The organism is Pedobacter sp. SL55 (assembly GCF_026625705.1).
Taxonomy (GTDB): Bacteria; Bacteroidota; Bacteroidia; order Sphingobacteriales; family Sphingobacteriaceae; genus Pedobacter.
The window spans coordinates 1-57671 of record NZ_CP113059.1 but is presented as its reverse complement, the minus strand read 5'-3'; the positions used below and the strand labels follow the sequence as shown (position 1 = coordinate 57671).

At 38.7% G+C, this 57671-nt stretch carries 43 protein-coding genes, 2 tRNA genes and 3 rRNA genes (1 of these 48 running past the window's edge); 20 read left to right on the top strand and 28 right to left on the bottom strand.

Annotated features, from left to right (window positions below; all coding sequences use genetic code 11):
- From gldG to OVA16_RS00230, 3 genes are all read left to right on the top strand, one after another.
- A protein-coding gene (gene gldG, locus OVA16_RS00240) for a gliding motility-associated ABC transporter substrate-binding protein GldG (protein WP_267762860.1) crosses the window boundary here: on the top strand, window positions 1–1472 show its 3' portion. 235 nt of this gene lie to the left of the window's left edge; 1472 of the gene's 1707 nt are visible here — the last part of the coding sequence; its start codon lies beyond the left edge, outside the window; it ends in the stop codon at window positions 1470–1472.
- A 33-nt stretch (window positions 1473–1505) separates the two neighbouring features.
- On the top strand, window positions 1506–2630 hold the full coding sequence (gene dnaN, locus OVA16_RS00235; RefSeq protein WP_267762858.1) for a DNA polymerase III subunit beta: 1125 nt from the start codon (window positions 1506–1508) through the stop codon (window positions 2628–2630).
- Window positions 2631–2814: 184 nt separating this feature from the next.
- On the top strand, window positions 2815–3492 hold the full coding sequence (locus OVA16_RS00230; RefSeq protein WP_420712331.1) for a VTT domain-containing protein: 678 nt from the start codon (window positions 2815–2817) through the stop codon (window positions 3490–3492).
- 472 nt (window positions 3493–3964) lie between these two features.
- On the opposite strand, the gene OVA16_RS00225 is transcribed toward OVA16_RS00230, so the two are convergent.
- Window positions 3965–4921 carry a zinc dependent phospholipase C family protein gene (locus OVA16_RS00225; protein WP_267762856.1) on the bottom strand — a complete coding sequence of 319 codons (957 nt, stop codon included), beginning with the start codon at window positions 4919–4921 and terminating at the stop codon, window positions 3965–3967.
- 133 nt (window positions 4922–5054) lie between these two features.
- Between OVA16_RS00225 and OVA16_RS00220 the strand changes: the two genes are divergently transcribed.
- Together OVA16_RS00220 and OVA16_RS00215 are read left to right on the top strand one after the other, a co-directional pair.
- Window positions 5055–6425 (top strand): dipeptidase, encoded by a 1371-nt coding sequence (locus tag OVA16_RS00220; protein WP_267762855.1) that lies wholly within the window; start codon window positions 5055–5057, stop codon window positions 6423–6425.
- Between the two features lie 205 nt (window positions 6426–6630).
- Complete coding sequence (locus OVA16_RS00215; RefSeq protein WP_267762854.1) at window positions 6631–7566, top strand: glycerophosphodiester phosphodiesterase family protein; 936 nt, start codon at window positions 6631–6633, stop codon at window positions 7564–7566.
- A gap of 10 nt (window positions 7567–7576) precedes the next feature.
- Here OVA16_RS00215 and OVA16_RS00210 read toward each other — a convergent pair whose 3' ends face one another.
- The 4 genes from OVA16_RS00210 to OVA16_RS00195 all read right to left on the bottom strand — a co-directional run bounded on the left by OVA16_RS00210 (window position 7577) and on the right by OVA16_RS00195 (window position 11480).
- A complete protein-coding gene (locus tag OVA16_RS00210; protein WP_267762852.1) occupies window positions 7577–8341 on the bottom strand; it encodes a DeoR/GlpR family DNA-binding transcription regulator in 765 nt (254 codons plus the stop codon).
- 100 nt (window positions 8342–8441) lie between these two features.
- The gene (locus OVA16_RS00205) at window positions 8442–9035 is read right to left on the bottom strand and encodes a GIN domain-containing protein (RefSeq protein WP_267762850.1); all 594 of its coding nucleotides are present in this window, start codon (window positions 9033–9035) and stop codon (window positions 8442–8444) included.
- A gap of 324 nt (window positions 9036–9359) precedes the next feature.
- Complete coding sequence (locus OVA16_RS00200; RefSeq protein ID WP_267762848.1) at window positions 9360–10457, bottom strand: mandelate racemase/muconate lactonizing enzyme family protein; 1098 nt, start codon at window positions 10455–10457, stop codon at window positions 9360–9362.
- A gap of 48 nt (window positions 10458–10505) precedes the next feature.
- A complete protein-coding gene (locus OVA16_RS00195; protein ID WP_267762846.1) occupies window positions 10506–11480 on the bottom strand; it encodes a PDDEXK nuclease domain-containing protein in 975 nt (324 codons plus the stop codon).
- Window positions 11481–11631: 151 nt separating this feature from the next.
- On the opposite strand from OVA16_RS00195, the gene OVA16_RS00190 reads away from it, so the two are divergent.
- The 3 genes from OVA16_RS00190 to OVA16_RS00180 all read left to right on the top strand — a co-directional run bounded on the left by OVA16_RS00190 (window position 11632) and on the right by OVA16_RS00180 (window position 15000).
- The gene (locus OVA16_RS00190; RefSeq protein WP_267762844.1) at window positions 11632–13638 is read left to right on the top strand and encodes a thioredoxin domain-containing protein; all 2007 of its coding nucleotides are present in this window, start codon (window positions 11632–11634) and stop codon (window positions 13636–13638) included.
- 36 nt (window positions 13639–13674) lie between these two features.
- A complete protein-coding gene (locus OVA16_RS00185; protein WP_267762843.1) occupies window positions 13675–14247 on the top strand; it encodes a hypothetical protein in 573 nt (190 codons plus the stop codon).
- Between the two features lie 246 nt (window positions 14248–14493).
- Window positions 14494–15000: an FKBP-type peptidyl-prolyl cis-trans isomerase gene (locus tag OVA16_RS00180; protein WP_267762841.1), complete on the top strand. Its 507-nt coding sequence runs from the start codon at window positions 14494–14496 to the stop codon at window positions 14998–15000.
- Between the two features lie 153 nt (window positions 15001–15153).
- On the opposite strand, the gene OVA16_RS00175 is transcribed toward OVA16_RS00180, so the two are convergent.
- From OVA16_RS00175 to fic, 5 genes are all read right to left on the bottom strand, one after another.
- Complete coding sequence (locus tag OVA16_RS00175; RefSeq protein ID WP_267762840.1) at window positions 15154–15606, bottom strand: hypothetical protein; 453 nt, start codon at window positions 15604–15606, stop codon at window positions 15154–15156.
- Window positions 15607–15723: 117 nt separating this feature from the next.
- Entirely contained in the window at window positions 15724–16983 is a 1260-nt protein-coding gene (locus OVA16_RS00170) for an ABC transporter permease (RefSeq protein WP_267762839.1), read from the bottom strand.
- Window positions 16980–17609, bottom strand: coding sequence for an ABC transporter ATP-binding protein (locus OVA16_RS00165; RefSeq protein ID WP_267762838.1), 630 nt, complete (start codon window positions 17607–17609; stop codon window positions 16980–16982). The genes OVA16_RS00170 and OVA16_RS00165 overlap by 4 nt, the downstream gene beginning before the upstream one ends.
- 183 nt (window positions 17610–17792) lie before the next feature.
- On the bottom strand, window positions 17793–18326 hold the full coding sequence (locus OVA16_RS00160; RefSeq protein ID WP_267762837.1) for a hypothetical protein: 534 nt from the start codon (window positions 18324–18326) through the stop codon (window positions 17793–17795).
- A 23-nt stretch (window positions 18327–18349) separates the two neighbouring features.
- On the bottom strand, window positions 18350–18907 hold the full coding sequence (gene fic / locus OVA16_RS00155) for a protein adenylyltransferase Fic (RefSeq protein WP_267762835.1): 558 nt from the start codon (window positions 18905–18907) through the stop codon (window positions 18350–18352).
- A 486-nt stretch (window positions 18908–19393) separates the two neighbouring features.
- On the opposite strand from fic, the gene OVA16_RS00150 reads away from it, so the two are divergent.
- The 4 genes from OVA16_RS00150 (at window position 19394) to OVA16_RS00135 (ending at window position 25734) form a co-directional block, all read left to right on the top strand.
- Window positions 19394–21865 (top strand): glycoside hydrolase family 31 protein, encoded by a 2472-nt coding sequence (locus tag OVA16_RS00150; RefSeq protein ID WP_267762833.1) that lies wholly within the window; start codon window positions 19394–19396, stop codon window positions 21863–21865.
- Between the two features lie 415 nt (window positions 21866–22280).
- Window positions 22281–22937: an ATP-binding cassette domain-containing protein gene (locus OVA16_RS00145; RefSeq protein ID WP_267762832.1), complete on the top strand. Its 657-nt coding sequence runs from the start codon at window positions 22281–22283 to the stop codon at window positions 22935–22937.
- A gap of 33 nt (window positions 22938–22970) precedes the next feature.
- A complete protein-coding gene (gene glgB, locus OVA16_RS00140; RefSeq protein WP_267762830.1) occupies window positions 22971–24938 on the top strand; it encodes a 1,4-alpha-glucan branching protein GlgB in 1968 nt (655 codons plus the stop codon).
- 205 nt (window positions 24939–25143) lie between these two features.
- Window positions 25144–25734, top strand: coding sequence for a hypothetical protein (locus OVA16_RS00135; protein ID WP_267762829.1), 591 nt, complete (start codon window positions 25144–25146; stop codon window positions 25732–25734).
- Here the strand turns inward: OVA16_RS00135 and OVA16_RS00130 are convergent.
- From OVA16_RS00130 to OVA16_RS00110, 5 genes are all read right to left on the bottom strand, one after another.
- Complete coding sequence (locus OVA16_RS00130) at window positions 25717–26193, bottom strand: CHAT domain-containing protein (protein WP_267762827.1); 477 nt, start codon at window positions 26191–26193, stop codon at window positions 25717–25719. The two genes, OVA16_RS00135 and OVA16_RS00130, sit on opposite strands and share 18 nt — an antisense overlap.
- Window positions 26138–28345, bottom strand: coding sequence for a CHAT domain-containing protein (locus OVA16_RS00125; RefSeq protein WP_267762826.1), 2208 nt, complete (start codon window positions 28343–28345; stop codon window positions 26138–26140). The genes OVA16_RS00130 and OVA16_RS00125 overlap by 56 nt, the downstream gene beginning before the upstream one ends.
- 223 nt (window positions 28346–28568) lie before the next feature.
- Window positions 28569–29270, bottom strand: a complete 702-nt coding sequence (locus OVA16_RS00120; RefSeq protein WP_267762825.1) for an REP-associated tyrosine transposase — start codon at window positions 29268–29270, stop codon at window positions 28569–28571.
- Between the two features lie 34 nt (window positions 29271–29304).
- A complete protein-coding gene (locus OVA16_RS00115) occupies window positions 29305–31308 on the bottom strand; it encodes a DUF7619 domain-containing protein (protein ID WP_267762824.1) in 2004 nt (667 codons plus the stop codon).
- 188 nt (window positions 31309–31496) lie between these two features.
- Complete coding sequence (locus OVA16_RS00110) at window positions 31497–32498, bottom strand: hypothetical protein (RefSeq protein WP_267762822.1); 1002 nt, start codon at window positions 32496–32498, stop codon at window positions 31497–31499.
- Window positions 32499–33002: 504 nt separating this feature from the next.
- Between OVA16_RS00110 and OVA16_RS00105 the strand changes: the two genes are divergently transcribed.
- A complete protein-coding gene (locus tag OVA16_RS00105) occupies window positions 33003–33566 on the top strand; it encodes an RNA polymerase sigma factor (protein WP_267762820.1) in 564 nt (187 codons plus the stop codon).
- A complete protein-coding gene (locus OVA16_RS00100) occupies window positions 33559–34287 on the top strand; it encodes a hypothetical protein (protein WP_267762818.1) in 729 nt (242 codons plus the stop codon). Before OVA16_RS00105 ends, OVA16_RS00100 begins: the two co-directional genes overlap by 8 nt.
- 85 nt (window positions 34288–34372) lie before the next feature.
- On the opposite strand, the gene OVA16_RS00095 is transcribed toward OVA16_RS00100, so the two are convergent.
- The 13 genes from OVA16_RS00095 to OVA16_RS00035 form a co-directional block, all read right to left on the bottom strand.
- Window positions 34373–34621: a hypothetical protein gene (locus OVA16_RS00095; protein WP_267762817.1), complete on the bottom strand. Its 249-nt coding sequence runs from the start codon at window positions 34619–34621 to the stop codon at window positions 34373–34375.
- A complete protein-coding gene (locus OVA16_RS00090; protein WP_267762815.1) occupies window positions 34599–35513 on the bottom strand; it encodes a thioredoxin family protein in 915 nt (304 codons plus the stop codon). The genes OVA16_RS00095 and OVA16_RS00090 overlap by 23 nt, the downstream gene beginning before the upstream one ends.
- Before the next feature lie 3 nt (window positions 35514–35516).
- Window positions 35517–36695 carry a retropepsin-like aspartic protease gene (locus tag OVA16_RS00085; RefSeq protein WP_267762813.1) on the bottom strand — a complete coding sequence of 393 codons (1179 nt, stop codon included), beginning with the start codon at window positions 36693–36695 and terminating at the stop codon, window positions 35517–35519.
- Between the two features lie 10 nt (window positions 36696–36705).
- On the bottom strand, window positions 36706–37092 hold the full coding sequence (locus OVA16_RS00080) for a TlpA family protein disulfide reductase (RefSeq protein WP_267765307.1): 387 nt from the start codon (window positions 37090–37092) through the stop codon (window positions 36706–36708).
- Window positions 37008–37862, bottom strand: coding sequence for a peroxiredoxin family protein (locus tag OVA16_RS00075; protein ID WP_267762811.1), 855 nt, complete (start codon window positions 37860–37862; stop codon window positions 37008–37010). The genes OVA16_RS00080 and OVA16_RS00075 overlap by 85 nt, the downstream gene beginning before the upstream one ends.
- 89 nt (window positions 37863–37951) lie before the next feature.
- The gene (locus tag OVA16_RS00070) at window positions 37952–38995 is read right to left on the bottom strand and encodes a TlpA family protein disulfide reductase (RefSeq protein ID WP_267762809.1); all 1044 of its coding nucleotides are present in this window, start codon (window positions 38993–38995) and stop codon (window positions 37952–37954) included.
- Window positions 38996–39003: 8 nt separating this feature from the next.
- The gene (locus tag OVA16_RS00065) at window positions 39004–39330 is read right to left on the bottom strand and encodes a hypothetical protein (protein WP_267762807.1); all 327 of its coding nucleotides are present in this window, start codon (window positions 39328–39330) and stop codon (window positions 39004–39006) included.
- Window positions 39331–39527: 197 nt separating this feature from the next.
- Window positions 39528–41048, bottom strand: a complete 1521-nt coding sequence (locus OVA16_RS00060) for a PKD-like family lipoprotein (RefSeq protein WP_267762805.1) — start codon at window positions 41046–41048, stop codon at window positions 39528–39530.
- A 24-nt stretch (window positions 41049–41072) separates the two neighbouring features.
- A complete protein-coding gene (locus OVA16_RS00055; protein WP_267762804.1) occupies window positions 41073–41831 on the bottom strand; it encodes a DUF4843 domain-containing protein in 759 nt (252 codons plus the stop codon).
- Between the two features lie 17 nt (window positions 41832–41848).
- Window positions 41849–43258: a RagB/SusD family nutrient uptake outer membrane protein gene (locus OVA16_RS00050; RefSeq protein WP_267762802.1), complete on the bottom strand. Its 1410-nt coding sequence runs from the start codon at window positions 43256–43258 to the stop codon at window positions 41849–41851.
- Window positions 43259–43294: 36 nt separating this feature from the next.
- On the bottom strand, window positions 43295–46651 hold the full coding sequence (locus OVA16_RS00045) for a SusC/RagA family TonB-linked outer membrane protein (protein ID WP_267762800.1): 3357 nt from the start codon (window positions 46649–46651) through the stop codon (window positions 43295–43297).
- Window positions 46652–46775: 124 nt separating this feature from the next.
- Window positions 46776–47906 carry a FecR family protein gene (locus tag OVA16_RS00040; RefSeq protein WP_267762798.1) on the bottom strand — a complete coding sequence of 377 codons (1131 nt, stop codon included), beginning with the start codon at window positions 47904–47906 and terminating at the stop codon, window positions 46776–46778.
- Window positions 47907–47988: 82 nt separating this feature from the next.
- Window positions 47989–48555 (bottom strand): RNA polymerase sigma factor, encoded by a 567-nt coding sequence (locus OVA16_RS00035; protein WP_267762797.1) that lies wholly within the window; start codon window positions 48553–48555, stop codon window positions 47989–47991.
- Between the two features lie 298 nt (window positions 48556–48853).
- Between OVA16_RS00035 and OVA16_RS00030 the strand changes: the two genes are divergently transcribed.
- From OVA16_RS00030 to rrf, 6 genes are all read left to right on the top strand, one after another.
- Window positions 48854–51217, top strand: a complete 2364-nt coding sequence (locus OVA16_RS00030) for a PAS domain S-box protein (RefSeq protein WP_267762796.1) — start codon at window positions 48854–48856, stop codon at window positions 51215–51217.
- Window positions 51218–52434: 1217 nt separating this feature from the next.
- Window positions 52435–53954: ribosomal RNA gene (locus tag OVA16_RS00025) — 16S ribosomal RNA — on the top strand.
- Between the two features lie 232 nt (window positions 53955–54186).
- A tRNA-Ile gene (locus OVA16_RS00020) sits at window positions 54187–54261 on the top strand.
- 14 nt (window positions 54262–54275) lie between these two features.
- Window positions 54276–54352, top strand: a tRNA-Ala gene (locus OVA16_RS00015).
- A 231-nt stretch (window positions 54353–54583) separates the two neighbouring features.
- Window positions 54584–57459 (top strand): 23S ribosomal RNA (locus OVA16_RS00010).
- 80 nt (window positions 57460–57539) lie between these two features.
- A 5S ribosomal RNA gene (gene rrf / locus OVA16_RS00005) occupies window positions 57540–57651 on the top strand.
- Together the 16S, 23S and 5S rRNA genes with 2 tRNA genes alongside form the textbook arrangement of a ribosomal RNA operon.
- Window positions 57652–57671: the final 20 nt, after the last annotated feature.

The following is a 57671-nucleotide window of genomic DNA, read 5'->3' as shown; positions in this document are numbered from 1 at the left end:
CTTTTAAACGCTTGCGTAACGCCACTAAAGATATGTTAGCCGATTACAAGGCTTATGCTAATGTAAACTTTAAGGTGGTTTTTGTAGATCCAATATCTGGGTTAACTGCAACAGAACAGGATACGGTAATGCAGCAGTTGTACCAAGTGGGCATTAAACCTACCAATATCAATATTAAAACCGATGCAGGATTTGCCGAAAAGTTGGTGTTCCCGATGGCTTTAATAGAAAGCAATGGCAAGCGTATGCCTGTTAAATTGCTTCAAAACTTAGGGGGCGAAGCTTCAAATTATGAGGAAAACATCAATAACTCCATCAAAAATTTGGAGTATGTATTTACTTCATCCTTAAAAAAGGTTATTTCTGGTTACAACCCACGTATAGGTTTTACCGAAGGCAATGGAGAGCTGAGCGATGCTTACTTATTTGATGCTATGAGTGCGCTTGCTGATAGTTATGTGGTGGGTAGGGTAAACTTAGATTCTATTACCAAGCAAGGTTTAGATAGTTTAAAAATGTTGGTAATTGCCAAGCCTTTAAAGATATTTACGGAAGCGCAGAAATACAAAATCAATTATTTTGTGATGAAGGGCGGCCATGTGTTATGGTCTATAGATCAGGTACGTATGGAGCTGGATAGTTTGCGTAGCGGAAGATCTTTTATGGCTGCCAACAACAATCTTAATTTAGACGATATGCTGTTTGAGTACGGCGCTCGTGTAAACTATGATATTATTGCGGATGTAAATTGTGCAGAAATACCGATAGCTACTGGTGGACCAAGGGGCGATATACAGATGGCGCCGTGGTTGTATTATCCAATTTTATTGCCCGATACCAGCAATAACGTAGTTAAGAATTTGGATAATATTAAAGCTGAATTTGCGAGCACCGTAGATACTATTGGGAGTAAAAATGTGAACAAGCGGATCATTTTAACCACATCGCCTTACAATAAGGTTTACACTTCTCCTAAAATGTTTAACCTGCAAATGGTAGAAGAAGAACCTACGCAGAAGGCGTTTACTAGTGTGCCTAAAAGCGTGGGGGTGTTATTAGAAGGTAATTTTAAATCGGTATTTTTAAATAGGCCAATACCCGAAGGTATTACAGAGAAATTTAATTTGCCTGCGCAAAGTAAACCCACCAAAATGATCGTTTTGGGCGATGGCGATATTTTCCGTAACCAAGTGGCGGCAGATGGCTCGCCTTTTCCACTTGGTTTTGATAGGTATACGCAGCAAAATTTTGGTAACAAAGCGCTGCTGCTCAATATTGTAGATTATTTTACAAACGAAGATAATTTAATCGCACTGCGAAATAAAGAAGTTACCATAAGGCCATTGGATAAAACCTTGGTGCGTACAGAAAAAACGAAGTGGCAATTGGTAAATACGGTATTGCCAATTGCGTTGTTAATATGTTTTGCAATTTTTCAACATTATTACCGCAAGCACAAGTATGCAAGGTAATTTTCATACTTTTGAGTCTATATAAAACAAGCTATGAGATTTATAGTATCCACATCGACATTATTAAAACATTTACAAACCGTTAATGGTGCTTCGAGTAGCAGCACGGTATTGCCTATCTTGGAAAATTTCCTGTTTGAAATTAAAGAGGGAAATTTAACTATCTCTGCAACCGATTTACAGACTAGCATGACCACTTCTTTGCCTGTAGAATCTAAGGAAGAAGGTAAGGTTGCGGTTCCATCTAGAATTTTGTTAGATACGTTGAAAACCTTGCCAGATCAGCCTATTACTTTTCATGTAGATGATAATAATTTTGCTATAGAGATTAGTGCAGGCGACGGAAAATATAAGTTAAGTGGCGAAAATGGTGATGATTTTCCTAAAATTCCGGTGGTAGACAATGCCTCTTCGGTTAATTTACCAGCAACGGTTTTAAGTGAAGCAATAACCAAAACCATTTTTGCAGTAAGTAACGATGAACTTCGCCCGGCAATGACTGGTGTGTTTTGCCAATTGTCTCCGCAAAATATCACTTTTGTAGCTACAGATGCACATAAATTAGTACGTTATAGAAGAAATGATAGCAAGGCTGAGAAAGCTTCTTCGTTTATTTTGCCTAAAAAAGCATTGACCTTGTTAAAGGCTGCTTTACCAAATACCGATGTAAATGTATCGGTTGATTACAACGCTACCAGTGCATTTTTCAAGTTCGAAAATATCAATTTAATTTGCCGTTTAATTGATGAGCGTTACCCAGATTACGAAGCAGTAATACCTGCAAATAACCCTAATAAATTGGTAATTGATAGGGCTTTGTTCTTAAATACGTTACGTAGGGTAGTTATTTTTGCTAATAAAACTACACACCAGGTTCGTTTAAAAATTAACGGTAGCGAGTTAAATATTTCTTCCGAAGATTTAGATTTTGCTAACGAAGCTCACGAGCGTTTAAGCTGCCAATATGATGGCGAAGATTTAGAAATTGGTTTCAACGCCCGTTTCTTAATTGAAATGTTAAACAATTTAAGTGGCGAAGAAGTTACTTTAGAACTTTCTACGCCAAACAGAGCAGGTTTGTTGATTCCTCAAACTAACGATGAAAATGAGGATGTATTGATGTTGGTAATGCCGGTAATGTTGAATAATAGTTATTAAAACTTGTTACGGGTTATGAGTTCTGGGTTATCAGTCTAGTCCCATAACACGTAACTCATAACCCGCAACTTTAAATAAAAATGTCCCGACCAAATCGGGACATTTTTATTTAATTGCAGTCATATTTTAAAAATTAGGTGTTTATCTAAACGATATCCTTACTTTTGTGAAAAAATAAAAAACAGTGGAATTTTTCGATTTACTTGTACAGCTACTTACCAATACAAAAGATACTTTAGAGCAAATTATGCAAGAGTATAGAACGTGGACTTACCTCATTCTATTCATGATTATTTTTGCAGAAACAGGATTTGTAGTAACGCCATTTTTACCTGGAGATTCGATGTTGTTTGCCGTGGGCGCCTTGGTTGCTGGCGAAGGAACAGGTTTAAACATTTGGTTTATGCTCCTGATACTAATTGCTGCGGCTATTTTAGGCAATTCGCTTAATTATCAATTAGGTAAGTATTTTGGTATTAAGGTTTTTAAGGAAAATAATAAAATTTTAAAGCTAAAATATTACCATCAGTCTCATGCGTATTTCGAGAAACACGGAGCAAAAGCAATTGTTTTTAGCCGTTTTTTACCAATTGTAAGAACCATTGCGCCGTTTGTGGCTGGTGCAGCCAGAATGTCTATAGGTAAATTTCAATTTTATAACATTGTAGGTGGTATTGGTTGGATTGCCAGTTTGTTGTTTGCCGGCTATTTATTAGGTAAAATTCCTTTTGTAGAAAAGAATTTCGAAATCTTAGTATTGATTATTGCCGTAGGTACTTTTGTGCCAGTAATTTATGGAGCTCTCAAATCGCTTTTCTCTAAAAAACCTGTGGAGCAACAAATAGAAGAAGAAATTAAGTAGGTTTAATCGTTGATTTGTTTAATCGGTTAACTTACGTTAGTTATGGATGTTTTTAACTGTTTATCAGAAAGTTAAATGTTTATACCGAAAATGTGATTTTCAAAAATAAACCTAAAAGCTGATGCTGAAATAAATTCAGCATGATGAACTGCTCGTACAGTCACCCTGAATTTATTTCAGGGTCAGTTAGTCAAGATTAAGACCCATAATTCGTTAACTATTAATTGGCTGAGAGTTTTAATCATTAACTATCAGCACATCGTAAAGTGTAGCAATTAATGTTCATTAAGTTAAAGAGAAAAACCTAGAATATTGTCATCCTGAGCCTGTCGAAGGACAAATATTTTGGGGTTTTCGACTGCTAGAAAAAGTCTTCGACAAGCTCAGACTGACATAAAGTTCCTTAAATTAATGATTGGCTTAGCGGTCGCAATTAACCAGTTCAACAGTTAACCAATTAACCCAATTCCAGTTAAAACTCCCTGCCAATAATTTTACCTTCTTGGTACTTTTGGTCTATCTTTTCTGTTTGTTTTTTATCTTCAATGGTAGCTTCAATTCTAATCATATTTCTCAAATCGGGCTGGCCGGCGTCTATCCAGGCAGAGTACCAAAACGAGCCTACCTTAATAATTGATGACTTCATTTGTCGCTCTACCATGCCATTCATCATATCTTGATAAGCTTTGGTGTAGGCTACGGAATATTGTTTCATTACGTTTTTTCCACGCATAGAGAAATCATACTTTTGGTCTGCCGGAAAAGTTTCACTTAGTTTTTTTTCAAAGCTAAGTACGGTATCTACCATCGTATGCGAGTTTTTTACAATTTTCCATGCCTCTTTAAGTGGGTCTTCTATGTAGCTGGCTTTGCCCACTAAGAGATTATAGTCTTTCGAGAAAAGCTCCGGCACCCTGCTTTCCCAAAAGCCATGTATGCCAGTTTGGTTAGTGAGCTGCCCATTATAGTTGCGTGTGGTGTGCAAGGGTACGTGTGCATCGCCTATGTAATGCCCAAGATCGGTAGAGTAACGCAAAATTCTTGCCGAGTCGCGTTCCTTAAATGCCCTAACCAAGTTGTAATAAACCCGTTGTATGTGCCAAGGCACAATACCTTCTTTAGCGAGATGTTTTTCGCCATATTTTTTTACGGCATCGTTCCATTTTTCGGGTATGCTGTCAATGTTGCTTTCGTAGTTTTCTACATCAATGAAATGTCTAGGTGCTTCGGCGGTATCTGCATAACGTCGTTTATCGGGGTCTACGGCGTGTTCGGTAATGTATTTGTGGTTGTTCTTGTAAAAACCAACCATCCCTTCGGGCAAAGTAAAAATAGCCAATTGGTTTATCCGCTTATGCGAAAAAAAGCCCCACGACGAACACACCACAGCAACGCAAATAAGCAACAGATATATAACAAGCTTTTTCATGAAATCATATTTTATGATAGGTAAAAGTAATAAAAACCAAGCTTTGTTAGGTCAGTATCATAAGTTTTTTATCGGTGTTTTAAATCGTTAGCTCTTTTCAAAATCCCTATATTTGCAGCAAAATATAAATCTTATGCAAGAGATAAAGAAATATGTAGAAGATAACAAGCAACGTTTTTTAGACGAGCTTTTTGAGTTGTTGCGTTTTCCTTCGGTAAGTGCCGACCCTAAGTTTAAAGGCGATGTATTGAAAACTGCCGATTTTGTTGCTCAGAAATTGAAAGATGCTGGAGCAGATAACGTAGAGATTTGCGAAACTGCAGGCTACCCAATTGTGTATGGCGAAAAAATTATAGATGCTAGTTTGCCAACGGTTTTAATTTACGGGCACTATGATGTACAACCAGCAGATCCGTTGGAATTATGGCACACGCCTCCATTTGAACCAACCGTACGTGATGGTAAAATTTATGCTCGCGGTGCTTGCGATGATAAAGGCCAATTTTATATGCACGTTAAAGCATTTGAGCTGATGATGCAAACCAATACCTTGGCTTGTAACGTAAAATTCATGATCGAGGGCGAAGAAGAAGTGGGCTCTGCAAATCTTGGTATTTTCGTGAAAGCAAATACAGAGCGCTTAAAAGCTGATGTGGTTTTGATTTCTGATACTTCGATGATCAGTATGGAAAACCCTTCGATAGAAACGGGATTGCGTGGTTTGGCTTATATGGAAGTTGAAGTGGTAGGCCCAAATAGAGATTTACACTCTGGCGTTTATGGCGGTGCAGTGGCTAATCCAGCTACTATTCTTTGTAAAATGATTGCCTCTTTGCACGATGAGAATAACCACATCACTATTCCAGAATTTTACGATAAGGTTGTTGAGTTAAGCGATGCCGAAAAAGCAGCATTAAACTCTGCGCCATTTGATTTGGAAGAATATAAAAAAGATTTAGCTATTGATGCCGAGTGGGGCGAAAAAGGCTATTCTACCTTAGAGCGTACTGGTACAAGACCAACTTTAGAGGTAAATGGTATTTGGAGCGGCTACATTGGCGAAGGCGCTAAAACGGTATTGCCAAGCAAGGCCAATGCTAAAATTTCTATGCGTTTGGTGCCTAACCAAAATTCGGACGAAATTAGTGAGATCTTTGCCAAACACTTTGAAAAGATTGCGCCAAAAGGAGTAAAAGTTACGGTAACGCCTCATCATGGTGGCGAGCCGGTGGTAACGCCAACAGATAGCGTTGCCTATCGTGCTGCCGAAAAAGCTATTGAAGATAGTTTTGGTAAAAAGCCAATTCCTACTCGTGGCGGTGGCAGTATTCCAATTGTAGCATTGTTTGAAGATGTATTGGGTATTAAATCGGTATTGTTTGGCTTTGGTTTAGATAGTGATGCACTACACTCGCCAAACGAAAAATACGACATTTATAACTATTACAAAGGAATAGAAACTTTGCCTTTGTTCCATAAATACTTTGCGGAATTGAATAAATAGATTCATTTAACTCGCATTTGAAACCTCCTTGCTGTAAAGTTTGGAGGTTTTTTTATGTTAACCGCTTTTTAAAGTGGAGTTTACTTTGCCTAAGTATTTTTATCCCTAAAAAGAATGAGGTGCTAGAGGAAAATGACGAAGACAGCAACTTCTCTGTTTCTTTATACCAGTAATTGATATTTGTACTTTACACAGCAACATAACAATGAAATTTTCTATTAACAAACTGCTACTATTATTAAGTTGCTGGTGTTCTTTTGAGGCGTTTGCTCAAAAAAAGGAAATCAATGTGCTTAAATTTAAAGATGTAAAAGAACTGAAAGCTTTCTTTAAACATGGGAAAAATAACTTTCCAATTATTAGCGGGCACCGGGGCGGTATGACCAAAGGCTTTCCAGAAAACTCCATGGAAACTTTTGCCAATACCTTAAAATATATGCCGTCTTTTTTTGAAATAGATCCTAGACTAACCAAAGATAGCGTAGCTGTGTTAATGCACGATGCTACCTTAGAACGCACCACAAATGGTAAAGGCAAATTATCGGATTATACTTATGCCGAATTACAGAAATTGCGGCTTAAAGATCCGGAAGGAAATGTAACCGATGCTAAAATACCAACTTTAAAAGAGGCGATTTTATGGAGCAAGGGACGTACGGTAATGAATTTAGATAAAAAAGATGTGCCTTTAGAAATAACGGCTCGTATTTTGAAAGAATGTAACAATGAAGCTGTGATGTTAACGGTTCATAATGCCAAACAAGCTCGTTTCTATCTAGATCAAAATCCAAACTGGATGCTTTCTGTACATATTAAAACGAAGAAAGCTTATGATGAATATGTTAAGGCAAATATCCCTTGGGAAAGTATTATTGCTTATATAGGGCCAGAATATACGCCTGAAAATAAGGAGCTGATGAAGCTTTTGCAAGATAAAGGAGTAATGGTAATGATTTCATCGGCGCCTACTTATGATAAGTTAGCTACGCCCGAAGAAAGAGCTAAAGCTTATATTGATGTTTTTAAAGGCGGTGCAGATATTTTAGAATCAGATTTGCCTGTAGAAGTTGCCAATGCGATTAAAAATAGTGTACCAAAGAAAACACCACAACATAAATATTTGGGAAAAGAAAAGATATAATTGATTTGCGTTACGCAATAATCACTTTTACTCCTTTTTCTTCAATTTGTTGCACGATAATGTCAGGTACTTTATCGTCGGTAATTACGTACGCCACTTGATCGAAAGTACAAACTTTGCCCAAGCCACGCTTATCAAATTTGGTGCTATCGGCTAATATTACCACTGTTTGTGCGGTTTCAATCATCTTTTGGTCTAGTGCAGCTTCGGCTAAATTGGTTATCGAAAAACCGAAATCAAGGTCAATGCCATCAACACCTAAAAATAAAATACCACAGGAAATTTCTTCCAATATTTTTTCGGCAAAGTTGCCCGCTACCGACGATGAATTGGCTCTAATCATTCCTCCTAGTTGCAATACTTCAATATTAGTTCTATTACTTAGCTCTAAACCAACTTTTAACGCGGGTGTAATTACGGTAATATGTTCTGTAGGATTTAAAAACCGTGCAATTTCAAATACCGTAGATCCAGAACCAATGGTAATGCAATCTGTATTTTTGATAAGTTTGAGCGCAGCTTTGGCTATGCGTTGCTTTTCGTCGGCATTAATTAATTCTTTTTCATAAATGCTCCTATCGCTGGCATAAGGGTTTTTGATAGATCCCCCACCTCTGGTTCTAAATAAGAGGTTTTTGTCTTCAAGCATTTTCAAGTCTTTGCGTATGGTAACGCCCGAAACTTTCATCAAATTAATAAGCTCTATGATGTTTACTTTACCGTCTTCCTTTAGTTTCTGGAGAATATATTCGTGTCTATCCGTAATATTTTTCATGCTCGCCCAATTAAGTTAGTTGCTAATATATAGATTTATCGTTGCATAAAAAAAGCGCTATACCTAAACGATATAGCGCTCACATTTGCGTGTGTAATGCTTATTTTGTCTTGGCGTAATCTGCCGAATTTCTTTTCTCTACTTCTGTTTTGGTAGCTTTAAAGTTTTTGGTGTTTAAGCTGGCTAACTCATTGGTAGATACCGCATGTAATTGGGTATTTCCTGTTAATTTCAAAGCGCTTTCATTACTTAGTTTGGTGTATAAGCTTTCGGTATTTGAGCTAATTTCTGCTTTGGCGTTGTCTTGGATAATGATTTGTAAATGTTGCGCATTTAGGGTGTTTTTGGTATTTACTACTGCATTGCCGGCCACATCTACGCGGTAAACATTACCCACATAAAGTGTGATTTTTGCAGTCTCGCTGTTTTTCTTGGTAGAAACATAGATGGCATCGTCTGTTGCGTAAACTCTAGCTTTTGCTGTACCATCATTAGTGTACAGTTTTTTGCTGTCGTGGTCTTGCACTAAAGTAACTTCTACATTGCCCGAAATAACTAATTTTTTAGGGGCGGCTTGGTCTGTAGTACGGTAGGTAATGGTGCCGTTTACTTCGTTGTTTGCATAAACAGAAGATGTGGTAAGGGCTAAAGCTAAAATCCCGATAGCGAATAGCGAAGAAGTTCTTTGTTTCATTTGTTGTTGATTTTGTTTTTAGTGGTCAAATTTTCCTTGCCATAATTAAATCATCATTTGTGAGTTTTTGATGATGATTTAATTACGGGGCGGTTCGTAATTTATTTGTGTTTTGTTAGTAAGACGCAAACCACTTCAAAGCGTTGCACGCAAATTAGGAGTAATCGACCAACGCCCAATTTTTATCGACAAAACTCCGAAACTCTTCGTAGATTGTTAACGGAATGTTAGACAGGTGTAAAGTAGGAAGGCTGTAAAGTTGAAATGTTAGAAGGTTATGGCTCCTTACAACTTAACTGATAACTGGCTACTGCCAACTGGTTCCTAAACAACCCAACTTTCACACTTTTCTAAGAAAAACTCATCAGCTTCGGCACCAATACCTGGCGTATCGGGCACGTCGAGCATAAAACCTTGGTAAGTTAAGCCACCAACAACGGGATCAACCAAGTGGCCGAGTAGGCAAGTATCTAAATCAAAATACACCACATTAGGGCTAGCTAAGGCAAAGTGTAGATTGGCCGTTAGCGCCAATCTGCTTTCGAGCATACTTCCAATCATACATTTTACACCGTTTTGTAAAGCAACTTCATGTATTTTCTGAGCTTCTAAAATTCCTCCAGATTTAGCAAACTTGATATTCAAAAAAGTTGTAGACTGTGAGTTGATGAGTTTTCTTGCGTCGTGGTGGTTATAGCAACTTTCATCGGCCATTAACGCTATTGGAGAATTTACATTTAGTTCAGGAAGTTTATCATCAAACCAAGTACGCATAGGCTGTTCGCAAAATTCGATATTAAATTTCTCTAGTTCTGTTAAAGCAAAAAGCGCATCATCAAAACTCCAACCTTGGTTAGCATCTAAGCGTAAAGTAATTTCATCGCCCACGGCTTTTCTAATGGCGGCTACACGTTCAATATCTTCGTTAACTTTTTTTCCTAGTTTAATTTTGATAATGCTACAACCATTATTTACATGTTCTACGGCTTTTGCGGCCATTTGCTCTGGCGTGCCAATACCCAAAGTCATATCGGTTTCTATGGTGCGCTTGTGCCCGCCTAAAAACTGATACAGTGGTTGGTTGGTATTTTTAGCAGCAATATCAAAAAGCGCCATATCAAAAGCACTTTTAATAGTTGGGTTGTGAGCTGCGTAGCCTAGCAAATCATCCATCCTCGCCGGAATATCCAATGGATCTTTCCCTTTTAAAATTGCAGCAAAGTCTTTGGCCATTGCCAAGCAAGTTTCTTGAGTTTCGCCAACAATCATTGGAAAAGCCGAGCATTCGCCGCTACCATGAATACCTGCATCGGTAAAAATCCTTATCAAAACGTTTTGCGCAAAGTGCATGGTGCCGGTGGCAATTACAAAAGGTTCCATCGGGATACTAAAACGATAAATTTCGGTGTGGGTAATTTTCATAATTTGTATTGCGTATAGCGATTTGAGTAATGAGAGATTTGTTACTGTTTAATTGTCTAATTCAAATCTAAGTCTATCTTGTTCTATAATGTTTTTTAACTCTTCCTCTTTTGGCAGGTATAAAAGATATTTGCTAGCAAAAAGCTGGTTTTTATCGTTAAGCACGGAGTATTTTACAATGGTTTCATCTTTTTCAGAGCACAGCAATATGCCAATTGTTGGATTGTCGTCTTTATCTTTTTTCAAATCGTCATACATCCTTACATACATATCTATTTGTCCAATATCTTGATGGTTTAAACTTCCAGTTTTTAGATCGATGATGACAAAGCATTTTAAGATATAGTTGTAAAACACAAGGTCGATATAAAAGTCGGAAGTATCCGTTACAATGTGCTGTTGCCTGGCTACAAATGCAAATCCTTTTCCAAATTCGAGTAAGAATTTTTGTAAATGGTCTATAATTGCCGTTTCTAAATTTCTTGCTGTGGTAGAAGCTTCTGGGTTTATTCCTAAAAATTCGAAAATATATGGGTCTTTAATAAAATCTTGGATGTTAGGTGTTGTCGAATTTGCATTAGTCAAAGTTCTTTCGAAAGATAATGAATTGATCTGTCGTTGAAGTTCCCTACTATTCCAATTGCTACTGATGATACCTTTAATATAATAATCTCTTTTTTCTTCACTATCTAATCTTGAAAGTAGTCGGTAATGTGTCCAACTCAATTCGTGACGCAATGCGTCACGAATTGGAAATGCTCTATAAAAACTCCTTATATTCCGTAGATTGCTTTCATCAAATCCCTTACCGAACTCTAGCGTTAGCTGCTTAGATAAAACCTTTAAAGTTGCTTTACCATAATCTGCCCGATGTTTCTCCTGTTGCTCGTCTTCAACAATAAGTTTTCCTATGTGCCAATAAGACTCTAAAAGCGCAGAGTTAGCCATGCGAAATACCCTCAATCTAGATTGAACGATAATTTCTTTAATTGCGTTAAACAGTACATTTTCGGCTAATTCCATAGGTCACAACATTTACCTAAAAGTAGAAAAACGATAGCTAATCGCAAGCCTAAATTTGATAATTTTCAGTCTCCAATTTAAAGAGGCATTTATTCACAAAAACTTTTTCAAAACCTTATAGCTTACGCCGTAAACCTTATACCTTTACAATATGCAAGAACCTAATTCACTTATCCACGCCTCATCTCCTTATTTATTGCAACATGCTTATAACCCTGTAGAATGGTACGAGTGGAGCGAAACTTCGCTAAAAAAAGCGAAAGATGAAAACAAGTTGATTATTGTAAGCGTAGGTTATTCGGCTTGCCATTGGTGCCATGTAATGGAGCACGAAAGTTTCGAAAGCTATGAGGTGGCCGAAGTAATGAACAAGCATTTTGTTTGCATTAAGGTAGATCGAGAAGAACGCCCAGATATTGATCAAATTTACATGATGGCTGTGCAATTGATGAATGGCAACGGAGGTTGGCCGTTAAATGCGATTTGCTTACCAGACCAACGTCCAATTTACGGAGGAACCTATTTCCGCAAGCCAGATTGGATTAATATTCTATTGAACTTGGCAAATTTGTGGGAAAAGGAACCAGAAAAAGCGGTAAAGTACGCAGAGCGATTAACGGAAGGTTTGCAGCAAGCAGAGCTGATAGAGGCAGGTAATAAGGAACTAACCTTTAGCGAAGCGCAACTGGTAGAAATTGTAGAGCCTTGGAAACGTAATTTCGACCCAATTGAAGGCGGATACAATAGAGCACCAAAATTTCCTTTACCCAACAACTGGTCGTTTTTGCTGCGTTATGCATTTTTAAAAGACGACCAAGCTGTGATGATGCAAGTAATGACTACGCTAGAAGCGATGGCTACAGGTGGTATTTACGACCAGATTGGTGGTGGTTTTGCCCGTTACTCGGTAGATGGACAATGGCACGTGCCGCATTTTGAAAAGATGCTTTACGATAATGCGCAGCTAATAAGTTTATATGCCGAGGCTTATCAATGTTTAAAGCTTGAACCGTATGTTGCGGTAATTAAGCAAACTATAGATTGGATAGATAGAGAAATGACATCGCCCGATGGCTTATTTTATGCTGCTTTAGACGCTGACAGCGAAGGTGTAGAAGGTAAATTTTATGTTTGGAGCAAAGCCGATTTTGAAGCTGTAGTTGGTGCAAATCCGATATTGTTGGATTACTTTAATATTACCGAAGATGGCAATTGGGAAGAAGAATACACTAACATTCTACGACGCAATTTCTCGGACGAAACATTAATTCAAAAATACAATTTAGACGAGGCTGGTTTTGAGGCTACAATTGAAGAGGCGAAATTGAAGTTGCTAGCAAAAAGAGCAGAGCGAGTAAGACCAGAATTAGATGATAAATGTTTGACCGCTTGGAATGCCCAAATGATTAAAGCTTTGACAGATGCGGCTCAGGTTTTAAATGAAAACAAGTATTACGAAAAGGCTAAAAAAGCGGCTAGTTTTATCCTTAATAATTTGATGGATGAAGACGGCGGATTGTATCGCAATTATAAAAATGGAAAAGCAAGTATCAATGGTTTTTTAGACGATTATGCTTTTTTAATAGAAGCTTTAATTGCACTTTATGAAACTGATTTTAACGAGGCTTGGTTAAATGAAGCAAAAGAACTTACAGATTATGTTTTATCAAACTTTGCTGATGAGCACAATGTGATGTTCTTCTACACTTCTAACAAAGGCGAGAACTTGATTGCCCGTAAACATGAAGTGATGGATAACGTAATACCTGCTTCTAATTCGGTAATGGCGCAAAATTTACAAAAATTGGGTTTGTTTTTTGATGATGAAGCTTACAGAGAAAGAGCATCAGCTATGCTGAAAGCGGTATTGCCTCGTATCAAAGCTTATGGTTCTGCCTATTCTAATTGGAGTATTCAATTGCTAAATGAACTTAAAGGTATCAACGAAATTGCTATTGCTGGTACAGATTTAAGATTAGTTAAAAAGGAACTAGACCAACAGTATATCCCAAATAAAATTGTTTTGGCGGGAACAAAAAGTACATTGCCTTTATTGCAGCATAAGCAAAGCGAGCAAACTAAAATTTATGTGTGTAGAAACAAGACTTGTCAGCTACCCGTAGCTACCGTAGAAGAGGCTTTGCAACATATTAAATAGTGGCATCTTGTTTGTAGATAACTGTAAAAAACGTCTATGAAATTTTCTAAGCTTCCACTTTTATTTGCGGCATTACTTACTGGTTGTGTTGGCAATATGAACCCTACAGGCGGTAATGGTAAGCCAGATTATCCGTATTTCGTAACCACCAAACCTTTGATTGTTAAAAAAATAGCAGTGCCTGCAGGTACAACATTGGTTTACGAAGAAAGCTGGTTGAAAAAAGGGAAGCAAGATAAGATGTTAAGTGAAAGTAAGCTAACGGCTATAAATCTTCCTGTAGGAGCAACCATAAATTGGGGCGGAGTTCCCATCACTTCCATCTCTCAATTCTTTAACTCTGAAATGCGTGGCTTCACTGTGTACGCCGATTTTTCTAAGTTAGATAAAAGCCAAACCAATAGGTTTATAGAGATGTGGCAAAGCTGCGATGACAACCTCGGCATTGCTATTAAAAATAGAGACGATTGGTCTTTCAATCCAGATAACATTGTTGATGTTCAAAGCTGTAGCGTGCTTTACCAAAGATATTTTAAGGATAACAAAGAGCAGCAACGCTTTTTAGATGAAATGTATACCGAAATGATGAAAAGTGGGAGGCGTAACTAAGAGACTTACGAAATTTAACTTTAACTTCTATTGTTTAAATGTGAAGCTGAGGGCTTCGCCGTTTAAAACTTCGTAAGTCTGAGCGCTGAAAGATATATTAAATTCATAATCCTTTCAACAATAACACCTGCTTTTTGTTAACCTAATAATTAAGCTATATTTGCCGAGCATTTAGAGGCGGCATAAATATCAAATCATGATGATGCGTATAATGCCCCATCAATCAATAAAATAAAATAATATAGAATGAAGATCACATCTAACACGGTAGTTTCTCTTACTTACGAGCTACATACCACAACTCCAGAAGGTAACCAAGTTTTTGTAGAGAAAGCTACTGAAGAAAATCCACTAGTATTTTTATACGGTGTGGGTATGATGTTGCCAAAATTTGAAGAACATTTAGCGGGTTTAACCGTAGGCGATGAATATAGTTTTGAGTTAGCAGCTGCTGATGGTTACGGAGAGATTGACCCAGGAGCTCACGTAGATTTACCTGTAGGTATGTTTAAAGAAGGCGGTGCCGAATTGCCTAACGTTGGCGATGTAATTCCTTTGCAAGATAACCAAGGTAACCAATTTCGTGCTGGTGTAACGGCAGTAGGCGAGGAGATTGTTTCAGTAGATTTAAACCACCCAATGGCTGGTAAAAACTTAATTTTTGCTGGTAAAATTTTAACAGTAAGAGAAGCAACAGCTGATGAGCTAAGCCACGGCCACGCACACGGTGTTGACGGACATTCGGGCCACTAGTATTTAGCTTACATATAAAAAAGTCCCTAGGTGTTTTGCCTAGGGACTTTTTTGTGTTTTGCCGTCATTTCTACAAGGAACGAAGAAAAATCTGTAAGTTAAATTTGCAGATTTCTCTCTGCCGTTCGAAATGACGAATTATATGTGTTTCCGTTACTTTACTACCACACCATTCATTAAAGAAATTGGCGAAGCATCTAGCGCATTTGCCGTACTCAATTTTAAAGTGCCTTTTACTTTAATGGTTTGGTAGGTAAACTTTGTAGGCTCTTTCAATTGCACTTCTACCATAATAGGCACACCATTTTTACCACAATAGAAACACTGGTTAATGGGCAAGGTAGAAAGCATAAACTTGGTTTGTTTCATGCCGTCTTTAATAGGCACAATATAGCCTTCTAACTCAAATGGTTTGCCCGCTCTTTTTTTAATATCGTTATTAAAGATGGCGTACATTTCGCTATCGTCTTTTGCCATTTTAAATTCTACATCGCCAATTATATCCCAATTAGCAGATAAAATTTGGTCGCTTGGATCGTGTTGTGCTTGCGCTTTGTTTACACCAAAGCCAATAAATAATAAAAATAGGAATGTTAGTTTTTTCATTTTGTGTATTATATTTTTTCCTGCCGTCATTGCGAGGCACGAAGCAATCCTAAAGCGAAAGTAATTATTTTAGGTGTTGTAAGATTGCTTCGTGCCTCGCAATGACAGTTTACTTGTTTAATTCTTTGCTAAAATCTTCGATATATCTGCTCTGTAGGCCTGTATTGCAGGTATAATTGCCGCAACAATTCCAATCAATAAACCTGCTGCCAATAAATAAATCTCTTCGTCTATAAAAAGTAAACCATTCATTTTTGCCTGGCTACTTTCTTGGTAACTGCCAATCAATTGTAAAATACCATGCCCCAAAGCTATGCCAATAATTGTGCCTATGAAGGTCAAAATTAAACCTTCTAAAATGATTAACGAAAAAAGTTTGCCTTTTGATGCACCCAATGTACGCATGATAGCCAAATCGTAACTTCTTTCTTTTAAGGAATTGTACAAGTTTACGAATACACTAATGGCTGCAATAAACATAATCAACACCGCAAACCATTGCAAAGTATCTACTCCAACACCAATTAAAGAAAACAAACGGGTACTTTCTTGCGCCGGACTAGCCGCCTGCATATTGGTAGTTTGGTTTACCATCATTGGGAACATGGCTACTGCCATTGGCGAACGGTATTGAATTAACAACGAAGTAAATTCACGGTCTTCATCATGAGCGTGGTCTGCTTCGTCTTCGTGAGCATGATGTTTATGGTCAACGTTTTCATGAATGCTCTCGCTAACTCCCCCTCTAGGGGGATGGGGGGTGTCTTCATGCATTTTCCAAACACTGCTAATACCCGTTAAAATTAAATTGTCGGTTACGTTCTGCTGTGGTGCCAAAATTCCAACCACTTTGTATGCATGGTCTGTGTGCTCATCCTTCATTTCGGTTAAACCATGACCGCCAAAAAAAGTATCGCCAACTTTTAGGTTTTGTTCTTTGGCTACATTGGTGCCAATAGTGGCCTCTAAATCGGCTTCCCAAAATTTACCGCTTTGTAATTTTAAGCCATAAAGGCTGATGTAATTACTATCGGTACCCACAATGCGTACACCATTGTAATTATCGCCCAAAGCCAAAGGTACAGCTCGTTTTACGAAAGGACTTTTCATTAACTTTTGAGCTTCTTTCATCGGAATATTTCCAGTTGGGAAATCGATGTAATAAATGCTGCTTAAAATCAGTTGCAAAGGGCTGCCTTTTGCACCAACTACCAAGTCAATATCTTTCGAGTTTTTGTCTAACTTATCTTCTATTTGGGTGGATGCTAGTAGTAGAACCGTTAAAATCGCCGTTCCAAAAGCAATTAATAGGATGTTTAGCGATGTATTTAACGGCTTCGACCAAATGTTTTTCCAGCTTAATTTTAATGGGCTCATAATAGGCTGTAGGTTAAATTAAATGCATCTTTTACTCTTTTGTCGTGGGTAGCAACTACCAAAGTAGCTTTGTTTAATTCCGATTGTTCTTTTAGTAAAGCCAAAACGGCTTCCGCATTTTTATCATCTAAGCTTGAAGTTGGTTCATCGGCAATTAGCAAGGTTGGTTTGTTGATTACTGCTCTGGCAATGGTAACGCGTTGCAATTGCCCTTGGCTTAACTCTTGCGGATAAGCATTCTTTTTGTGAGCCATATCTAACGAAGCCAGCACTTCTTCAATGCGATTTTTATCGGTAGGTAAACCTGCAAAGCTTTGTGCTAAAATTAGGTTCTCGGTAATGTTGAGGCTTTTAATCAAGTGTGGTTTTTGAAAAACGATACCAATGTGCTGCCCTCTAAATTCGTCTAGTTTTTTAGAAGAAAGTGAATATAAATTAGTATCGTCAATTTTGATTTCGCCAGCAGTAGGTTGAAGCAAGCCTGTTAAAATGTGCAATAGCGTCGTTTTTCCGCTGCCTGATTGGCCAAGCAAAAGCCATTGCTCGCCATTGTTTACCTGCCAATCGGCAAAGGTTATCGTTTGCTCAGCGCCATACTGATGTGAAACAGATTTTATTTCTATCATTTGTTTTGTGTATGCTACAAAAATAAGATAAGCGCTTGGATAGTGAGGAATGGATGTGTAAAGTATTTGCTACTGCTATGTTTTAATAAACATTGGCGGAGACGCCAACATTAGCAGTCGCCACTGCCTAAATCTTGCACAGCGAGGCTTTATTAATTGCTGATTGCAAATCCAAAGCAGCTGTTAACGTATGAATACACTTCTGTAATATTCATTTAAAATTCCTTTTCCCGAATAGTTTTCGGAAATCTGTTTAGAAACTTTTGGCCGTAACTCTTCATATTCGTTTCTTTCATCATTCGAAAGGTTTTCAGTGTTTCCTAAAACTGCCATTCTATAAAGTGAATTTTGAGTATCCATTTTATTAGCTGCTTTTAAAAAGTTTTTCCCGATGTTTTCAAATTCGATATAGTCTCCAAATTCATACGGGAAGATTGAAATTGTATAACCAACAATAAAATTGAACTCAGCTATATTTACATACTTTCTACGTCCAAATTCAAGCTCGTTAATTAATTCCTCTTTAAGATTTGACTTTTTAAGAATTGTGAAATCGTTATCTAAATCTTCCAGCATTGACCAAAGAAAAAAATAGTAATATTTCCAAATGTCAAAATCTATGTGATTTGAATTTAAAAGATGTTTATATCTTAGAAATGCTTCGTCATATTTGTATTCTGTTTCAAGTTCAAATATTTGCTCAAGTTCTTTTTCCATATCTAGCGCAGCTGAATTTAGGACTACAAACCATCATCCTCTTTCTTATACCCTTCGTAGTAATACGATTGCTCTATGCCTTTAAAAATAATTTCCCTGTTTTCAACTTCGTCGGTTAGGTTTTGAAAAAGTAATGTTCTCAATTCTAAATCGTTGATTGGGCTGCGTTCCATTGCTTGTAAGTAAAGAAATTTGTCTGCAAATTGCCAATTCACTACTTTTTTTAAGTTAGCTTTTAAGATTAAATCTAGCCAGATGCGCTTGGTTCTGCCATTGCCCTCCATAAACGGATGGGCGATATTCATCTCTACATATTTGGCAATAATTTCTTCAAAAGTGTTTTCTGGCATTTGTTCAATTTTTGCCAAAATCTCATTTAGATATAAGGCTGTAGCAAATCTAAATCCGCCTTTTGAAATGTTTTGTGTGCGTATTTTTCCAGCGAAATCATAAAGTCCATCAAACAAATATTTATGTAGCTGTTGTAAACCTTTGGTTGTACCAATTTCAATATGATCGATGTCGCCGCTTTCGAATAAAAGAAGGGCTTTTTTTAAGCTTTGTTCGTCAATGTTTTTCATTCCTGTTTTATAATGATGGCTTTGTTTCTAGTATTCAAATATACGCATATCAGTTTGTTGAATATGCTATAATCTTAAACGATTTGAGAGGTTGTTCGGTTCTTAATTGCACAGTTTTTTGTTAGTCAAACCCGATTGAAGTGAAAATACTTTTTGTAGGTGTCATCCTGAGCTTGTCGAAGGATTGTTTGTTGTAAGTAGATGCTTCGACAAGCTCAACATGACAAATATGAACGGCAATGCCAACAAAAAGAGTGTAGCGTAAAGCGGGGGTACATTTTAATAGCCCTACAAAAACTGCTTTTCAAAAAAATAAATCTAAAGAGCATTTTTAATGTTAATCTTACTTGGTGTAAAGTTCACACTATAATTTATTTGGCTTCTATCTCATTTATTTTATATTTACACTATCATTTAACATCTATTAGGTAACAAAACAATTTTAAAATCATAAGCTGTTTTATAACAAGCTTAACTATAAAAAATATGGGAGACGAACTGAACAAAGACTTCGAAATTTCGGAAATACATAACAAAGAACAATTTGAAGAAGAAGTTGTACAGCATTTGAATAATCCGGTTACGGATATAAAACCAATTGAGAAAGAATACCTTACTTCGGTAAAAAGTGTTAAAAAAGAAGGCAATAAGTTTTATTTCTCTGATGGCGATGCGGTGGTTGAGGTAAGAGTGGTAAGCGACGAGATTATCAGGGTTCGTTTGGCGCCTCATGGTACTTTCTTGGCCGATTTTTCTTATGCCGTAGAGCAGGTGGATCAAAAAGTAACCATTTTCAAGTTAGAAGATACTACAGAAGCGTATCTAATTGCTACCAATACAATTACTTGTAGAGTTAGCAAAGCTGATTTTCTGATTTCGTTTATATGCAACAAGACAGGTATTGTAACCAGTAGCGATGCCTCGCCAATGCACTGGGAAGAGAATGCGGAGTTTGGCGGTTTTTATGTGTATGCTACCAAACACTGCCAGTCTGATGAAAATTTCTTTGGCTTGGGCGATAAATCGGGGAATATGAATTTGCGGGGCAGAAAGTTCCAGAATTGGAATACCGATGCCTACTCTTACGGTTGGGACCAAGACCCTTTATACCGTACCATTCCATTTTACACAGGTATAAACCAGGGCGAGGCTTACGGTATTTTCTTCGACAATACTTTTAAGTCGTACTTCGATTTTGGAATGCAAGACAATAGCAAAACCAGCTTTTGGGCTGATGGAGGCGAGTTGCAGTACTATTATATCCACGGGCCGCACATGATGGATGTGGTAAAACGTTACCAATCTTTAACCGGAACCCACCAATTGCCACCAAAATGGGCTATTGGGTACCACCAATGCCGTTGGAGCTACTATCCAGAAAGTAAAGTAAGAGAAATTGTCGATGGGTTTAGATCGCAAAATATTCCATGCGATGCCATTTATTTGGATATCGATTACATGGATGGCTATCGTTGCTTTACTTGGAACAAGAAATATTTTCCAGACCCTAAAAAGATGATTAAAGAACTGGCGGATGTAGGGATGAAAACTGTGGTGATGATTGATCCAGGAATTAAAGTTGATGATAATTATTGGGTATTTAAGGAAGGAAAAGACAACAATTATTTCTGCCGCAGAAGTGATGACTATTTTATGGAAGGCCATGTTTGGCCGGGGCGTTGCCAATTTCCAGATTTTACTAACCCAACCGTGAGAGAATGGTGGGGCGGTTTGTACAAAGAATTGGTAGATATGGGCGTTGCTGGATTTTGGAATGACATGAACGAACCAGCGGTGTTTGGTGCCGGAACTTTCCCTAACGATGTACGCCACAATTACGATGGCTACCGTGGCTCGCACCGCAAGGCACACAACGTTTACGGCATGCAAATGGTACGCTCTACCTACGAAGGTTTGAAGAAACTGCAACGCAATAAACGTCCGTTTACCATTACTAGGGCTGGTTATTCGGGTATGCAACGCTATGCTTCGGTTTGGACTGGCGATAACGTAGCAACTTGGGAGCACTTGAAATTGGCAAATATTCAATGTCAGCGTATGTCTATTTCTGGTGTGCCTTTTTGCGGTACCGATATTGGTGGTTTTAGCGGCGAGCCAGATGGCGAATTGTTTACCCGTTGGATACAGTTAGGGGTGTTTTCTCCATTTATGCGTGCACACTCTGCTGGCGATACTCGCGAGCGTGAACCTTGGAGCTTTGGCGAGCCATTTACTTCGATTAACCGTAAGTTTATTGAGCTGCGCTATAAATTAATGCCATACATTTATTCGGTGTTCTGGGAGCATCATCGTTATGGTTTTCCAATTTTGCGCCCGTTGGCTATGTTAGAGCAAGAAAATATTGCTAACCACTACCGCCAAGATGAGTTTACTTTTGGCGATAAAATATTGGTTTGCCCAGTACTGGAGCAAGGCGCATCATCGAGAAGAGTATACTTGCCAAAAGGAAAATGGTTTAACTATTGGACTTTAGAATTGTTAAACGGCGAAAACGAATACGTGGTAGATACGCCTCTAGATACGATGCCTTTATTTGTTAGAGCTGGTTCGGTAATGCCAGAATATCCGGTAATGCAATACGTTGGCGAAAAACATATCGACGAAGTTTGGTTGAATGTTTATTATTCGGATTACGAAGTGAACTCGTTTATGTACGAAGATCATGGCGATACTTTTGCTTACGAGCAGGATATTTACTTAGAGAAAAAATTCAATGTAAAAGGCGATGGAAACAGCTTTAACATAGAACAAACTATCGAAGGTTTGTACACACCAACTTACGAACTTTACGATTTGCGTATCATTGCTTTGCCATTTAAGGTTGGTAAAGTATATGTAGACGATAAGGAAGTAAAAGATTTCGTAGTAAACGAACGCGGAATTTTACGCTTTAAGTCAAACAAAACTTTCTCAAGAATTAATATTTTGAAGGGATAATTATTACCCTTGCCGTCATTTCGACGTTAGGAGAAATCTGTTTCATAATTGTACTAACAGATTTCTCGTTTCCCTCGAAATGACGGCATAATTAACCAAACCAATTTGAAATGTATCAAAAGTTAAAAATTCTTTATTGGCATCATTTCAAGTTGGTTTTTGTTTTAAACTTTGCCTTAAGTTTATTTTGGTTAAACCTGTTTTACCTCAAAGGTTTTGATAAAATAAATCTGTATAATTTAGCTTTCGCTTTTAAAATGATAGGCTACGCAACAACTGTTGCTATCGAAAAGCTATTCTTCAGCTATCGTATTTTTTACTATTACAATTTAGGCATCAGTTACCGACGTATTTTAGGTACATTCTTTAGCATCGAATTCGGCCTTTTTGTTCTCTCATTAATGCTCTGCTGGCTATGGATGAATTTTTTATAGACAGCGTACAACATAGTTTTGGTGATAGGCCTGTGCTCAATAACGTCTATTTAAAGTGTAGCTTAGGTGAAGTGGTTGGTGTTTTAGGTAGAAACGGCTGCGGCAAATCTACTTTGTTAAAAATCATCTTTGGCACTATCAAACCTCACTACAAACATTTAAGGGTAGATGATAAAATAGCTGCAAAAGGCTTTCTTACTGGAGACTTCGCTTACTTATCGCAATCATTTTTTATCCCTCATTATTTAAAATTAGGTACTGCGGTTAAGCTCTACACCAATAAATATCAAGATTTACTGCTCAAATTGCCTGTTTTTCGAGATAACTTACATGAGAAAATAGGTAACCTTTCTGGCGGATATAGACGGTTAGCAGAAGCTTTGCTGATGATTTATAGTGATGCTAAATATGTGCTGCTCGACGAACCTTTTTCTCAGTTGTCTCCTTTATTAATTGAAGAAATCAAAACAAACATTAATGCGATGTTGTCTTACAAGGGCTTCGTAATTACCGATCATTATTACCAACACGTACTGAATTATGCATCTAGAACAATACTACTTCATAACGGTTGCAATTACAATATCAATAATTTAGAAGATTTGCAATTACATTGCTACTTGCCCAATTTTCATTAAAATAAATTTCTATCTTACAGCAAACGACCAATTATGGCCAAGCGAACCACAAAAACCATTAAACCTAAAGCAACTGCCTTTAATCAGTATCAATCTGCAGTTTGGCAACATACGCTATTAACCGATTTCGATATTTCTTTGTTTCTTTTAGGAAAGCACTTTAAGCTTTATGAAAAAATGGGAGCGCATCTGTGCAAAGTGAATGGTATAGAAGGCGTTTATTTTGCAGTTTGGGCACCCAATGCACAAAAGGTTTGTGTAATGGCCAACTTTAACGGTTGGAATAGAGAAAGTCATTTGTTGTATAACCGTTGGGATGAATCAGGAATTTGGGAAGGTTTTATTCCAAACCTTAAAAAGGGCGAAGTTTATAAATATTATATCAAAGGTTTTAACGGCGAAGATTTAGAAAAAAGCGATCCTTATGCTTTGCATGCCGAGCATCCACCACAAAAAGCATCGGTAGTTTGGGATACCGAATACCAATGGAAAGACAAAGCGTGGATGAACAAAAGGGAGAAGAAAAATGCGCTAGACCAGCCTATTTCGGTTTATGAAGTGCATTTAGGTTCTTGGCAACGCGACCCATCCAATCCAGAAAGGGTATTAAGCTACGGCGAAATTGCTAAAACGCTTGTGCCATATGTGGTAGAAATGGGCTTTACCCACGTAGAGTTTTTGCCCGTAATGGAATATCCTTACTATCCATCTTGGGGATATCAGGTTACGGGCTATTATGCCGCAAGTTCCCGTCACGGTTCTCCGCAAGATTTAATGTTGCTCATTGAGGAGTTCCATAAAAATAACATTGCCGTAATTTTAGATTGGGTGCCATCGCATTTCCCAGGCGATGCCAATGGTTTATATCATTTCGATGGTACGCATTTGTATGAACACTCTGATATGCGCAAGGGTTTTCATCCCGATTGGAAATCTTACATTTTTAACTACGATAGAAACGAGGTGCGCTCTTTTTTAATCAGCAATGCCATGTTTTGGCTCGATAAATACCATTTAGATGGTTTGCGTGTAGATGCCGTAGCTTCTATGTTGTACTTTGATTTTAGTAGGAGCGAAGGCGAATATGGCACTAACGAATACGGTGGTACCGAAAATTTAGGGGCGGTAAAGTTCTTGAAAGATATGAACGAAGCGTTGTATGGAAACTTTAAAGGCATACAAACTATTGCCGAAGAAAGTAGTATTTATGATGGTGTAACCCGCCCAGTTTATGCTGGCGGTTTGGGTTTTGGCATGAAATGGATGATGGGCTGGATGAACGATACGCTGAAGTATTTTAAGGTTGACCCAATTGGCCGAAAACACCATCATCATCAGCTAACTTTTAGCATGACTTATGCCTTTACCGAAAACTTCATGCTGCCGCTATCGCATGATGAAGTGGTGCATGGCAAATCGCCAATGATTTATAAAATGCCTGGCGATGAATGGCAAAAATTTGCGAATTTAAGAGCGTTGTATACTTATATGTGGGTACATCCTGGCGCTAAATTGCTTTTTATGGGCGATGAATTTGCACAAACTTCTGAATGGAACTGCCTACAATCGCTAAACTGGGATTTACTGGAACACGCACCGCACAAAGGAATGTCGAGAACAGTAAAGGCACTTAATGAATTGCTTAAATCAGAACCTGCCTTATATCATTATAATTTCTCTTACCAAGGTTTCGAATGGCAAGAGGCCGATGATGCCGATCAGTCTGTTTATGTTTTTCAACGGAAAGCCGACAAAGCAAAAGATACCTTAGTTATTGCCATTAACTTAACTCCGGTATTTCGCGAAAATTATAGAATTGGTATTCCGGTAAAAGGTAAGTGGAGAGAGATTTTTAATTCGGATGCTGGAGAATTTTATGGAAGCAACCAGTTAAACCTAGAATCTAAATCTACCGAAAGTGTTGCACATCAGCATCAGGAGCAATCTATCTTGATTAATCTGCCTCCGTTAGGCGTAACTATTTTAAAGAGAGTACGGTAAGTCTGTAAATAATGGGGTGGGCAAGGTTTTGCGCTACTTGAGTAAATAAATGCACTTTCATGTTTTAGCAAGCTTTTGTTAAAATAAATGAACGTGCTTTTTTGTACTGTTAAGCCTAATAATTTTTAGCTGGCTAAAAAAAATAGAGATTTGGTTAAAATTGAAACGGTTTTTGCTGTAGGTACATTAACCTATAGAAAAACTTATGAACACCTTTGCTTTTCCAAAGACCGATGCGTCTTCGGGAGTTGGGCACAATACTTTAAAAGCTACCATAGTTGTAAAGCTAAAAGCATTTTTGACAAATGCTGTTGCAAAGCTTCTTCTCGTAGTTGCAGTTGGTTCATTAGCTTGGCTATCTTGGAGGCCTAATCTTTACGAACTTTACCAGATTGATCATCGTTTTATAGTTGCAAAGTTAGCCGAAGAACCTGCGTTAGAGTTTAAGCAGGCTGCAACCTATTTTAAGCAGGGAAACTATGATGCTGCTGCGCAACTCGTTTCTAAATTGTATCTCAACAATAAAAATAAACTGAGCTTAGCAAAAAAATACGCTATGGTTTTAATCGCTAATGATAATTTAGAAATTGCCAAAAAAGTATTGTATCCAATTTATGCCAGTAATGATGGCAATAGCAAAGCGGAGGCAGCTTATCTTTTATCACTTATTTTTTTGAAGGAAGAAAAGAATGCGGAGAGCAAGAGTTGGCTCGTAAAAGTGCCCAAAAACACCATTTACTATAATCAATCGCAAGAAATTTTAGCAAAATTGGAAAATTTAACCGTTAGGCAATAGTCTTTTTGCAAGTTTTACTTTTCTAATAGCGAAAATAGATGCCAGCAAGAGTACACAATAAATAGCTAAGAATGGTTTTTCTAGCCAGTTAATGGGTTTTTGTAATTCAATTTCTTGGTTTTTACCCATATAAATTAAACTGTCCCAATAATACGGAAGAAGCATGGCATTACTGGTTTTAGCCGTGCTAAGCCAATTTAGTTTGGCTTGTCTAAGTGCTTCGCTGGCATTTTTATTTTTTTCGAGTGATTGATAGAAACCTGCCATAATTTGTGCAGCAGCATTATCATTTACATTCCACAAGCTGGCAATGGTTGCAGTGGTGCCAATGGCATTAAAACCTCTTGATAAACTAATAATTCCTTCTCCATTGGCCAATATGCCATCTGCTGTTTGGCAAGCACTAAGCACTACCAGAGAAGGTGCACTTTGCTTGGCCGAAAGCTCGAACAAATACATTTTTTTCTTTGCCAAAATCTAAGGTTGGTTCGTGGTTTACTCCGGTTAAATAAGCATGGGTACCAATGTGCATTACTTTGCTCTTGGTAAATAATTGCTCAAAAGATTTTGGGTTTACTTCATTGTCAAATAAAAAATTGCCCGCAACGTACTTCTTAATTAAACCGGCTTCGGTGGTAATGGCGTTTAATTGAGTTTTATTGCCTTCGCTATGCGTAATAAATAAACCAGAAAAAGTGTTTGATGTTGTTGCTTTCTTTTCTGTAAGTAGTGTTTGAATAGAAAAAGCGTAATCTATAGTATGGTTTTTAATTAAAAATGGCCATTTGCCGATATTTTCGGTATAGTTGTTTTGGGTAATTAGACCATCAAAAGAGAGATAACCTAAAATCCCGTCGGGTATAATGGTTAACTGTTCATATGGCTTAAGCTTTATTGGCGCTAATATGAATTGATAAATATCATGAGAGGCCTTAAAAAAGGCTTTCGGATTGTTCAGCATGGCATTAGCACCACTATGAAAATACGTTTGTACGAAATTTCGTAGGTCTGATTTTATTTTCTCTGCCTGGGGTAATTTGATTACGTTTTCTATTTTATGCTGATAAATATTAATGATGTACACGTCTTTTTCTCCGATAAAGTATTCGATAAACCGATGATTGGGCAGTTTTTGAATTTGAATAGGGGTTTGGTAATCCTCAAAATTTAAGTATTGATATTTTTTAGATAGCGTTTTGTTTACCAAAGCCAAGTCGTACTTTAAGCTTTCGATGTTTTCGGTAGCGTGTTGATTAGGTTCTTCTATTGCTTGTTTTTCTAAAAAGCTGATGTTACGTTCCAGTTGTTGCTTTTTAAGGAAAAGACTATCGTTTTTGATATTGTTCGAAACCGATTGTTGATTTCGCTGCATTTGATCTAGCAAGGTTCGGCTTTTGCTCTGCTCTGCTAAAGTTAAAATCTGTTGTAAATACTTCTTGTCTTTGGTTTGCTCGTAAAGTTGATAGCTGATTTCAATTCCTTGCTCTACAATTTGTTTAAGGTAGTCTTGTAATCGCTCCTTAGTTTTATCTGCGGCAAATTCATTTCTAATTTTATCTGCAGAAAGTAGACTTAAATTGATATTCTGCAGTGCTTTTTCGGACTGTTTTAATTGCAGATGAGCTTTTGCTAACAGCATAAAAACTTCTACTAACTTATTATCGCCATAAATATTTTGTGTAGTGTTAATGCCCAGTGTTTTTAATGTTTTTTGCGCATAGCTAATGGCCTCGTTTGTTTTGTTTTGTGTCAAATAGGTTGCCCCAATTTGAGTATAAAGGTTGGCTCGTTCACGTATTCTGCCATGAGGATAATAATGAGCTAGCAACTGCAACGCTTTTGCATAAAAAACACCAGCTTTTGTAATTTGTTGCTGCTTTAAATAGATATTACCGGCAGTAGTGTACGAGCTCATTAGCCAATAGGCATTTTCGGCATTGCTGGCCTTCTGTTTACTAATGTTACTTTCTATAACTGTTGCTGCTTTTTTGTAATTGCCATCATCGTATAATACATCGGCATAAACGTTATTTAGCATTATACGATTAAAATTATCGGATTTTAATTCTAGTCCACTTTCAATTGCTTTATAAGCATCTTCTAATTTGCCCATTGAGCGGTAGGAAATAGCCATATTACAATAAATGGCCGCGGTTTTGTTTTTGTCTTCGCTGTAAGAATGCTGAAATTCTATACTCTGTTTTTGGATGAACAAGGCTCGTTCATAGTCGCCAAGTCGGGTGTAGTTATTCCCTAAAGGTTTGTAGATGTACTCTACAACATCATAATCTAATATTTTATGTTTTCGAAAAAAGCTGAGGGCATTTTCATAAGAACTGATGGAGCCAAAAATATTGCCGTCTAATAACTGGTAGTAAGCCAAAGTGCTCAGTAGGTTTAGCCAAGCAAAACGTTCTTCGTCGGTTTTGGCATTCCGCCAACGCTCTTTCTGAATTTTAAGAATGTTTTCGGTTGCCGTTTGAGGATTTTCGTTGGCGTAATCTAGCTGCTCGTAAATCCAATTGGTAAGATCATTATTTGCCTTAAAGCTTTTTAATTTGGTTTGCAAATCATCGCCCTGCGCTATTACTAAACTGCTTTGTAAAAGCAAGAGCAGTAAGCATACATATTTTAAGTATCGGCAGGGCATAGGTTTTCAGTTGAGTAAATTCCAGTTACTAGCCCAAACCTACAATTTATCACGTAAAACTTAAAACTTCCAGCTTAAGTAGGTTGTCATTTGTTTGGGTTATTGATACTACCAACCAAAGGTTCGTAGTAATTCAGTCATTGTGGGTTTGCCTGTGGTTTGGTGTTATCACCAACCACTCTTTCTACCAAATGTGATCCATATAATGAGTTAATAGCATATCATTACCTCTCCCTTCATAGAAGTTTGCAGAAGAATATGGATAATCTAAATTCGATAGACATAAGCCCTTCTTAACTGGATTTTGATGTATGTAGTTTAATTTCTGTTCTACGATATTTCTATTGTTCATAGTTGCTTGATGAGGTCTTCTTTCCCAAAAATGATACTGCCTATCTGCTTGAGAGCTTTTGTATTTAACTAACTCTTGCGGATTGTTGGCCAATAAATTAAACTTTATTTGTTGGGCGGTGTATTTCAAGAAGTTCTGAGCAATACTATTTTCTATCCAGAGATCTTGTTTACGCCAAAGTAGATGGATATGATTGGGCATGATCACGTAGGCGTAAAGCCATATCCTATTTTCTTCTACTAGAAACTTTAGACTTGCTAGCACGATTTTTTTATGTGTTTCAGCTTCCAAAAGATTTTGCCAGTTTAAACAAGTGGCAGTAAAGAATTCAATGTTACCTTTCATAAGATTACTGATTGGATTGGTTGGATTTGGATTGGTTGGTAATAACAACAACCAAAGGGTTTGTTGAGCTTTGACGGTTAATTCTGAAGTTGTTATTTGCCCGTGGTTCGGTGTTATCGCCAGCCACGATAGTAGATATTGCTTTTCATTTGGAATAATAGGCTGTTGGTTGGTGATAACACCAACCAAAGGGTTAATGCTTACCTAATTTATCACGTAAAACTTAAAACTTCCAGCTTACATAAGTCGTCATGCGGTTGTTGTTGGTTTTTGGGTCATAAATATACCTAAAGCCCAAGGCAGGTCCAACACGCACCAAGCCCAGTTGTACATCAGCAAAGAAAGATACCCGAACTTCCGAAAAGCTATCTTTTAAATCTTCCATCGCTCGGTTTAAATCTACATCTGTTACCGTACCCGACGCGTTTTGCGTTCTCAATTTGTAACGTAATTCGCTAGAGGTTCTGTTATACATATCCAAGGCCACCAAAGCACCTGCACCAACGCCAACATACTTATTAATATTGTAGCGCATTTGTAGCGGAACGGCATTAATGGTAGCCACTTTGGTGGTTTTAAAAAGCTGCTTATCCATAATTTGGTAAGCTACATTATTAATTACTGTATCTTTCCTTACTTCTGTTGCAATGGGTACTCGATAAGTTGTCTCATTAAAAGAATTGAAGTAAAGTTCTACCTGCCAATAGTAACGATGCGATGCATAAGGCGATAGCGTAGCGCCCAAAGCCACATTTTTATGGTTGAGGTAATTGTTGTTATTAGTCTCGAAAGGAAAACCATAACCTACAATTACGCCAGGCGAAAGACCCATTTTAAATCTGCCAGCAGCTCTGTTGGTATAGATAGGTTCATTTTTATCAAAGACAATTGCTGCTCCGCTTTTGATGGGCAGTTTCGGAGGTTTCTCTTTAAATCTGATTTTATATTCTACAAAACCTTGGGTAGAGTCTGCATCGTTAACTCCTTTTTGCTGCATTCCGGGTAGGTAAATATTGCTAAACACAAAATGGACACTATCTGCCCTAAAGAAAGTTTTTAAACAGCTTTGGTTGGCATAAGCCGAATCGCAGGTAATTACTTCGGGTTTTGTTTTGGTAACTTTTAACATTGTTGGATCAAAAACTTCAGCAATATTAACGCCTACATCAATTTTTTTTGCAGGCCCTTTGCCTGTATTTTGGAAGCGTACTTTATAGGTAAGTTCTCTGTTTTTTCCAGTTAAACGATAGTTCATTCTGCTCTTGCGCAATACCATTTTGTTTGGATCGTGAGAAGCAACAATTTGTAATTCTAAGTTAAAAAACTCAGTTTCTACCAAAGGATTATCTGGAATAAAAGCGCCCGAAATACGTACTACCGCATTGGTGTCTTTCAACATTTCTGGTGTAGTTTTAAAGTGCATAAAAACGAAACGTTCTTCGTTTTGTTTTAGGTTTTCAAACTTCCAGCTCTGCTGATTTTTAAAAGCCTTGGCTTGGTCTTTCAATAATATTTTTTCTGCCGAGGATAAACTTAAGCCACCGCCTAACGAAGCATAATAAATTGGCTTTTGCTGTCTGCTTAGGTAAGCAGTATTCAGGAGCGGTTTTAAATCTGATTTTTTTTCATGGTGATAAGTTCTTGCTGCTGCCAATTCGAAATTATTATTGCTAAACTCCACATCGTTATATAGAATGGCAATGGTGCCGTTTAAGTTCTGTTGCCCATTTTCTACTTTATTACGATAACCAAAAACCAGCATCATATCATCGCCAGGTTTGGGCATACAATTGGTTTTCATTTCTATATTGCCGCCCATTTTAAACAAATTAGAGCTACCATTGGCAGCAAGCATTGGCTTGGCTACCGCAGGTTTTGGCCCCAGTGGCCTTACAATAGGCTTTGGTCGGGTTGGGGGCCGTTTGCCATCGTCATAGTTGTTGGTGGCAAACAAACGCACCATAATCGAATCGTATCTGGTATAGATATGTGATGGATTTTCCTCGAAACTAAAGCCACCATCGCCAAACTCCCAAAAATAAGTGTAGAAAGGCGCTGGAGCACCTGCAATTGCTCTTAATGGTCGTAACTCGCTAGTAAATTTGGTAACTCCGTTTGCTGTTTCATAACGGATAATTGCCGGTACGGTATCACTAGGCAATACCTGCGCTTTTAAAGCCGCCGTTAAGCAAAAACAGCATAATATGGAGGTTAGTAATTTGGTCATGGCTAAATAAATATAAGGAAATATTTCTACAACTTTTTTAGCACATAGGCACATAGTTTTTTCCAAATGAGAAAATCAGAATTAGAAATAATGGTTTACACTCTCCTATGTGTCTATGTGGTTTATCAACGATAAAAAGACAAAGCCCAAATGAGCTTCGTCTTTTGTGTTAACAGATTGGGATATCTTTAATAGGTATTTAATGAGTTAATTACTTGTTGTATGCCGCTTTCTGTAGTTTCGGCTAGGGTTAAAGTAATGTTTTGGTTGGCCGTAATGGTGGTTTCTTGCTCTGCGTAATAGTATTTGCCATCTTTAATTGAGAAAGAAATGTATTTGCCTTGAACTCCTACGGGCATCATGTTGGTATAACTTTTTACACCATTAGGGCCATCGTAAGTATATAGTTGAGCTACTACGTTGCTGCCTTTGGCGCAAAAGAAAACAAAGGTTTCGCCCGTAAAGCCCATAAAAGTTGCAAAACTACCCGGGTTGTTTGCTATGCTTACACTGGTAGTGGTTTTTGGATTAGTATAGGCATAAAATACATCACAATTGATCCATCCTAAGTTCCCCATTTCGAAGTTGTAAAAACCTGCTTGCGGTGTGCTTTCGCGAGGAATACCGCCGGCTGCGCCATTGGGGTTTTGTGCTGGCGCTTGCCAAGCCATTTGGTTGGCATTGTCCACTTTTTCTACACCTTCCCAAATTTGGGTGTTGCGAGTGTTGGTGGTTGGTACAGCCATTTGTATGTTTGCGACTAGCTGTTTATCTACATTTGTGCCGTTAACCGATGCGTTAAGAAAAATAAAGCCATCAGATTCTAAAGGTGCGCCGCTAATGTGGTTGGTGTTGGTGCCGCTAAATAATACAGCACTACGTTTTAAAAATTCGCCGGCGGTAATTACTACGTTGCCAGTAACGGTTACGCCATTTAATTTGAAGGCGTTTGCTGGAATGGTAATTTTTGTGCCACCTTGTAGCGTGAAAGTATTAGAGATGCCCGCATTAATTTGCATTTTTTGTGCCCTTGGTCCAAACAATGCCGTAAATTCTCTAGCGCTAGCAGCCGAGTTTCTAGGTGTTCTGTCTTTTTTGCAGGCCTGAAACAAGGCTGAAATTGTTAATGCTAAAACAATTATTACAAGCGTATTTTTTGAGAGCGTATTTTTTAAGTTTAAAGTTTTCATCACATTTTTTTTAGTTGAGCTTACTCTGTTTTGGCTTTTCAGCAACCGCCGTTTGGAGGTATATCAACGGCATTCAAAAAATGTTACCTATGTTTTTTAAAATTTTAAATGATAAAATGAAATTTGCCCAAAAAGAAGCGTTGGTGTATAAGAGGCATAACAATTTTCAAACTTTGCGTCCTTTGCGTGGCTCTTATTTTTCTTTGCGTTAATTGCAAACGCGAAGTTTTTTGGAAGTTTTGGCAAAGAATGCAAAGGCCAATTGTGCGTTAGCTTTTACAAACCTTTAGCAAGCGGGATAGAGCTTTGTGAAAGCTCCTAGTAGTACAGGCCTTGGTTAGTTAAACCCGATTGAAATGTAAAGCCCGTAAGCGAGTGAAACGAGTGCGGACTTGAAGTGAAAAGCGGGACTTTCCCTAGCTTATAGTAGAGCGCAACTTTTCTTCTTAATAAACGAAATACTTTCCCTAATAAATTATACTTTAGCATAAATCAATATCATCAATGACCAAAAAAGTACATGAAGACCAACGTTATGTAACTGCGCTGCTAAACAATGAGGTGGCTTTGGTTAACGAAATTTATAAGAAATGTGCGGGTAAAGTAAAATCGTTTGTGTTGTTTAACAATGGCAGTGCAGATGATGCTGCCGATATTTTTCAGGAAGCTTTGGTGGATATTTACAACCAGGCAAAATATAAGAATTTAGAGCTTACTTGTCCGTTTGAACCATTTTTACTACTGGTTTGTAAGCGTAAGTGGCTTAACGAACTGAAAAAAAGATCGATAAGCCCGGTAACAAAAAACGAGGATGATTTATTACATATTGGCGAGGATACATTTGAACAGGCGGAAGTTTTAGCACAACAGAAAGAACAAGCTGCTTTATTTTTAAAAGCTTTCGAAAAACTGGGCGAACGTTGTAAGGAAATTATTAGCTGGAGCATGAAAGGAGAACCGCAAGAGAAAGTAGCAGAAGTTTTGGGTGTAACGTATGGTTATTTGAGAAAAAAGAAATCGGAATGTATGGCAAGCTTGGTTAAATTAATTGATAGAAAAAATGACTGAGGACAAAATTTTATGGACTGCCCAATATGTGGAGGGAGATTTGAACGAAGCTGAGCGCTTGGAATTCGAAAATTTCTTGACAGAAGATGAGGAATTGAAGCAGTACCTTGCGGATTACTATGATATTCACAGCAATTTAGAGATGGAATTGGCTGATGATGCTGACCGAAACGCATTGTTAGGAACTTTGCAAAGCTTGAATAAGGAGCATTTTACTGCAGAACAACCAAAGGTAGTTAGGTTGAGTTCTTATTTGAGATGGGTTTCTGGTATGGCTGCGGTGTTGGTGTTGGGCATGTTGATTTGGGCGCCTTGGAAAGGCGATTTGTATGAGCAATTTAACACAGCCCCTCAAATGAATGTTGCTGAGCGTGGTGCAGAAAAAACTGATTTAGATGAAGCTGCCACTTTATTTAACGCTAAAAAATATAATGAAGCTAAGGTTGCGTTGGCAAAATTGAACAACACCGATCCTCAAAATGCCATGGTAGCTTATTACTATGGCGTAATTTTAATGGAAACCAACGAAGTGGCAAAAGGGAGATTGTTGTTAGAAGATTTATTTAAAGGTGAATCTGTTTATAAATATGATGCCGCCTATGCGGTAGCCATGAGTTACCTAAAAGAAGGTAAAAAAGCTGATACTAAATTTTGGCTCGAAAAAATACCTGATGGGACGGTGCAATACGAAAATGCACAGCAATTGTTGAAGAAGTTGTAAAATGCAAAAAGGGTCTAATTGACCCTTTTTCACTTATTAATTATCCTAAATTACTAGCAACATCCGTTACTAAGTTTCTTTTACCTTATTTGGAAGCTTGCTTAAAACTATCTTCCATTTCTTGGTAAGGCATTGCGTATTTTTTGGCTCTGTTGATAGCCATTTGCATAAATTTCTTGTAACCTTCGTTGCTACCCATTCGTTTATTTAATGAAGCCGCATTTTTAATGATTTCCATACTGCTTTCTTCATTTACTATGGCATTTGCCCATTGAAGAAATAATTTTGCAGTTTCGCCGTACAATTGTTTTTTAGCAACTAGAGTATTTGCCAAAGCAGTAAAATGATATTGGTAAAAGTACTGGGTTGCTAATGGCGAAATTTAGATAGCCTATTGTATCTTTTTTCATTTCCAGATATAACTTGCTTCCCAAAGTTTGCAGGTTAATTTTCCAACGATCTGCTGGGAATTTGCTCTGATAGGAAGCTAAAAAAGCATCAAAATCAGCTTTGCTGCTAGATGAGTTGAGTTTGTTTTGGGCAGCAGCTGTTAGTGCTCGATCAACCACGGGTTGTAAAACTTCTTCGCCATATAAATTAGCGTAGCCGTTATAATCCTTTAAAATTTCTGCGGAAACTTTTTCGTTGGTGGTTCGAGCAATTAAAAAAGGTAATAAGCTGTTTTTGGCTTTAAAATCTTTCAACTGATCGCTGTACTCTTTTAAAATTTGTGGTGTAATGCCTTTTCTAGTTTTAGCAAATTCTAGGTAAAATGCAGGGTAATCTTTCTCGTTATAAGTAGATGAGTAACCCAAATGAGATTGCCCTTTTTTAGCACGAATTTTTGCGTTGTCCAAAAAGCTTATCAAATCTCCCGGGTCTTTAAAGCCAGAAACAGAAGAGACCAAATTTCCATCGCTATTTAAAACGAGAAAGGTAGGGAAGCCATTTAAAATGTGTTGAACTTTGATGGTATCGCCAAGTTTTTCTGTAAAAACATTCACTTTAAGCATCACAAAGTTTTTTTCCATTTCTTTGCTCACTACGGCATTAGGAAATACATCTCTATCCATTTGCTCACATGGAATACAACCTGTGAAATACGTATCTACAAAAACAAGTTTGTTTTCTTTTTTGGCTTTGCTGAGCGCTTTATCTAATCCACTTTGTGCAAAACTGCTCAGACTTAAAACCATCGCAGTTAGCGTGATCAATAATTTTTTCATTGTTTATTTGGTTAGGGTAATTGTGGTAGGTACATTGTTTTCATCAACATAATTGATGGTTAGCGTACTTTGATTTGGTAAGGCTTTTAACTGATCGATTTTTTTTTGATCTTTAATTAAAGCACTTGCGCTAAAGTTATTAATTGCAGTAATTTTAGTTCTCGGTTTTAATATGGTTTCGCCTGTTGGAGTAGGCTTTATAGCGCTTTGTACCGTTAGCTCTCCTTTTAGATTAAAACCAAGAAGATAACTGCCCAATACAAAGTTTAAAGGATAACTGTAGGAGTGGTTAGGCGTAAGATAGATTTCGTTCTTCTTGCGATTAATAGTAAAGTTGTATCTGGAAATAATCCCCATGCCAATCGAGCCATCAAAACCAGGGTTCCAGTTTTCGTTTTGGCCGCCGCCTGCCATTAAAGTAATGGGAAGATTTTTAAGTGCGTTAGTATTGGTAAAAGAAAAGCTGTTTGCTTTGCCATTAAAAGTAGGAGAGGAGATACCCATACTTACTGTAGCAGCATGGTATTCGGAAACAAAACCGCTAGTGAGTAACCTGTTTTGTCGCACAAAAGGCCTAAAACAAATTAGGTTGTAAGATGCTCCACTATCAAATACAAAATTGCCTGTATACGATTTGCCTGCTGCTATTTCTACATTTCCAGGAATGATAAATAACCCCGCTGGAATAGTAATGGGTACTATGGTTCCTCCTTTTTCATATTCGTAGTTATCGAATTCATATAAGGATAGTTCATATTTGTTGAAATCGACTTTGGTTACGTAACGTCTGGTCATGGTGTTGCCAATGAGGCCATCTAAATGATCTCGCATTTGCGGAAATATAGCGATGCCTTGATTTTTGAGTACAAATCCGCTTTCTAGCCGTACATCGTTACCATCAGATACTTCGATTTTCATGTTTCCACCAACTACAGAAGCATTGTTGCTTCTAGTAATTTTTAAGCCAAGCGAATCTGCCAGTGATTGATCTATGGCCATGCCATCTGCACCAGTATCGAAAAGTAAGCGTAACGTTTTACCACTTTGGTTAATTTTTACTTTTAATACAATGGAACCATTTACCATTTCGAAAGGGATGGTGGCCACGGGTTTAGATTGAGCTAAAAGTTGTGCGCTGGCGAAACAGCAGAAGGCAACTAATATTAATTTATAGATTTTCATTTGTAGGTTTCTAGTGTCCGTAAATTTTTTCAAGCGCTTTGTCAATATCATCGGTAGCGCTGGCGCTAATGCGTAAGATGATTTTTCCATCTTTGTCGACTAGAATTTTAGTAGGAAATGAGTTTACACCATAATCTTTCAAGATGTTTTGTTGCTCAACTCCATCTCTATTTAGAATATGCACCCAATTAATTTGATCTTCTTCAATTGCTTTAAGCCAAGCGGCACGAGCATCATCTAGATTTTTAGCCGTTTCTTGCGCAATAGCGATGATTTCAAAACCATCAGCTTTGTATTTGCTATAAAGTTCTTTTAGATGTGGATGACTTGCTCTACATGGGCCGCACCAGCTTCCCCAAAATCTAGTAACACCGTTTTGCCTTTGTAATCCGCCAATCGGATGATTTTCCCATCCTTGTCTTTGCGCTCAAATGACGTGGCTAGCGTACCTGCTAAAGTTACTTTCATCTTATTTACATAATCTTGGATGGGTTTTGCCAGTGGATGATTTTTGTATTTTGGTGACAGCCCATTCCAAGCATTGGTGTAATTTTCGGCGGTATAAAAATTTTGCATGCGACCCAAAAGAAATATCGAAGCAAATAAATTTGGATTTTCTTTAATGAATTTGCGCTGTTGTTCGGTAATTCGTTTTCCGGCCTCTAAACCTGTTTTTTGTAAATTATTGCTTTCTTCTTTTGTAAGTTGCCTTGCGGTAAATTCTTTAAGTGTATTTAGCTTTATTAATTCATCTGCTTTGGTGTTGTTTCTTAATATCGTAAAGGCATTGTTTTCCGCATCTCCCGTTACTGATGAATACCTATATTCTTTGGTATTACCCTTAATCTCTAAATTGTTTTTATATACAAAAAACTCTAATTGAGGTAAGGGTACTTGCGATGATTTTGTTTCTGTACTATTGTTGGGGTTTTTAATTGAAATGTTTGAACGCACTAAGCAAGGGACGTTTTGTTTTGGAATAGCAATTTTAAAAACGCCATTTTGAGCATAACCTTTGTACACTTCTTTTTGAATAGAAAAGGATACGCTGTTATTATCGAGGTTTTTAATGTAACCAGCTATGATAATGCTGTCTTGTTGTGCCACTGCTATATTGGCTGAAAAAGACAAAACAATAGCAATACACCATTTTTTTAATGTGTTCATTTTTATAGTGATAAGTGTTGAAGTTGAGGTTAAGACTGAGGTTTATTTTCCTAGCCAGTTTTTACTGACTAGGAAAATGTTAACTGAATTTATTTGGCAGCCTCAGCAAATAGCAATTCTTTTAACTTCGGGTTTGAAGGTCTTGGTGCATCTACGCTAACAATTTTTCCGTTTTTATCGAATACCAAAAAGCGAGGAATAGTGTTTACTTTGTAGTATTTCGAAAACTCATTGTCTTGACCAGCGTATAACTGCATTCCGCCTAAATTCTCGTCTTTAATCATCTTCAGCCACTTTTCTTTGTCTTTTTCAGAATCGGTAGAGATGCTTACAATTTGAATGGGTTTACCTTCTACATCTTTTTCTAATTGTTTTAAACTCGGAAATTCTGCTCTACATGGTCCGCACCAAGTAGCCCAAACATCAATTAAAACAACTTTACCTTTTAAACTAGCAAAAGATACTTGTTTACCTTCCTTATCCGGGTAAGCGAATTTTAACCCGTCTGTACCAGGTTTGTAAGTCAACAACGGACTAATCAAAGCATTGTCTTTTTCTTTTTGCACTTTAGTTAATAAGTATTTGCCAAATTGATCTGTAATGGCTTTGTAGCTGTCGTAATCTTTGTATCTACCCAAATTTTCAAGAACTAAATCACCTTTCAAAGTATCGTTAGGAATGTAAGAGATGTAAGTGGTCAGCCCTTCTGCACCTGGTTTATATGGTTTTTTGTCTTGACGCATATTCACGCTAACCAAAGCAGAAAGTGTTCTTAATCCGTAGGGATAGTTGTAAACTTTCTTGGTAGTTTTGGAGATTTCGTTAGCTTTTAAGGTGGCGTAGAAATCGCTGTATTCTTCAATACTTGGATGAGCAGAACGCGGTGTGTTCAAGAAATTCGTGGCATAGCTCGCTAAATCCAATTGCATAATTTCTTTAATCTGCTGGTCAAACTTGGCATTGCCCGTGGCTTTTCCGTTTAAGAAAGTTTTAGATTTAGCTACAATGGCTTCTTGCTGTGGAAAATAATCCATAAAGGTACTTTGCACTTTCATGAAATTGATAGCTTTCTGATAGAGCGGGTTAGTCAAATCTCTCCATTGTTTTAGTACAATGTTTTCTTTGGAGTTCAATTTGCCATTCAGTACATAAGAGGTATCAGATAAGGTATGTCTAATTGGTCGCCGCCTTTAAAATAAAATAGATGGTTATCGTTCGGCGAAATATCATTGCCAGTGCCTATAACGTAAACGCCTTCGTATTCTGGGTAAAATAGGAAGCCGAATTTTCCGTTTTTAGTTGGAACAGCATTGGCAATTTCAGTAGTTTTTCCATCAATTACTTTAAATAGTTTAACATTATTTCTTTTAAATGTTAGTTGGCCTTTAACCTGTGTAACATTTTGTTGGGCAAAAGCATAGCCCGAAAGCACTGTTAGTGCTAGCGTAAATAAGTTTTTAAGTTTCATTTTTGTGGTGTGTTAGTTTATGAGGCTGTCTCAAAAGTTATTCGTCATCTTGAAAGTTAGAGAGATCTACTCCGAAAGCAATCTAAAACAGATTTAACTCCGTTGATTTTCAATTTACTTCGTAGACCTTTGGTTCTCCTCCTTTTATCTTCGAAATGACGACATTGTTTTACTCTTGAGGCAGCCTTATTAAGGTTTTATCTTTCTCTGTAGGTTAGGCTTTTTATTCTACCGAAACCGCTATAAGTTTTATCAAGAATGATATCTCCATTTAGGCTAGGAACAGTGTAAATATTTAGGCTTCCCTCTGTACCATTGTTTATAGATGGATCATAGATGCCTACCATTAACTTATTACTTCCTGTGTATTTAGTTGTATTTTTAAACTCGTAGAAATTGAAATAGCATATTTTTTTAGCACCAAAATCGGCCATTAGTTTAGCTGTTTTGTAAACCATGTCGTATTGATAGATTTTACTGCCAACAGTATAAAAGATATAACCAAACTCAGGATTAATTGCATAAAATTCAGCATTGCTAAAATCTGTTGCGGTAATTTCGCTATAGTAAGATTGTGCGTTACTAGTAGGGTTAAACCTTGCTAAATATCTTTTATTGTTAGCAGGATCTTTTAGAATTGAAAACACCTCGCCGCCATTAAATGAAATCCATCTCATGTAAACCAAATCCATTCCAGTACTAAAGCTAAATAGTTTTTGTGCTGCATCTGGATCTGGAATTGTAGTACTTGTCGCCGCACTTCCGCTATGTCTAACAAATCTGCGATTAGTTCTATCATAAAAAATGGCAGGTGTATTAAGAGACAAGTGGTTACTTCCTATAAAAGGTTCAACTTCAAAACCTCGTTGCTCTTCATTGATGTAATTGATAGGTGCGGAGTAGTATATGTTAAAAACCCTCTCGTAGTAATAAGCATTTCCTTTACCAATCATATAGGAAGAAAAGCTTGATTTTTGCCTAATTACATCTGCATAAAAGCCCGCAGGTATATCGCCAAACATTTCGTAGCTTAACCCCATGGTTTTAGTCCATTTAAAAGTATTTGGATCTATCTTGGTTGTACTTTGGTCGGTACCTAAATATAAGCCATAGCTAATTGCATCTGGGCCTACTAATAAGCCGGTGTTATAGGTGTAGGTCATTACAGGTTTGCCCGTCAACTTCAGGTCAGAACCAGTAGTAGCCAATAAATCTATAATTAAATCGAAATTGTTGTTGCTATTTAGAGAAAGCATATCTACTCTAGCTTTGCCATTGGCTTCGTTCATCATGATCCAGCCTTCGTTAATTTCGTTGACTACTTTTAAAGTAAACTTGGTAGAGTATTTTATACCAGATGCCTTTTCTGTAATATTGTAATAAGCAGGATAATTGCCCGCTACAACCTGCATTACCAGATCAAGGTTTCTAGTTTTGGCTAATGAGAATAACTTAGATCCCCCTAATCCATTTGGTCCTATGTAAGTCCATTCAAAAGTGTACTTGCTCTCATCAAAATTTGGGTCTTGCGTAAATTTTATTACTGGGTTTATTTTTAGGTTTTTTCCATAAACCGCAGAAACTTCTGCTGGTAAGCCAGTAATTTCATCTAATACATTTAGTTCTGTATAGTCATAATTTCCTAAGTCTTTTTTACAAGAAGAAATTATGAAAAGACATAATATGAATAAAAACGAACGATATATTTTTAGTGTCATAACTTTAAGTGTTAGTGTTTGATATTATTGAACAGAGGCACCCATTACCATTTCAGAGCCATCTTCTTCGTAGATGGTGTTGCCAGCGGCTCTTTGCTCGTTAAGGTAACGTTGCATGAATTTACCGTAGGCGGTCATTTCCGCAATAGATACTGATGCGTCTAAATAAGCTGGTTCGATACTTAAAGTTTCAGCAATTAATAAAAGTTTTTTGCGAGTAAACACACCTAAGTACCCATCTAGCCATCTTCCCGGCCTTTTGATGATATCGTTAACAAACCATCTGTAGTTAATTAGGGAGATCTTTTTATTAGAAGAAGTAAGCACTCGATATTTCATTTCTGGAGAGAAATTCTCATTTTCTTGCAAATCGAAACTGAGTAAGAAAGTTTTGGCTTGCATATCTGTTTTTCTGAAAAATTTGATCTTAACCGTATCGCCTAGTTGGTTTTTCTTGATAACAAAAGTTGGATTTAAAATTTGGTAGTGATTACCGGCAATGGCATCAGAGCTGGAATTAATCACTAATTTGTAAGGTCTATCTACGTCTTTTTTTGCACCAACAGTAGCAACTACCATACTTACAATAGAGTCTTGTGCTTTGGCTAAACTAAAAGACATGATGGTTGAGTCTCTTAGTACCTCGCCGCCAAAGGCTGGTAATCTACCTGCTTCATTAAAATACACCGCAGGTTTACCTTCATATTTGTGTAGTTCTTTTTCGCAGCTCAGTAAAATGGTAAGGACTGCAAATCCCAAAAGGTTAAAAAATAGTTTGTTCATTATTTTAAGATTTTTGGTTAACGATAAAGGGCTTCAGATTGAGGCATAGGTACGGCATAGTTTACCGTTACGTTGCCGCTCGAAGCAGATCCATTTGGCACAGAAGTAATGTTTCTACGCTTGTAATAGTAAAATAACTGCCCCTCGCCAAAAAAATCTTTCTGATATTCTTTTTGAAGTTCGGTATTTATATTTACCGTTGCAGCTAATGGTATTAAACCTCTGTTTGCTCTCACGGTATTTAAATGTGCCACACCATCGGCGGTTACGGGTTCACTTTCTGCAGCTATCAAATACATCTCACTAATTTTTAGCAACGGAATAGAGAACCTAAAAACTTTCGTTTTATCTATCACATCAGCATACTTATAAAAAGTTTTATAAGCTTTAACCCCAGTGGTTGGTATTTGCCAATTTAGGTTAAATCTGTAATCGTTTTCATTATTCTCATACACCGTATTTAGCCTTGCTGTTATTGGTGCCAATATGTTAGCATCAGAAACACCTGGATCAAATAAAGCCAAATAACGAGTGTATAACTGCGTATTCATTATACCGAACATCATTTCAGTAGTAAATACACGGTCTGGGTTTTGCTTCTCACTCAGCGCATTGGTTGATGTAGTCCATGGAAAACGATTTGCAACGGCCATAACCTCTTTGGCATATTTCAAAGCGCTAACTTTATCACCACGATATAAAAACACCCTTGCTTTAAGCCCCTTTACCGCATAATAGTTAAGTCTATAGTTTCTATTGTTCGTTAAAAAATCTACAGTAGCATTTGCTGCTGCGGTATTAACGCCGTTGGCAATGATTTCATCTTCTGCTAGTAGCGTTTCTGCCTTATTCAAATCATCAATAATTTTTTGTATAAAAGAATTTGCGGGCAATAACGGATTTACAGTTGATTTGGTAGCTTCATAATAGGACAGGCTTTGTTTTGTAGAATCTACAGTGCTATATCTAGGCCCATATAGCCTAAGCAAATCAAAATGTAGGAATGCCCTCATGGCAATAGCCTCGCCTTTGTAGATATTTTCTGTTTTTTGATCTAAAACGCCCGGGTATTTATCTACGTTCTCTAAAAAGGCATTGATATTTAGAACAGTAGCGTAAGAATTTGTCCAGATGTTTTCTAGCCTGCTCATGGTAGGGTTATCATTGTATGCATAGGTAGCTATTTTGGTAAGGCTATGTGTAGATGGGGTATTGTACCTTTGTGCCAAAACCTCTATGGTAGATAGTGTTAAATTATCGCCATAAAGCTGATTATTAGATAAATTAATATAAAGCCCGTTTAATACGGTTTTAATACCTTGCTTGGTAGAAAAAAGCTGTGTTTCTAAAACCTTATCTTCTGGCTGCACATCTAAAAACTTCTTACAGGAAGATAAGATGGCAATGGCTGCTATTAGTAATGCCATTGTTGGATAATAATTTCTTTTCATGTTTGTAACGGTTTAAAATGATGCTCTTAAAGAAAATGCTATGGTTCTGGCAAAAGGATAATCAATGCCGCGTTCTCTCCTAATGGTAGATAGGTATAGGAAATCGTTGGCTTGTAGGTTTAGCGTTAATGATTGCATTCCTACTTTTCTTACCCAAGGTTGCTTGTCGAACATGTAGCCTATATTTAAGGCTTCGCTACTTAAAGTGTTTTCTTTTTGCACAAACCTCGATGAAATAGGGGTTGCTTCGGTTTGAGAAATTCCTTTGAATTGCGAAATATCTCCAGGGTTTTTCCATCTGTTGTATAAGGCACGTTTATCTTGGTTATTGGCAATGTTTGTGAACGTGATGTTTTCTACCTTGTTAAATAGTGCGCTGTTAAACGAATCTCCTCCTAGTTTGTAACGAAACGCCACGGCAAAACTAAAACCCTTGTACCTTAAACCTGTAGATAGCACACCTTCTGCAAAAGGAACCGTATTGCCTACGTTAGCAATGTTTGCAGTGCTATAATCGAAACTGTATTGACCATCGCGGGTTAAGAAAACCTCACGTCCGGTGGCGGGGTCTATACCTAACGATTGGATGGCCCAAATTGCTTCGGCACTATTTCCGTCAACATATCTTATCAAAGTTCTGTTGGTTTCTTGCTGCTTGTTTAGGGTATTCAAAACGTTTCCAAACCCGGCATACCTGCTTTTAAAACTAGATGCGGTAAGTCCTATATTCCAGGTAATACCTTGCGCTAAATTGTAAATTGGGAAAAAGGTAAGTTTGGTTTCCATACCATGGTAGGTTAAGCTACCAATATTGTAAGGATATTTAAACACACCAGTGGAAGAGGGTAGGTCTACAGGCACAATAAGCGGATTAGTTCTCTTTTCGTAAGCATTGATGTAGCCTACAAGCCTGCCTTTAAACAAGTTAAAATCTAGCGACGTACTAATTTGCTGTGTTTTTTGCGGTGCCAAATTTGGATTGCCCAACATATCTAGGCTAACACCTTGCCCAAATAAATTATAACTAGTGTTGCTATTATAGCCGTACATAGAAACCGAGCTTATATTTGCAAAGTTTTGGTTCCCTGTTACGCCTATATTTCCGGTTAGTCTAAGCGAATTAATCCAGCTTTTGTTCTTGATGAAATTTTCGTTGTGTAAGTTCCATCCTAAACCAAATGAATAATATGGCGAGAACTGATTGTTGCTACCATAGGCGGTTGATCCGTCGATACGATATACAAAATCTAACAAATACTTGTTGTCAAAAGAATAGTTAGCAGAAAGTGCAGAGTTTAAAGAACGAAACACGCCACTTGAGGCTGTAGGTGCTCCGTTTAAAAGGTAAGCGTAAGCAAAGCGTGGGTTGCCTAAACTTCCTTCCGGAAACCCCTCGGCTATGGTGCGGTAAGCACTACTGCTTCTTTCTTCAATGCTATTACGCCAGTTTGCAGTAACATTATGCTTGTTTATGGTTTTGTAGAATGTAAGCATCACATTGCCTTGGTACGAAAAATTTTCGGTTCTATTATCCGTATATTTTCCTTTTCTAAGTACTGGTACATCTAAAAAAGCACTCATTTCTGGCGATTGGTAGGCTTTCGCTGTTGTAGTTCCCTTGGTAATTTGTAACGCAGCGTTTAATCTAAAAGCTTTGCTAACATCGTAATTAGCGTTCAAGTTATTCTGTACTTCAATATTTTTAGAGTTGTTATATTGCGCTTGCATAGCATCGTAAAGTGGGTTCACTACGTAGAGTGTAGTTCCAGTTGAATTAGATTGCTTGCTTACTTCCAGATAACGGTTTTCGTAATTTTTTTCAAAATATGGATTGGCATTCACAAAATTGGAAAAGGACCCATAGTTAGACTCAGAGGTTTTATTACCACGGATATAAGTAATGTTATTAATATTTAAGGCATTTTTACGGTAGGTTAAATTGATGCTTCCGCTATAGCTGTCCCTTCCAGAGCCAATCATTGCCCCCTTACCTGTCCTGTAGTTCATGCCAACGTTGTAGGTAAAAGAGTTGTCGCCTCCAGACGCATTGATAGATGAGTTGGTTGAATAGCCAGTTTGTAGCGGTTCGCTTAGCCAGTAGCTATCCACACCCCTTTTAACTGCTGCCAAATGGCTTGCGTATAAATTATCTAGATCAACTACTAAGTTTGGGTTTGCTTCTGTACCTACATATCTGCCAGACAAACGTTCAAACTCCAACTTTTCAGCCGCATTCATCATATTATAGCCACTCAAGTCTGGCAGCTCAACCCTAAAGTCTTGCGTGTAGGTAAATCTTAGTTCGCCAGGTTTAGGTTTAATGGTTTCTATAACCACTACGCCATTAGAAGCCTGCGAACCATATAAAGCTGTAGAAGCAGCATCTTTTAATAAAGTTACAGATGCTACCCTGTTCATATCTAAATCTACAATGGTTTGTAATGTAGTTGGAAATCCGTCAAGCACAAACAAAGGTTGGTTAGGGTCGTTACCAAATTGGTCTCTTAGCGTTTCACTAGGAATGCTACTTTTTCCACGCACCTCAATTACTGGCATCACATTAGGGTTAGAACCAGCTAAGTTATTCTCTATAAGTAGAAACGAAGGATCCATAGTTCTTAGCGCCTGTACAACATTGTTATTACTTACCGCTTTTAGCTCATCGCCAGTAAAGGTGGCGGTTGTGCCCGTAAAACTGTCTTTATTGCGGTTAATTCCAGTACCCGTAATTACAATGTCTTTCATCATCATTTCCTTCTCCTTAAGCTTAACCGTAAGCGGTAGTTTCTTTCCAGCTATCACAACTTCCTGTGTTTCATAGCCAATATAACTTACAATGAGTGTTTGCTCTTCAGTAGCCGAAATCATAAAATTACCGTTAGCGTCGGTAATAGCTATAGGAGCGGTTGGCACACCTTTTATTCGTACAGAAGCACCCGGAATTGCCCCATTTCTCTCATCCACTACTTTGCCGGTAATGGTCTTTTGCAAGATAAAAACGCGTTCCGGTTCCATATTATAGCGCAGAACTATAGCTTTTTGATCAATAGTATAGGCTAGTGGCTGGTCTTTAAAAGTAATTCGCAAAACCTCTTCTACCGTGGCATTTTTAACATTGATAGACACTGGTTTCGTGTTTTTCAACATTGTGTTGCTGTAAAAGAAATCGTAACCGCTCTGTTTTCTAATTTTTTGTAGAATGCTCTCGAATGAGGCAGATTTCTCATTGATGGTAATTTGTGCAAAGCTGGCGGCACTGCTCTGTAGAATTACCGTTGTTAAGATGATTAAGGTCAGTTTCAATTTTAACAGAATTCTGGCATATAAACGGCCATCACGACCGTTTTTAAATGTCATGTGAAAATTCATACATTTGTTTGTGTTTAGGTGTTGTTAGTTAGTTAAGTCAAAATTTTCAAGCATAGCCTAAGTATTAGTCCAGGGGTGTTGCAACCACCTCTGGATTTTTTTTGGCTACTGCGTACAGTTGTAATTATGGTATCACAGTAATCCTCCTTCCTTCTACTTTAAAGTTTACCATTCCGGTTAATTCCATTATTTTTAACACTTGTGTGATGTTCTTGCTGCGGGAAATAGATCCTGTAAACTCAATATTGCTCAGGTTGGCAGGGTACGAAACTTCAACATTGTACCATCTTGATATTTTCCGCATGATACTGCTTAAGCTCTCATTGTCAAAAATGAAATCGTTGCTTACCCAATCTATGGCATTATCGGTATTGTAAGAGGTAATCGTCATTTTGCCTGCGCTCAATTTGGCCTGCTGGTTAGGTATTAACAATTTCTGTGCTCCCGATGCGTTAATTCTTACACTACCCTCCAATAAAGTAGTCGTTGTACTCTGCTCGTCTTGGTAAGCGTTGATGTTAAAATGGGTACCTAAAACCTCCACGGTTTGGTGCTGGGTAACTACCTTAAATGGTTTTTTACTATTGTGTGCTACTTCAAAATAACCTTCGCCATCAAGCTCAACTATGCGTTCTTTACCCGTAAATTCAGTTGGATATTTTAAACTAGATTTTGCATTAAGCCATACTACCGTGCCATCACTTAAGGTTACATTGTAACAACCGCCCGCAGGAATGCTCAATGTGTTCCAAGCTACAGCTTTTGTTTTCCCTTTATCAGTGTTGTAAACAAGCTTACCGTCTGCAGTTTTTACAATGTTGGCGCCATTACTATGGCTAAGTAAGCCTTTTTTAACATTGCTTAAATCAATTGTACTGCCATCTGCTAAGGTAAGAACAGCTTTGTTTCCTCCTGGTAAAATCTGCTCTTGCTTTGTTAGTTTATCGCCTAAATTCAATTGGTTTTTTTGGATGGTGTAATATCCTAAATAAAGCGAGAGCACCACAACTGCCGCTGCAGCAATGCGTTTAACTATTTTGGTAGAAAATAGTTTAACTGTTTTAGAAACAGCAGCTTCATGTATTGCAAGACCTGCCCAAACCTTTTGCTTGGCCATTTCTACCTCTTCTGCCGAAATTTGAGGTATATTCTTTTCTTGTTCTAAATACCAAGTATGTAAAATAGCCAATTCCTCTTCGGTACAATTGCCGTTTGCATACTTATTTAATAACTCTTCTGCTTCAGTTCTTTTCATAAATAAATAAGGATATGTTTATCCTCATACAAATAAAAGACGAGCAACGTTAAGCTTGGGGGTAGAAAAAAAATAAAAAAAATTAAAGCGATAAGAAAAGCATCGTTCCCAACTTAGTTCTAAGTATTCTTAAAGCATTATTAACCTGTTTTTTAACCGTTTGTTCTGAGAGGTTAAGCTGAGCAGCAATTTGTTTATGGCTTAGTGAGTTTTTTCTGCTGAGCTCAAAAATTTCACGCATTTTTTCTGGTAAATCGGCAATGCCCTTATCAATCAGTTCACTAAGTTGTTTTTCTCTAATTCTATGATCAGTAAGATTGTAGTTGCTCTCTAAAAAAAACTGTAGAGAGTTAATGTACTTGTCCCTAACTTGCTTCCGAGAGATATGATCTAGTATTTTGTTTCTTATTGCAGAATACAAGTAGCCAACTAAATTAGAATGCACATTGATCTCCTTGCGCTTGGCCCATAACTGAGCGAAAAGCTCATGTACCACATCTTGAGCCTCTTGTCTATCATTCAGTTTTTGAAAAGCATGTACATATAAGGTATGAAAATACCTATTGTAGATTACAGTGTAAGCAGCAGAGTCGTTTGTTTTTAATAACGCTGCAAGTTCTACGTCCGAAAACGAGCTGTACGATGACATTCGGCAAAAAAAATTATGGATAGATAAGCTATCCAAGTAGTTTAAAAATAGTTTGAAGAGTTAGTTAATGTGGTTGTATAGTTCAAAGTTAACATAAAAGTTGCATTAATAGGTTAAAATGGCTAGCCCATATTTTTAATTTATTTCACAAAATAATTTTCTTTCTTTCCATTAATCATTTCTTAATCTTATTTTGCAGTAAAAATTATTGGCGTTTACTTTCGATGGTTAACATCAATTTATTCTGACAGATAAAGATTAAGTTTGCCTTAACTAAACCCAAACTTCTACTATAGCAATGCCTACGAGCTTTAAGCAACCTATCAAATCAAATTGGTTTATATTAAACCCAAAGCTTACTACACTTATATTTCTGCTTACTTTAATTGGCATTATCTCATTAATAGCACAGCAACGTTATCAAATAATTAAAGAAAATAGGGAGAGAGACTTAAGTGCGGTACTAGAAAATGTAGAGCAACGCTTAGATCAGTTGCTAAAGAATAGCCAAAATATAGCCTTAACTATAGCTTTAACCTTAGATCAAGATGGCAAGCCACGTAATTTCGAAAAGGTGGCAGCCAAAATCATGAAGGCAAACCCGTCTTTACAGGGCGTGCAGTTGGTGCCAAATGGTATCATTAAATATATGTATCCCTTAAAAGGAAACGAGGCTGCGGTAGGTTTAGATCTTTTTAAGCTTAATGTCTTTAACGCTATCGAGGCAAGAAAAGCTATAAAACTCCGTAAAATGTATTTTCAGGGACCAGTGGTGTTGGTGCAAGGCGGAAAAGGCGTGATAGGACGCCTACCGTTATTTATAAATAACAAATTTTGGGGCTTTTCTGCTGTAGTTATCAAGTTAAACCAATTGCTTAAAACTGCAGGTATAGAAAACGAGAGCAATAGCCACTATCGTTTTCAATTCTCTAAAATTAATCCACTTACCAACCAGGAAGAGTTTTTTATTGCAGAACAAAATAATTATTCCAAAAACACCTATCAAACTAAAATTGTAGAAGAAGGAGATTGGAAAATCTATCTTACCGATACAAGGGCAATTTATGCAGATTATCAACTGGGCTCGCTTATACTTTTTGGCTTACTGGTTACCATCCTCTCGAGTTACCTCCTGTGGACACTCCTGCACAAGCAGTCGCAATTGTTTAATGTAGTACACAAGCAAACAGATATGCTTCTTGTTGCCGGTAATAAGTATAAAACCATTTTCGATAATGCGGCCATTGGTATTGGCCGTATCAATTCCATTACTGGCGAGTTTTTAGAGGCCAATGCATTTTTGTGTAAGCTGCTCGGCTATTCCGAGTTAGAACTAACCAATAAAAAAATAAAATCACTAATCCATACAGAAGACCTGGCTTTAGATGCGCACAATTTTAAACGTTTACGCAATAACGAAATTCGTCAGTTTTCATCCGTACGTCGTTACATTAATAAAGACCAACAGGTAATATGGGCCAATGCCATTATCAGTCCGTTGTGGCAAGACGGAGAAAAACCTAGCCAGCACATTATTATAATAGAAGATATTACCACCCAAATTGCTTACGAAGAGCAGCTTATAGAAGCTAAAAAATATGCAGAAGAGCTCATTAACTCCATAGAAGGCATCGTTTGGGAAGCATCGGTTAAAGAAAACTTTGCTAATTTGTTTATTAGCCGTAAAGTATATGATATTTTAGGTTATACCCAAGACGAGTGGAGTTCGGAAATAGGTTTCTTCTTAAATAAACTATACCATGAGGATAAAGAAAGAGTAATAAACTACTTAGATAACGAACTTTTTTTGAGGAAGCACCACGAGTACGAATATCGGATGATAGCCAAAGATGGCTCCATAGTTTGGATTCGCGACAGCTTAACTGTAGAACCCAGTCTTGAAGCGCCAGAAAAACTTAGAGGTATAATGATGGATATTACCCAAGTTAAAAAGGCCGAAGAAACCCTACATAAATCTTACGAATTGGTTAATGAGCAAAACAAGCGGTTGCTCAACTTCTCTTACATCGTTTCTCATAACTTACGTTCTCATGCAAGTAACATAGATGGTATCAGTTCCTTAATTAGCAATGCCGAAACCGAACAAGAGAGAACCGAGATGATTAAGTTACTCCGTAAAGTAGTAGTAAGCCTTAACGATACCCTGTACAACCTCAACAACATCGTCAACATTCAGTCTAGTATGAATTTGATAAAAGAACCCTTAAATTTATCAGAATATGTGAACAATGCCTTACAAGTACAAGAAACGCAAATCTTGAGTAAAAAAGCTCAGCTAATTATAAATGTCCCAACTGATATTTTTGTATATTTTAACAAGGCTTATTTAGAGAGTGTGCTCCTTAATCTAATTTCAAATGCCCTACGTTATAGCCATGCCCTACGCAAACCTGTAATAGAAATTACTGGCGAGTCTATCGGTGGTGGCAGCATCCTCCGTATCAAAGATAATGGTGTAGGTATAGATTTGTCAAAAAACAAAGATAAGCTATTCGGACTAAACCAAACCTTTCACGGCAATAGCGATGCCCGTGGTTTTGGTCTATTTATTACCAAAAATCAAATCGAAGCAATGGGAGATCGCATCGAAGTAGAAAGTAAAGTAGGAGAGGGAACTACTTTTACCATTGTTTTCAGTTGAAACCAAATTACTTCTTTGCATCTATAGCCAGTTAATTAGCAAATCAGATGCACGGCTACTATGCTTCTGTAGTCCCGCCTGTCCCGAATTCGCTTCGGGGCTGTTTATTCCTCCCGATGAAAAATCGGGATCCATTTCCATCGGGTCTATTTTACAAAGGCACTGCGCTTGGCCAAATAATAACCGTGTTGCTTATATATATCATTGGCAAATATTCCCAATCGTTGTCTCTCTACCACAAATCTTTTGAAGTTCTCGCCAAGTTCCGCGGAGCTTTTTTCCAGTGATCTACTATCTATCCTTCATCCTGGCCTTTATTGAAGCAGAAAGCTGCCCATAAAACTATTTAAGTACCTACCCTGCAAAGATGAATACATGGATATTCGGGTAGGTAATAGGCGGCAGACCATATTCCAGCAACAATTTGGTGCAGGCATCATTGCGCCTTTGCGTTTCTCCGTTTTCTTAGCGGTTTAAAAAGCACAATAGATGCTCTTATATGTACTTCAAAAGCCATCCCTTATCCTACCATATATATAAGGTTATCTTAAGCAGTGGGCCAGTATGATTTTTTTCTTCTTGTTTGTCAGCAGTTTATATAGCTATTTGGAATAAAAAGCGCTGTTTGTATTGCGCAGGGATAATTTTTTTCTACCTTTGCACTCCGCTTCGGAGGAAGAGGGGACTGGATGAAAAGCACTAACAAACGGGAAAGAAAAAAGTTTTATTTTTTTCTTGGAAAAGGGAAAAGTTTTTCTACCTTTGCACTCCGCTTCGGAGGAAGAGGTTGAGGTTTTGAAAGAGGGAGAAGAGAGGGGTTGGTAAGATGAAGAAGAGCAGATAAAAAATATTTCATTTTTTATTTGGAAAGAAGAAAAAGTTTCCTACCTTTGCAGTCCCAAACGAAACGGGAGCTGACGAACGGAGTTCGCAGCTAAACAAAACAAGATTGAAACAATGAGCTACCAAACAGATGCGGAACATTAAGACCGCTGAAACACAAGTAGGGAATTGCAGGATATATAGACCACCGCGAGGTAAGGTCGATAAGTTCATTAAAGAGATATCATTTACAAAAGCGCAGCGAGGCGAAAATGTTTACTGTAAAGTACATACAGCCGAACTGTTTTCTTTAGGTCGGTTCTTACAGACAATACAAATCAAGAACAGACAATCAATTTTAGTTAATAGATAGTCAGAGTTCGAATTCACATTTTACAATGGAGAGTTTGATCCTGGCTCAGGATGAACGCTAGCGGCAGGCCTAATACATGCAAGTCGAGGGGTAGAGCAAGCTTGCTTGCTTGAGACCGGCGCACGGGTGCGTAACGCGTATGCAACCTACCCTTTTCTGGGGGATAGCCCGAAGAAATTCGGATTAATACCGCATAAGACCACGACACGGCATCGTGACGGGGTCAAACATTTATGGGAGAAGGATGGGCATGCGTGCCATTAGCTAGTTGGCGGGGTAACGGCCCACCAAGGCGACGATGGCTAGGGGATCTGAGAGGATGGCCCCCCACACTGGTACTGAGACACGGACCAGACTCCTACGGGAGGCAGCAGTAAGGAATATTGGTCAATGGAGGCAACTCTGAACCAGCCATGCCGCGTGCAGGAAGACGGCCCTCTGGGTTGTAAACTGCTTTTATTCGGGAATAAACCTACTTACGTGTAAGTAGCTGAATGTACCGAAGGAATAAGGATCGGCTAACTCCGTGCCAGCAGCCGCGGTAATACGGAGGATCCAAGCGTTATCCGGATTTATTGGGTTTAAAGGGTGCGTAGGCGGCCTGTTAAGTCAGGGGTGAAAGACGGTAGCTCAACTATCGCAGTGCCCTTGATACTGATGGGCTTGAATGGACTAGAGGTAGGCGGAATGAGACAAGTAGCGGTGAAATGCATAGATATGTCTCAGAACACCGATTGCGAAGGCAGCTTACTATGGTCCTATTGACGCTGAGGCACGAAAGCGTGGGGATCAAACAGGATTAGATACCCTGGTAGTCCACGCCCTAAACGATGAATACTCGCTGTTGGCGATACACAGTCAGCGGCTAAGCGAAAGCGTTAAGTATTCCACCTGGGGAGTACGCCCGCAAGGGTGAAACTCAAAGGAATTGACGGGGGCCCGCACAAGCGGAGGAGCATGTGGTTTAATTCGATGATACGCGAGGAACCTTACCCGGGCTTGAAAGTTAGTGAACTATCCAGAGATGGATGGGTCCTTCGGGACACGAAACTAGGTGCTGCATGGCTGTCGTCAGCTCGTGCCGTGAGGTGTTGGGTTAAGTCCCGCAACGAGCGCAACCCCTATGTTTAGTTGCCAGCACGTCATGGTGGGGACTCTAGACAGACTGCCTGTGCAAACAGAGAGGAAGGAGGGGACGACGTCAAGTCATCATGGCCCTTACGTCCGGGGCTACACACGTGCTACAATGGACGGTACAGAGGGCAGCTAGGCAGCAATGTCGTGCGAATCTCAAAAAGCCGTTCACAGTTCGGATTGGGGTCTGCAACTCGACCCCATGAAGTTGGATTCGCTAGTAATCGCGTATCAGCAATGACGCGGTGAATACGTTCCCGGGCCTTGTACACACCGCCCGTCAAGCCATGGAAGTTGGGGGTACCTAAAGTACGTAACCGCAAGGAGCGTCCTAGGGTAAAACCGATAACTGGGGCTAAGTCGTAACAAGGTAGCCGTACCGGAAGGTGCGGCTGGAATACCTCCTTTCTGGAGTGGAACTGTCCACTCGCTGCGCCCAAATGATACTATATGATATAGTATAGGATGTAAATGATGATATATCTCTAAACAGGAAAAAAGAAACACCAAGAAGATGAAGCCATTCTAGCTTAGCTAGCGGCGAGATTGATTGTTAATTACGATTTACGAATTACGAGTTACGATTTAAGAAGGAAACGGAACAAATCTAAAATCGTCAATCTAGAATCTAAGATCAAATAGTCCCGTAGCTCAGCCTGGTTAGAGCACTACACTGATAATGTAGGGGTCTCCAGTTCAAATCTGGACGGGACTACGGATAGTTTTTTTGGGGGATTAGCTCAGCTGGCTAGAGCGCCTGCCTTGCACGCAGGAGGTCAACGGTTCGACTCCGTTATTCTCCACCACTCGGTGAACAAAGATGAAAGAACAAAGATAAAAGACATGGTCTTTATTCCTTGCTCATTAATCCTTGCTCCACCTTGAGAAAGTTCTTTGACATATTGGAAGAAGTTAAAAAAGAAGAGCAAACAACAATAGGCGACTGTTGTGTTTGTGCTCTCCCGATGCAAATCGGGGATGAGACATCATGACAAGAGCAAAAAAGCATACCATGCGGCGCAAAAGGCGCATGAGTAGAAGAAAGTAATAAAGAGTACACGGGGGATGCCTTGGCTCTCGGAGGCGATGAAGGACGTGATAAGCTGCGATAAGCATCGGGGATCTGCAAATGAGAATTGATCCGGTGATTTCCGAATGGGGCAACCCGGCATGTTGAAGACATGTCACAATAAGAGCGAACCTGCCGAACTGAAACATCTAAGTAAGCAGAGGAATAGAAAATAACAATGATTTCCTAAGTAGTGGCGAGCGAAAGGGAAAGAGCCCAAACCAATATTGTTACGGCAATGTTGGGGTTGTAGGACTGTGATGTGGTTATAATGCAGCGAAGTGGAACGGGATGGGAAGCCCGGCAATATAGCGTGAGAGCCGCGTACACGTAAGCACCATTAGCCTAACAGTATCCTGAGTACCGCGAGGTCGGAGACGCCTTGTGGGAATCTGCCGGCACCATCCGGTAAGGCTAAATACTCCCGAGAGACCGATAGTGAACCAGTACCGTGAGGGAAAGGTGAAAAGAACCCCGAACAGGGGAGTGAAATAGAACCTGAAACCGTGTACTTACAAGCGGTCGGAGCACCTTCGTGGTGTGACGGCGTGCCTTTTGCATAATGAGCCTACGAGTTACTCTTCACTGGCAAGGTTAAGTGCTTTAGGCACGGATCCGAAGCGAAAGCGAGTCTGAACAGGGCGCATAGTCAGTGGAGGTAGACGCGAAACCTTGTGATCTACCCTTGGGCAGGTTGAAGGTGCGGTAACACGTACTGGAGGACCGAACCGATAAACGTTGAAAAGTTTCCGGATGACCTGAGGGTAGGGGTGAAAGGCTAATCAAACTGGGAAATAGCTCGTACTCCCCGAAATGTTTTTAGGAACAGCGTCGGTGTTGAGTTATATAGAGGTAGAGCTACTGATTGGGTGCGGGGGAGTCAAATCCTACCAAATCCAGACAAACTCCGAATGCTATATAATATAACCGGCAGTGAGGCTCAGGGTGCTAAGGTCCTGGGCCGAGAGGGAAAGAACCCAGACCATCAGCTAAGGTCCCTAAATTATAGTTAAGTTGAACTAACGAGGTGCGGTTGCATAGACAGCTAGGATGTTGGCTTGGAAGCAGCCATTCATTTAAAGAGTGCGTAACAGCTCACTAGTCGAGCGGCCGTGCATGGATAATAAACGGGCATCAAACTATATACCGAAGCTATGGGATTGAAATATATCGGTAGGGGAGCATTCTGGCGGCAGTGAAGTTGCAGCGTGAGCTGTGGTGGAGCTTCCAGAAAAGCAAATGTAGGCATAAGTAACGATAAGGCGGGAGAGAAACCCGCCCACCGAAAGGATAAGGTTTCCTGATCAACGCTAATCGGATCAGGGTTAGTCGGGGCCTAAGGCGAACCCGAAGGGGGTAGTCGATGGACAACGGTTTAATATTACCGTACCTTTTATAGATGCGATGTGGGGACGGAGTAGTGGAACTGCCGCGATCTGACGGAATAGATCGTTGAAGGCTGTAGGTATAGGACTGGTAGGCAAATCCGCCGGTCCTGCTGAACGCTGATAGTACCGCGAGCCTTCGGGCAAGTGGATAGCGCAGGTAATCAGACTTCCAAGAAAAACCGCTAAGCTCCAGTCTATAAAAGCCCGTACCGCAAACCGACACAGGTATCCGGGAAGAGGATTCCAAGGTGCTCGAGTGAATCATGGCTAAGGAACTCGGCAAAATGGCCCTGTAACTTCGGGAGAAGGGGCGCTGGCAGCAATGTCAGCCGCAGTGAAAAGGCCCAGGCGACTGTTTAACAAAAACACATGGCTTTGCAAAATCGAAAGATGAGGTATAAGGCCTGACACCTGCCCGGTGCTGGAAGGTTAAGAGGGGATGTCAGCCGCAAGGCGAAGCATTGAATCGAAGCCCCAGTAAACGGCGGCCGTAACTATAACGGTCCTAAGGTAGCGAAATTCCTTGTCGGGTAAGTTCCGACCTGCACGAATGGTGTAACGATCTGGGCGCTGTCTCAGCCATGAGCTCGGTAAATTGTGGTCCCGGCGAAGACGCCGGGTACCCGCAACGGGACGGAAAGACCCCATGCACCTTCACTACAGTTTAACATTGACATTGGGTACAGGATGTGTAGGATAGGTGGGAGGCTTTGAAGCGGCGTCGCCAGGCGTCGTGGAGCCAACGTTGAAATACCACCCTTTCTGTATTCGGTGTCTAACCCCGCTGAGCGGGGGACATTGTTTGATGGGTAGTTTGACTGGGGTGGTCGCCTCCAAAAAGGTAACGGAGGCTTTCAAAGGTAAGCTCAGTACGCTTGGTAACCGTACGGGGAGTGCAATAGCATAAGCTTGCTTGACTGTGAGGCATACAGGCCGATCAGGGTCGAAAGACGGATATAGTGATCCGGTGGTTCTGCATGGAAGGGCCATCGCTCAAAGGATAAAAGGTACGCTGGGGATAACAGGCTGATCTCCCCCAAGAGCTCATATCGACGGGGAGGTTTGGCACCTCGATGTCGGCTCGTCACATCCTGGGGCTGGAGAAGGTCCCAAGGGTTCGGCTGTTCGCCGATTAAAGTGGCACGCGAGCTGGGTTCAGAACGTCGCGAGACAGTTCGGTCCCTATCTGTTGTGGGCGTTGGAATCTTGAGTGGGGCTGACCTTAGTACGAGAGGACCGGGTTGGACCAGCCTCTAGTGAACCTGTTGTTCCGCCAGGGGCATTGCAGGGTAGCTACGCTGGGAATAGATAAGCGCTGAAAGCATCTAAGTGCGAAACTAGCCACGAGATGAGGATTCCATATAGGGCCGTAGCAGACTACTACGTTGATAGGATACAGATGTAAAGGTGGCGACACCACAGTCGAGTATTACTAATAGCCCGAGGCTTTCATCAAAGCAGACGTTGTTTGCTCTTCGAAACTTAACTTCTTTCAATAATATGTCATTTATTATCACTGAATAATAACAAAGATATTCAGGTGCCTATATCGGCGGTGTCCACCTCTTCCCATTCCGAACAGAGAAGTTAAGCCCGCCCGAGCCGATGGTACTGCGGTAACACGTGGGAGAGTAGGTCGGTGCCTAAACTTAAACGGCCCCTTGCAGA

Bases quoted from the DNA above. Each gene is read 5' to 3' on its own strand.
- OVA16_RS00170 (WP_267762839.1), bottom strand. From the start codon at position 16,983: ATGAGCCCATTAAAATTAAGCTGGAAAAACATTTGGTCGAAGCCGTTA.
- OVA16_RS00135 (WP_267762829.1), top strand. From the start codon at position 25,144: ATGAACACCTTTGCTTTTCCAAAGACCGATGCGTCTTCGGGAGTTGGG.
- OVA16_RS00110 (WP_267762822.1), bottom strand. From the start codon at position 32,498: ATGAAAACTTTAAACTTAAAAAATACGCTCTCAAAAAATACGCTTGTA.
- OVA16_RS00210 (WP_267762852.1), bottom strand. From the start codon at position 8,341: ATGAAAAATATTACGGATAGACACGAATATATTCTCCAGAAACTAAAG.
- OVA16_RS00115 (WP_267762824.1), bottom strand. From the start codon at position 31,308: ATGACCAAATTACTAACCTCCATATTATGCTGTTTTTGCTTAACGGCG.
- OVA16_RS00040 (WP_267762798.1), bottom strand. From the start codon at position 47,906: ATGAAAAGAACTGAAGCAGAAGAGTTATTAAATAAGTATGCAAACGGC.
- OVA16_RS00045 (WP_267762800.1), bottom strand. From the start codon at position 46,651: ATGAATTTTCACATGACATTTAAAAACGGTCGTGATGGCCGTTTATAT.
- OVA16_RS00195 (WP_267762846.1), bottom strand. From the start codon at position 11,480: ATGGAATTAGCCGAAAATGTACTGTTTAACGCAATTAAAGAAATTATC.
- OVA16_RS00055 (WP_267762804.1), bottom strand. From the start codon at position 41,831: ATGAACAAACTATTTTTTAACCTTTTGGGATTTGCAGTCCTTACCATT.
- OVA16_RS00030 (WP_267762796.1), top strand. From the start codon at position 48,854: ATGCCTACGAGCTTTAAGCAACCTATCAAATCAAATTGGTTTATATTA.
- OVA16_RS00060 (WP_267762805.1), bottom strand. From the start codon at position 41,048: ATGACACTAAAAATATATCGTTCGTTTTTATTCATATTATGTCTTTTC.
- OVA16_RS00090 (WP_267762815.1), bottom strand. From the start codon at position 35,513: ATGAAAAAATTATTGATCACGCTAACTGCGATGGTTTTAAGTCTGAGC.
- OVA16_RS00105 (WP_267762820.1), top strand. From the start codon at position 33,003: ATGACCAAAAAAGTACATGAAGACCAACGTTATGTAACTGCGCTGCTA.
- OVA16_RS00220 (WP_267762855.1), top strand. From the start codon at position 5,055: ATGCAAGAGATAAAGAAATATGTAGAAGATAACAAGCAACGTTTTTTA.
- OVA16_RS00065 (WP_267762807.1), bottom strand. From the start codon at position 39,330: ATGAAACTTAAAAACTTATTTACGCTAGCACTAACAGTGCTTTCGGGC.
- OVA16_RS00100 (WP_267762818.1), top strand. From the start codon at position 33,559: ATGACTGAGGACAAAATTTTATGGACTGCCCAATATGTGGAGGGAGAT.
- OVA16_RS00215 (WP_267762854.1), top strand. From the start codon at position 6,631: ATGAAATTTTCTATTAACAAACTGCTACTATTATTAAGTTGCTGGTGT.
- OVA16_RS00225 (WP_267762856.1), bottom strand. From the start codon at position 4,921: ATGAAAAAGCTTGTTATATATCTGTTGCTTATTTGCGTTGCTGTGGTG.
- dnaN (WP_267762858.1), top strand. From the start codon at position 1,506: ATGAGATTTATAGTATCCACATCGACATTATTAAAACATTTACAAACC.
- OVA16_RS00035 (WP_267762797.1), bottom strand. From the start codon at position 48,555: ATGTCATCGTACAGCTCGTTTTCGGACGTAGAACTTGCAGCGTTATTA.
- OVA16_RS00200 (WP_267762848.1), bottom strand. From the start codon at position 10,457: ATGAAAATTACCCACACCGAAATTTATCGTTTTAGTATCCCGATGGAA.
- OVA16_RS00205 (WP_267762850.1), bottom strand. From the start codon at position 9,035: ATGAAACAAAGAACTTCTTCGCTATTCGCTATCGGGATTTTAGCTTTA.
- OVA16_RS00085 (WP_267762813.1), bottom strand. From the start codon at position 36,695: ATGAAAATCTATAAATTAATATTAGTTGCCTTCTGCTGTTTCGCCAGC.
- OVA16_RS00185 (WP_267762843.1), top strand. From the start codon at position 13,675: ATGAAATTTTCTAAGCTTCCACTTTTATTTGCGGCATTACTTACTGGT.
- OVA16_RS00050 (WP_267762802.1), bottom strand. From the start codon at position 43,258: ATGGCATTACTAATAGCAGCCATTGCCATCTTATCTTCCTGTAAGAAG.
- OVA16_RS00150 (WP_267762833.1), top strand. From the start codon at position 19,394: ATGGGAGACGAACTGAACAAAGACTTCGAAATTTCGGAAATACATAAC.
- OVA16_RS00130 (WP_267762827.1), bottom strand. From the start codon at position 26,193: ATGTATTTGTTCGAGCTTTCGGCCAAGCAAAGTGCACCTTCTCTGGTA.
- OVA16_RS00075 (WP_267762811.1), bottom strand. From the start codon at position 37,862: ATGAACACATTAAAAAAATGGTGTATTGCTATTGTTTTGTCTTTTTCA.
- OVA16_RS00145 (WP_267762832.1), top strand. From the start codon at position 22,281: ATGGATGAATTTTTTATAGACAGCGTACAACATAGTTTTGGTGATAGG.
- OVA16_RS00190 (WP_267762844.1), top strand. From the start codon at position 11,632: ATGCAAGAACCTAATTCACTTATCCACGCCTCATCTCCTTATTTATTG.
- fic (WP_267762835.1), bottom strand. From the start codon at position 18,907: ATGAAAAACATTGACGAACAAAGCTTAAAAAAAGCCCTTCTTTTATTC.
- OVA16_RS00160 (WP_267762837.1), bottom strand. From the start codon at position 18,326: ATGGAAAAAGAACTTGAGCAAATATTTGAACTTGAAACAGAATACAAA.
- OVA16_RS00175 (WP_267762840.1), bottom strand. From the start codon at position 15,606: ATGAAAAAACTAACATTCCTATTTTTATTATTTATTGGCTTTGGTGTA.
- OVA16_RS00180 (WP_267762841.1), top strand. From the start codon at position 14,494: ATGAAGATCACATCTAACACGGTAGTTTCTCTTACTTACGAGCTACAT.
- glgB (WP_267762830.1), top strand. From the start codon at position 22,971: ATGGCCAAGCGAACCACAAAAACCATTAAACCTAAAGCAACTGCCTTT.
- OVA16_RS00165 (WP_267762838.1), bottom strand. From the start codon at position 17,609: ATGATAGAAATAAAATCTGTTTCACATCAGTATGGCGCTGAGCAAACG.